The sequence below is a fragment of the Klebsiella sp. LTGPAF-6F genome, from assembly GCF_001753185.1.
GTDB classification, from domain to species: domain Bacteria; phylum Pseudomonadota; class Gammaproteobacteria; order Enterobacterales; family Enterobacteriaceae; genus Klebsiella; species Klebsiella michiganensis.
Genome location: NZ_CP017450.1, coordinates 2415493 through 2471823, shown reverse-complemented (window position 1 = coordinate 2471823; position 56331 = coordinate 2415493). Strand labels below are relative to the sequence as shown.

Annotated in this window: 54 protein-coding genes and 2 tRNA genes (2 of these 56 cut by a window edge); 29 read left to right on the top strand and 27 right to left on the bottom strand. The window is 57.3% G+C overall.

Features of this window, described 5'->3' with window-relative positions:
* On the top strand, positions 1 to 1090 hold the 3' portion of the coding sequence (locus BJF97_RS11525; RefSeq protein ID WP_014228834.1) for an MFS transporter. It extends 125 nt beyond the left edge of the window; only the last 1090 of its 1215 coding nucleotides appear in the window; its start codon lies off the left edge, out of view; it ends in the stop codon at positions 1088 to 1090.
* Between the two features lie 71 nt (positions 1091 to 1161).
* Here the strand turns inward: BJF97_RS11525 and murJ are convergent, their stop codons facing one another.
* The 4 genes from murJ to rimJ form a co-directional block, all read right to left on the bottom strand.
* Complete coding sequence (murJ, locus tag BJF97_RS11520) at positions 1162 to 2697, bottom strand: murein biosynthesis integral membrane protein MurJ (protein WP_004849883.1); 1536 nt, start codon at positions 2695 to 2697, stop codon at positions 1162 to 1164.
* A gap of 112 nt (positions 2698 to 2809) precedes the next feature.
* Positions 2810 to 3733, bottom strand: coding sequence for a Gfo/Idh/MocA family protein (locus tag BJF97_RS11515; protein ID WP_014228832.1), 924 nt, complete (start codon positions 3731 to 3733; stop codon positions 2810 to 2812).
* 2 nt (positions 3734 to 3735) lie between these two features.
* Entirely contained in the window at positions 3736 to 4383 is a 648-nt protein-coding gene (locus tag BJF97_RS11510; protein ID WP_032692822.1) for a YceH family protein, read from the bottom strand.
* 9 nt (positions 4384 to 4392) lie between these two features.
* The gene (gene rimJ / locus BJF97_RS11505) at positions 4393 to 4977 is read right to left on the bottom strand and encodes a ribosomal protein S5-alanine N-acetyltransferase (protein WP_004131378.1); all 585 of its coding nucleotides are present in this window, start codon (positions 4975 to 4977) and stop codon (positions 4393 to 4395) included.
* Positions 4978 to 5206: 229 nt separating this feature from the next.
* Here rimJ and mdtH point away from each other — a divergent pair, with 229 nt between their 5' ends.
* From mdtH to BJF97_RS11465, 8 genes are all read left to right on the top strand, one after another.
* On the top strand, positions 5207 to 6415 hold the full coding sequence (gene mdtH, locus BJF97_RS11500; RefSeq protein WP_004849878.1) for a multidrug efflux MFS transporter MdtH: 1209 nt from the start codon (positions 5207 to 5209) through the stop codon (positions 6413 to 6415).
* A 65-nt stretch (positions 6416 to 6480) separates the two neighbouring features.
* On the top strand, positions 6481 to 7128 hold the full coding sequence (gene grxB / locus BJF97_RS11495) for a glutaredoxin 2 (RefSeq protein WP_004849875.1): 648 nt from the start codon (positions 6481 to 6483) through the stop codon (positions 7126 to 7128).
* Positions 7129 to 7263: 135 nt separating this feature from the next.
* A complete protein-coding gene (locus BJF97_RS11490; protein ID WP_004849873.1) occupies positions 7264 to 7824 on the top strand; it encodes a lipoprotein in 561 nt (186 codons plus the stop codon).
* A gap of 122 nt (positions 7825 to 7946) precedes the next feature.
* Positions 7947 to 8993, top strand: a complete 1047-nt coding sequence (gene pyrC / locus BJF97_RS11485) for a dihydroorotase (protein ID WP_014838079.1) — start codon at positions 7947 to 7949, stop codon at positions 8991 to 8993.
* 72 nt (positions 8994 to 9065) lie between these two features.
* On the top strand, positions 9066 to 9311 hold the full coding sequence (gene dinI / locus BJF97_RS11480; RefSeq protein WP_004101040.1) for a DNA damage-inducible protein I: 246 nt from the start codon (positions 9066 to 9068) through the stop codon (positions 9309 to 9311).
* 286 nt (positions 9312 to 9597) lie between these two features.
* Positions 9598 to 9852: a biofilm formation regulator BssS gene (gene bssS, locus BJF97_RS11475; protein ID WP_004101039.1), complete on the top strand. Its 255-nt coding sequence runs from the start codon at positions 9598 to 9600 to the stop codon at positions 9850 to 9852.
* 124 nt (positions 9853 to 9976) lie between these two features.
* Entirely contained in the window at positions 9977 to 11095 is a 1119-nt protein-coding gene (solA, locus tag BJF97_RS11470) for an N-methyl-L-tryptophan oxidase (RefSeq protein ID WP_014838078.1), read from the top strand.
* Positions 11096 to 11168: 73 nt separating this feature from the next.
* Positions 11169 to 11282, top strand: a complete 114-nt coding sequence (locus BJF97_RS11465; protein WP_004101037.1) for a YceO family protein — start codon at positions 11169 to 11171, stop codon at positions 11280 to 11282.
* On the opposite strand, the gene trhO is transcribed toward BJF97_RS11465, so the two are convergent.
* Complete coding sequence (gene trhO / locus BJF97_RS11460) at positions 11268 to 12332, bottom strand: oxygen-dependent tRNA uridine(34) hydroxylase TrhO (RefSeq protein ID WP_032692823.1); 1065 nt, start codon at positions 12330 to 12332, stop codon at positions 11268 to 11270. The genes BJF97_RS11465 and trhO overlap by 15 nt on opposite strands.
* A 209-nt stretch (positions 12333 to 12541) precedes the next feature.
* On the opposite strand from trhO, the gene BJF97_RS11455 reads away from it, so the two are divergent.
* The 3 genes from BJF97_RS11455 (at position 12542) to BJF97_RS11445 (ending at position 15377) form a co-directional block, all read left to right on the top strand.
* Complete coding sequence (locus BJF97_RS11455; RefSeq protein WP_004849864.1) at positions 12542 to 13462, top strand: Kdo(2)-lipid IV(A) acyltransferase; 921 nt, start codon at positions 12542 to 12544, stop codon at positions 13460 to 13462.
* A 186-nt stretch (positions 13463 to 13648) separates the two neighbouring features.
* A complete protein-coding gene (mdtG, locus tag BJF97_RS11450) occupies positions 13649 to 14899 on the top strand; it encodes a multidrug efflux MFS transporter MdtG (protein WP_014228827.1) in 1251 nt (416 codons plus the stop codon).
* A 91-nt stretch (positions 14900 to 14990) separates the two neighbouring features.
* Positions 14991 to 15377: a MysB family protein gene (locus tag BJF97_RS11445; protein ID WP_004137236.1), complete on the top strand. Its 387-nt coding sequence runs from the start codon at positions 14991 to 14993 to the stop codon at positions 15375 to 15377.
* On the opposite strand, the gene BJF97_RS11440 is transcribed toward BJF97_RS11445, so the two are convergent.
* The 3 genes from BJF97_RS11440 to mdoG all read right to left on the bottom strand — a co-directional run bounded on the left by BJF97_RS11440 (position 15378) and on the right by mdoG (position 19746).
* Positions 15378 to 15605 (bottom strand): YceK/YidQ family lipoprotein, encoded by a 228-nt coding sequence (locus tag BJF97_RS11440; protein ID WP_004849859.1) that lies wholly within the window; start codon positions 15603 to 15605, stop codon positions 15378 to 15380. It abuts the gene before it with no gap.
* A 66-nt stretch (positions 15606 to 15671) separates the two neighbouring features.
* A complete protein-coding gene (gene mdoH / locus BJF97_RS11435) occupies positions 15672 to 18200 on the bottom strand; it encodes a glucans biosynthesis glucosyltransferase MdoH (protein WP_004849856.1) in 2529 nt (842 codons plus the stop codon).
* Positions 18193 to 19746: a glucans biosynthesis protein MdoG gene (mdoG, locus tag BJF97_RS11430; RefSeq protein ID WP_004101027.1), complete on the bottom strand. Its 1554-nt coding sequence runs from the start codon at positions 19744 to 19746 to the stop codon at positions 18193 to 18195. Before mdoG ends, mdoH begins: the two co-directional genes overlap by 8 nt.
* Positions 19747 to 19997: 251 nt before the next feature.
* Here mdoG and mdoC point away from each other — a divergent pair, with 251 nt between their 5' ends.
* Positions 19998 to 21158, top strand: coding sequence for a glucans biosynthesis protein MdoC (gene mdoC, locus BJF97_RS11425; RefSeq protein WP_004849851.1), 1161 nt, complete (start codon positions 19998 to 20000; stop codon positions 21156 to 21158).
* 36 nt (positions 21159 to 21194) lie between these two features.
* On the opposite strand, the gene BJF97_RS11420 is transcribed toward mdoC, so the two are convergent.
* The 7 genes from BJF97_RS11420 to ghrA form a co-directional block, all read right to left on the bottom strand.
* Positions 21195 to 21785: a TetR/AcrR family transcriptional regulator gene (locus BJF97_RS11420; protein WP_004849849.1), complete on the bottom strand. Its 591-nt coding sequence runs from the start codon at positions 21783 to 21785 to the stop codon at positions 21195 to 21197.
* Between the two features lie 46 nt (positions 21786 to 21831).
* The gene (gene ymdB / locus BJF97_RS11415) at positions 21832 to 22386 is read right to left on the bottom strand and encodes an O-acetyl-ADP-ribose deacetylase (protein ID WP_014228822.1); all 555 of its coding nucleotides are present in this window, start codon (positions 22384 to 22386) and stop codon (positions 21832 to 21834) included.
* An 89-nt stretch (positions 22387 to 22475) separates the two neighbouring features.
* A complete protein-coding gene (locus BJF97_RS11410) occupies positions 22476 to 22781 on the bottom strand; it encodes a type 1 fimbrial protein (RefSeq protein WP_014228821.1) in 306 nt (101 codons plus the stop codon).
* A 290-nt stretch (positions 22782 to 23071) separates the two neighbouring features.
* Entirely contained in the window at positions 23072 to 23563 is a 492-nt protein-coding gene (locus BJF97_RS11405; RefSeq protein WP_103449196.1) for a DUF1097 domain-containing protein, read from the bottom strand.
* Positions 23564 to 23666: 103 nt separating this feature from the next.
* Positions 23667 to 24221 (bottom strand): TorD/DmsD family molecular chaperone, encoded by a 555-nt coding sequence (locus tag BJF97_RS11400; protein WP_014228819.1) that lies wholly within the window; start codon positions 24219 to 24221, stop codon positions 23667 to 23669.
* A 22-nt stretch (positions 24222 to 24243) separates the two neighbouring features.
* Positions 24244 to 24981: a phosphatase gene (locus BJF97_RS11395; protein ID WP_014838074.1), complete on the bottom strand. Its 738-nt coding sequence runs from the start codon at positions 24979 to 24981 to the stop codon at positions 24244 to 24246.
* Positions 24982 to 25066: 85 nt separating this feature from the next.
* On the bottom strand, positions 25067 to 26005 hold the full coding sequence (gene ghrA / locus BJF97_RS11390; RefSeq protein ID WP_032692826.1) for a glyoxylate/hydroxypyruvate reductase GhrA: 939 nt from the start codon (positions 26003 to 26005) through the stop codon (positions 25067 to 25069).
* Between the two features lie 269 nt (positions 26006 to 26274).
* Here ghrA and BJF97_RS11385 point away from each other — a divergent pair.
* Positions 26275 to 26362 (top strand) — tRNA-Ser (locus tag BJF97_RS11385).
* A 347-nt stretch (positions 26363 to 26709) separates the two neighbouring features.
* Here the strand turns inward: BJF97_RS11385 and BJF97_RS11380 are convergent.
* The gene (locus tag BJF97_RS11380) at positions 26710 to 27615 is read right to left on the bottom strand and encodes a LysR family transcriptional regulator (protein WP_032692827.1); all 906 of its coding nucleotides are present in this window, start codon (positions 27613 to 27615) and stop codon (positions 26710 to 26712) included.
* Positions 27616 to 27729: 114 nt separating this feature from the next.
* On the opposite strand from BJF97_RS11380, the gene BJF97_RS11375 reads away from it, so the two are divergent.
* The 3 genes from BJF97_RS11375 (at position 27730) to BJF97_RS11365 (ending at position 29521) form a co-directional block, all read left to right on the top strand.
* The gene (locus BJF97_RS11375; protein WP_014228815.1) at positions 27730 to 28590 is read left to right on the top strand and encodes a pirin family protein; all 861 of its coding nucleotides are present in this window, start codon (positions 27730 to 27732) and stop codon (positions 28588 to 28590) included.
* Positions 28591 to 28610: 20 nt separating this feature from the next.
* Positions 28611 to 29288 (top strand): isochorismatase family protein, encoded by a 678-nt coding sequence (locus BJF97_RS11370; RefSeq protein WP_014228814.1) that lies wholly within the window; start codon positions 28611 to 28613, stop codon positions 29286 to 29288.
* Positions 29289 to 29433: 145 nt separating this feature from the next.
* A tRNA-Ser gene (locus BJF97_RS11365) sits at positions 29434 to 29521 on the top strand.
* 343 nt (positions 29522 to 29864) lie between these two features.
* Here BJF97_RS11365 and BJF97_RS11360 read toward each other — a convergent pair.
* From BJF97_RS11360 to BJF97_RS11345, 4 genes are all read right to left on the bottom strand, one after another.
* On the bottom strand, positions 29865 to 32939 hold the full coding sequence (locus BJF97_RS11360) for an efflux RND transporter permease subunit (protein ID WP_032692828.1): 3075 nt from the start codon (positions 32937 to 32939) through the stop codon (positions 29865 to 29867).
* Positions 32936 to 34084, bottom strand: a complete 1149-nt coding sequence (locus tag BJF97_RS11355) for an efflux RND transporter periplasmic adaptor subunit (protein WP_032692829.1) — start codon at positions 34082 to 34084, stop codon at positions 32936 to 32938. Before BJF97_RS11355 ends, BJF97_RS11360 begins: the two co-directional genes overlap by 4 nt.
* Positions 34085 to 34163: 79 nt before the next feature.
* Positions 34164 to 35360 carry a sensor histidine kinase gene (locus tag BJF97_RS11350; RefSeq protein WP_070082906.1) on the bottom strand — a complete coding sequence of 399 codons (1197 nt, stop codon included), beginning with the start codon at positions 35358 to 35360 and terminating at the stop codon, positions 34164 to 34166.
* The gene (locus tag BJF97_RS11345) at positions 35357 to 36052 is read right to left on the bottom strand and encodes a response regulator (RefSeq protein ID WP_014228810.1); all 696 of its coding nucleotides are present in this window, start codon (positions 36050 to 36052) and stop codon (positions 35357 to 35359) included. Before BJF97_RS11345 ends, BJF97_RS11350 begins: the two co-directional genes overlap by 4 nt.
* 122 nt (positions 36053 to 36174) lie before the next feature.
* On the opposite strand from BJF97_RS11345, the gene BJF97_RS11340 reads away from it, so the two are divergent.
* Together BJF97_RS11340 and BJF97_RS11335 are read left to right on the top strand one after the other, a co-directional pair.
* Positions 36175 to 36963 carry a MipA/OmpV family protein gene (locus tag BJF97_RS11340; RefSeq protein WP_032692830.1) on the top strand — a complete coding sequence of 263 codons (789 nt, stop codon included), beginning with the start codon at positions 36175 to 36177 and terminating at the stop codon, positions 36961 to 36963.
* A 115-nt stretch (positions 36964 to 37078) separates the two neighbouring features.
* Positions 37079 to 37372: a YciI family protein gene (locus tag BJF97_RS11335; protein ID WP_032692832.1), complete on the top strand. Its 294-nt coding sequence runs from the start codon at positions 37079 to 37081 to the stop codon at positions 37370 to 37372.
* A 50-nt stretch (positions 37373 to 37422) separates the two neighbouring features.
* Here BJF97_RS11335 and phoH read toward each other — a convergent pair whose 3' ends face one another.
* The 4 genes from phoH to efeU all read right to left on the bottom strand — a co-directional run bounded on the left by phoH (position 37423) and on the right by efeU (position 42016).
* On the bottom strand, positions 37423 to 38211 hold the full coding sequence (gene phoH, locus BJF97_RS11330; RefSeq protein WP_032692833.1) for a phosphate starvation-inducible protein PhoH: 789 nt from the start codon (positions 38209 to 38211) through the stop codon (positions 37423 to 37425).
* Positions 38212 to 38720: 509 nt separating this feature from the next.
* Positions 38721 to 40001, bottom strand: a complete 1281-nt coding sequence (gene efeB / locus BJF97_RS11325; protein WP_032692834.1) for an iron uptake transporter deferrochelatase/peroxidase subunit — start codon at positions 39999 to 40001, stop codon at positions 38721 to 38723.
* A 4-nt stretch (positions 40002 to 40005) separates the two neighbouring features.
* Complete coding sequence (gene efeO / locus BJF97_RS11320) at positions 40006 to 41133, bottom strand: iron uptake system protein EfeO (protein WP_032692835.1); 1128 nt, start codon at positions 41131 to 41133, stop codon at positions 40006 to 40008.
* A 52-nt stretch (positions 41134 to 41185) separates the two neighbouring features.
* Entirely contained in the window at positions 41186 to 42016 is an 831-nt protein-coding gene (gene efeU, locus BJF97_RS11315; protein ID WP_032692836.1) for an iron uptake transporter permease EfeU, read from the bottom strand.
* Positions 42017 to 42289: 273 nt separating this feature from the next.
* Between efeU and BJF97_RS11310 the strand changes: the two genes are divergently transcribed.
* Positions 42290 to 43474, top strand: a complete 1185-nt coding sequence (locus tag BJF97_RS11310; protein ID WP_014228804.1) for a NupC/NupG family nucleoside CNT transporter — start codon at positions 42290 to 42292, stop codon at positions 43472 to 43474.
* Between the two features lie 101 nt (positions 43475 to 43575).
* Here the strand turns inward: BJF97_RS11310 and BJF97_RS11305 are convergent, their stop codons facing one another.
* A complete protein-coding gene (locus tag BJF97_RS11305) occupies positions 43576 to 44010 on the bottom strand; it encodes a DUF3574 domain-containing protein (protein WP_014228803.1) in 435 nt (144 codons plus the stop codon).
* Positions 44011 to 44122: 112 nt separating this feature from the next.
* Entirely contained in the window at positions 44123 to 45631 is a 1509-nt protein-coding gene (putP, locus tag BJF97_RS11300; RefSeq protein ID WP_025106252.1) for a sodium/proline symporter PutP, read from the bottom strand.
* A gap of 427 nt (positions 45632 to 46058) precedes the next feature.
* Between putP and putA the strand changes: the two genes are divergently transcribed.
* Positions 46059 to 50021 carry a trifunctional transcriptional regulator/proline dehydrogenase/L-glutamate gamma-semialdehyde dehydrogenase gene (gene putA, locus BJF97_RS11295; protein WP_032692837.1) on the top strand — a complete coding sequence of 1321 codons (3963 nt, stop codon included), beginning with the start codon at positions 46059 to 46061 and terminating at the stop codon, positions 50019 to 50021.
* Between the two features lie 192 nt (positions 50022 to 50213).
* Positions 50214 to 50609: a lysozyme inhibitor LprI family protein gene (locus tag BJF97_RS11290; RefSeq protein WP_014228800.1), complete on the top strand. Its 396-nt coding sequence runs from the start codon at positions 50214 to 50216 to the stop codon at positions 50607 to 50609.
* Here the strand turns inward: BJF97_RS11290 and rutR are convergent.
* Positions 50606 to 51244, bottom strand: a complete 639-nt coding sequence (rutR, locus tag BJF97_RS11285) for an HTH-type transcriptional regulator RutR (protein ID WP_032692838.1) — start codon at positions 51242 to 51244, stop codon at positions 50606 to 50608. The two genes, BJF97_RS11290 and rutR, sit on opposite strands and share 4 nt — an antisense overlap.
* 284 nt (positions 51245 to 51528) lie before the next feature.
* Here rutR and rutA point away from each other — a divergent pair, with 284 nt between their 5' ends.
* The 7 genes in view from rutA to rutG are tightly spaced (at most 21 nt apart) and all read left to right on the top strand, a layout consistent with a single transcriptional unit that may run on beyond the window.
* On the top strand, positions 51529 to 52620 hold the full coding sequence (gene rutA, locus BJF97_RS11280) for a pyrimidine utilization protein A (protein WP_014228799.1): 1092 nt from the start codon (positions 51529 to 51531) through the stop codon (positions 52618 to 52620).
* Positions 52620 to 53330 (top strand): pyrimidine utilization protein B, encoded by a 711-nt coding sequence (gene rutB, locus BJF97_RS11275; protein ID WP_070082905.1) that lies wholly within the window; start codon positions 52620 to 52622, stop codon positions 53328 to 53330. Before rutA ends, rutB begins: the two co-directional genes overlap by 1 nt.
* The gene (gene rutC, locus BJF97_RS11270) at positions 53323 to 53715 is read left to right on the top strand and encodes a pyrimidine utilization protein C (protein WP_004131297.1); all 393 of its coding nucleotides are present in this window, start codon (positions 53323 to 53325) and stop codon (positions 53713 to 53715) included. The genes rutB and rutC overlap by 8 nt, the downstream gene beginning before the upstream one ends.
* Positions 53712 to 54515 carry a pyrimidine utilization protein D gene (rutD, locus tag BJF97_RS11265; protein WP_014838061.1) on the top strand — a complete coding sequence of 268 codons (804 nt, stop codon included), beginning with the start codon at positions 53712 to 53714 and terminating at the stop codon, positions 54513 to 54515. Before rutC ends, rutD begins: the two co-directional genes overlap by 4 nt.
* Positions 54512 to 55102: a malonic semialdehyde reductase gene (locus BJF97_RS11260; RefSeq protein ID WP_014228796.1), complete on the top strand. Its 591-nt coding sequence runs from the start codon at positions 54512 to 54514 to the stop codon at positions 55100 to 55102. Before rutD ends, BJF97_RS11260 begins: the two co-directional genes overlap by 4 nt.
* A 9-nt stretch (positions 55103 to 55111) precedes the next feature.
* Positions 55112 to 55606, top strand: coding sequence for an NADH-dependent FMN reductase RutF (rutF, locus tag BJF97_RS11255; protein ID WP_014228795.1), 495 nt, complete (start codon positions 55112 to 55114; stop codon positions 55604 to 55606).
* Positions 55607 to 55627: 21 nt separating this feature from the next.
* Positions 55628 to 56331, top strand: partial view of a pyrimidine utilization transport protein G gene (gene rutG / locus BJF97_RS11250; RefSeq protein WP_070082904.1) — the 5' portion only. It continues 619 nt past the right edge of the window; the window shows 704 of its 1323 coding nt (coding positions 1–704); the start codon lies at positions 55628 to 55630; its stop codon lies beyond the right edge, outside the window.

The window sequence follows — 56331 nt, the reverse complement described above, 5'->3', positions numbered from 1 at the left end:
CCTCCATTTGAGCGTTGAGGGTATGGGTCTGGTTCCGACCCTGACCCAGGCCGGCTACGCGCTGGGCATACTTTTCCTTCTCCCGCTTGGCGACCGCCACGACCGCAGAAAGCTGATCCTGATGAAAAGCGCCGCGCTGGCCGTCCTGTTGCTGCTCTGCAGCCTTACCGGTCAGCTAAGCTCCCTGCTGATTGTCAGCCTGCTTATCGGTATGGCCGCGACCATGGCGCAGGATATCGTACCGGCAGCCGCGATTCTGGCTCCCGCGGGCAAGCAGGGGAAAATGGTGGGTACGGTGATGACCGGCCTGCTGCTGGGGATCCTGCTGTCGCGAACCGTTAGTGGTCTGGTGGGGGCGCTATTCGGCTGGCGGGTAATGTATCAGGCGGCTGCGGTCAGCATTGCGATGATTGGCGTGGTGATGTGGCGCGTGCTGCCGCGCTTCGAAATTCACTCAACCCTCAGCTACCCGCAGCTGATGAAATCGATGGCGCATCTGTGGAAACGCTATCCGGCACTGCGTCGCGCCGCATTCGCCCAGGGATTCCTCTCTATCGCCTTTAGTGCCTTCTGGTCTACGCTTGCGGTCATGCTGTTGGCGCACTATCAGATGGGCAGCGCGGTAGCCGGTGGCTTCGGTATTGCAGGGGCTGCCGGGGCGCTTGCCGCCCCGCTGGCCGGCGGCCTGGCCGACAAGTTCGGCGCAGAAAAAGTCACGCAAATGGGCGCGGCGCTGGTGACGGTTTCGTTTGCCCTGATGTTTTTGCTGCCTGCGCTACCGCCACATGGTCAGCTAATCCTGATTGCCATCTCGGCCGTCGGTTTTGACCTGGGGCTGCAATCCAGCCTCGTAGCGCACCAGAACCTGGTGTATGGCCTGGAGCCGCAGGCGCGCGGACGCCTCAACGCGCTGCTGTTCACCGGCGTGTTTATTGGGATGTCGCTGGGTTCAGTACTGGGAAGCAAACTGTATGTGCTCGCAGGCTGGAGCGGCGTGGTGACCCTCGCCGTCGTAACCGGTGCGATTGCCCTTGGGATCCGCCTGCTGGAAAGCGCCAGGGTCGTATCGGCGCAGCGAACCGCCAGATAAAGAGCGAACCGTCAGGTAAAAAAAGCCGCTGTGCAATTCCTGCAGAGCGGCTTTTCTTTCATCAGAACAACTCAAACCGTGCGGCGAGCAAACTCTTTCACGCGAAAGCCCAGCAGCAGCAGCGTCGCGAAATAGGCGACAACGCCGGCCACCACGACCACCATCAAGCGCAGCAGGCGGAACGGCATCGTCCCCTGCGACCACTCCGGCATCAGGTACATCACGCCCAGCAGCGCCGCTGACATAATAATCACCGCGATGACCAGGCGCAGCAGGAACAGGAACCAGCCCGGCTGAGGCGTAAAAATTTTCTGTTTCCGCAGCTGCCAGTAGAGCAGCGCGGCGTTCAGGCAGGCGGCCAGACCAATCGACAACGACAGACCAGCGTGCTTCAGGGGGCCAATAAAGGCGAGGTTCATCACCTGCGTCATGATCAGCGTGACGATGGCAATTTTCACCGGCGTTTTAATGTCCTGGCGCGAATAGAATCCGGGAGCCAGCACCTTCACGACGATGAGCCCCATCAGCCCGACAGAATATGCCACCAGCGCGCGCTGGGTCATCGCGGCATCAAAAGCGGTAAATTTCCCGTACTGGAATAACGCGACCGTCAGCGGCTTGGCCAGGATCCCTAATGCCACCGCGCTCGGTAGCGCGAGCAGGAAGCACAGGCGTAATCCCCAGTCCATCAAACGGCAATATTCATCGTGATTGCCGCTGGCGAAGCTTTTAGACAGCGAAGGCAGCAAAATGGTCCCCAGCGCCACGCCCAGTACGCCGGACGGAAACTCCATCAGACGATCGGCGTAGTACATCCACGATACGGAGCCGGAAACGAGGAATGAGGCAAAAATCGTGTTAATGATCAGCGAGATTTGGCTGACGGAGACGCCGAGAATCGCCGGGCCCATCTGTTTTACCACCCGCACTGCGCCAGCATCTTTAAGGTTGACCCGCGGCAGCACCAGCATGCCGATTTTTTTCAGATGCGGCAGCTGCCAGGCGAGCTGCAAAATACCGCCAACCGTTACCGCCCACGCCATTGCCAGCATCGGCGGATTAAAATAGGGCGCGGCAAACAGCGCAAAACCAATCATGCTGACGTTCAGGAAGGTCGGGGCAAAAGCTGGCACCGAAAAGCGGTTCCAGGTATTCAGGATGGCGCCCACGAGTGAAGCCAGGGAGATCAACAGAATATAGGGAAAAGTGATGCGCAAGAGCTGCGTGGTCAGGGCGAACTTTTCGGGCGTATTGGCAAATCCCGGCGCGGTGATAGTAATCACCCACGGTGCCGCCAGCATACCGGCGACGGTGACCAGCGCCAGAACCAGCGTCAGCAGTCCCGAAACATAGGCGACGAACACCCGGGTCGCATCTTCACCCTGTTTGCTTTTGTATTCAGCAAGAATCGGCACAAAAGCCTGTGAGAAAGCGCCTTCAGCAAAAATACGCCGTAAAAGGTTCGGGAGTTTAAAAGCAACGAAGAAGGCGTCGGTGGCCATCCCCGCGCCAAAAATACGCGCCACAATCGCATCGCGCGCAAAGCCCAGCACGCGCGAAAACATGGTCATCGAACTGACGGCCGCCAGTGATTTTAAAAGATTCATTAACGTGTTATTCCACAACCCTGGAGTAAAACGCCCGCAAATGCGGGCGCTGGAAAGTGGCGATAGTCTACCGGGTTCATAATGAATTACTACTGTCAGTTGTTACAACGGATTATTCGCTCATCGCTTCGCGCCACAGTTTCTCTATAACGCGCTGAGCAAGCAGCGCCTGCTCGCCGGACGTTTCAGGAACCGTCTGATTTTGCACGCATTCGATAAAATGCCGCGCGCAGCCGGTAAATCCACGCTGCTCAAGGGTGGTCTGCCAGCCGGGGATCGGGCGCTGGATCACGCCGCGTCCCCGCTCCTCCTGCCACTCCCGCATGTCCCGGACTTCATATAATCCGCCGTCGGTCACCGCCTGTACCCACTCCCGCTGGCTTCCGGCGCGGCGGTGCATACTGGTGGTTATCTGCATCATTCCGCAACTGAAATGGTGTTCGGCATACAGCATCTCCCCTTGAGCGGTGGTGTGCAGCGTACCGCCGTTTAAACGCGCTTTATCGCCCGCCAGCCATAGCGCGGTATCGACGACGTGCAGATAGTCATCCAACAGCGTGAAGCGCAGATCGTGGCCCACGCTGTCGCTACGGTGCTTATCCATCCGCAGCGACGCAGCGCTCCCGAGCTGGGCCTTCAGCTCGCGATAGAGGGGGGCAAAACGGCGGTTAAACCCGACCATTAGCGTGAGATGACGGCGAGCGGCCAGCTCAACCAGCGCCTCCGCATCGCTGAGTTTATCCGCCAGCGGTTTATCAACGCAGACATGCACTCCGGCATTGAGCAGGCGGGAAACCACTTCATAATGTGAAGCCGTTGAAGTATGCACGAATACGGCATCACACTGCGCCGCCAGCTGTTCCAGAGAATCCGCATAGGGAATACGCCAGGTTTCACAGATACGCAGCGCTTTCTCTTTCCCGGGCGACCACGCCGCCTGTAGCGTCCAGTCATCGGCGGCCCCCAGCACCGGTAACCACGCCTTTTGCGCGATACCGCCCAGGCCAACCACTCCTATACGTAGTTTCGCCGACATGCTTAATCTCCCAGGTGAGCCAGCAGTGAATCGAGACGCGCTTTCAGCTCGGCAACTTCCGCCTCCAGCGCCTCAACGCGCATCTGAAGATCGTCGCCGGGCGGCGACACGGCCTCCACGACGGTAATCAGTGAATCCATATCATCGCAGAACAGATGCATATAGCGGCTTTCACGCTTGCCAGGCTCCCGCGGCAGACGCGCAACGTAGGGGCCATCTTCTCGCGAAGCCAGGTTTTCGAGGACGCTTTCAACCTCGGCCATATCGCTGAATTCATGCATTCGCTGCGCGCGACCGCGGAGTTCGCCAGGCGTCTGCGCCCCGCGCAGCAGCAGTGTGGTCACGATAGCGACTTCCGCCGGCGTGAATTTCAGATCGCCGAATTCAGAGTTGCAGAAGCGTTGTTCATACTTGGTCACCCGATTGCCGAAACCGCTGACCGTACGCAAATAATGGCGCTTGACTAGCGTATCGAGCAGATCCTGAACTTCACTTTCGCTGAGCGACATTACCGGTTCACGGTTTGTTTTCTGGTTACAGGCGGTGACCACCGCGTTGACCGACAGGGGGTACTGCTCCGGCGTGGTAACCTGCTTTTCCAGCAGGCAGCCAATGACCCGCACCTCATGCGCGGTTAACTGATATTTCATGATGTCTCCTTAGCGACCCGGGGTCCAGTCCGGTGTCGTCAACGCCGTCAGTACGTGATCGCGCCACTGCCCATCAATGAGCAGGTAATCTTTGGCGTAACCCTCTTTTTCAAAGCCCAGACGCGCCAGCAAATCGCCGCTGCGCTGATTATGCGGCATATAGTTTGCCATTATGCGATGGATATGTTGCGTGCGCTGCATATAGCGAATGGCCGACGTCAGCGCTTCATACATCAGCCCCTGCCCTTGCCATTTCTCCCCGATGGAGTAGCCGAGATAGCAGGCATGAAACGATCCGCGCACCACGTTCGAAAAATTCGCCACGCCGATGATCTCTTTTTCTTCCGGGTCAAGCAGAGCAAAATAGAACGCCGAGCCCTGCTTATGAAACTCAGAAATCATCGATAAACGCGCCTGCCAGCCGGAAGGATAACAGTGGCTGTCATCGCGCACCGGTTCCCAGGGTTTTAAGAACCCTTTATTTTCCGCGTAATAATCGGCCAGACGCCAGGCGTCACGATCGTGCACCAGCCGAACCACCAGCCGGTCCGTCGTCAAACGCACCTTCGGTACGTTACTGCGATAGCCAAACATTCCCCTCTCCTGTTCCCCTGACGCAATACTTGCTGACTTTACTATACCTGTCCTGCACGGCGGTGTGAAAACAGCAACATACCATTTTCTGCACCATCTCTGCTTTTCGATGAATAGCCTCTATCGTTCTTGCATTTTGATAAAAAAATATTGTCGCGAGCGCGCTGGGAAAATAGCCATTAACCCCGCAAAATGTCAGAGCTTATTCTTATTTTTCCCTGGAGGGGAAATGTCCCGCGTATCGCAGGCAAGGAGCCTGGGTAAATATTTCCTGTTAGTCGATAACATGCTGGTCGTACTCGGCTTTTTCGTTGTGTTCCCGCTTATCTCCATTCGCTTTGTCGACCAGATGGGATGGGCTGCGCTGATGGTCGGGATTGCGCTCGGCCTGCGTCAGCTGGTGCAGCAAGGCTTAGGAATATTTGGCGGCGCCATTGCCGACCGTTTTGGCGCCAAACCGATGATCGTTACCGGTATGCTGATGCGCGCGGCCGGCTTCGCGGCGATGGCCGTTGCCCATGAACCCTGGGTGCTGTGGCTCTCCTGTATTCTTTCTGGCCTCGGCGGCACGCTGTTCGATCCCCCGCGGGCGGCGCTGGTGGTCAAGCTGGTACGCCCGCACCAGCGCGGACGTTTCTTCTCTATCCTGATGATGCAGGACAGCGCAGGAGCGGTGATCGGCGCGCTGCTAGGTAGCTGGCTGCTGCAATATGATTTTCGCCTGGTGTGCAGCGCCGGGGCGGCGCTGTTTATCGCCTGTGCGGCATTCAACGCCTGGTATCTTCCCGCATGGAAGCTGTCGACGGTCAAAACGCCGGTTCGTGAAGGACTGGGGCGCGTGCTGCGCGACAAACGCTTTGTCACCTATGTGCTGACGCTGACCGGGTATTACATGCTGGCGGTGCAGGTGATGCTGATGCTGCCGATTATGGTTAATGATATTGCGGGTTCTCCGGCGGCGGTCAAATGGATGTACGCCATTGAAGCGACCATTTCGCTAACGCTGCTGTATCCGATTGCCCGCTGGAGCGAAAAGCGTTTTCGCCTGGAGCAGCGCCTGATGGCCGGCCTGCTGATCATGACGCTCGCGATGATGCCAATTGGCCTGAGCAGCAATTTGCAGCAGCTGTTTACGCTGATCTGCGTATTTTATATGGGGTCAATCATCGCTGAACCCGCGCGTGAAACGCTGGGGGCGTCGCTGGCGGATGCCAGAGCGCGCGGCAGCTATATGGGCTTTAGCCGGTTAGGCCTGGCCTTCGGCGGCGCTTTCGGCTACGCAGGCGGCGGCTGGCTGTTCGATGCCGGTAAGGCCGTCGGTCAGCCTGAGCTGCCGTGGCTGATGCTGGGCATTATCGGCCTCGCGACGTTTATTGCGCTGTGGTGGCAGTTCAGTCCAAAACGTTCGGCCTCTGGAATGCTGGAGCCGCGAACCTGATTTGCCGGGCCTTCGTTTCTCCTCCATACTGAATTGAGGATGTTCAGCAACAATGGAGGAGAAACGTGAAGTTATATATCTACGATCACTGTCCGTTCTGCCTTAAAGCCCGCATGATTTTCGGCCTGAAAAATATCCCCGTCGAACTGATTGTGCTCCTGAACGATGATGAATTAACCCCCACCCGAATGATCGGCCAGAAAATGGCGCCAATCCTGCAAAAAGACGATAGCCGCTATATGCCGGAAAGCATGGATATCGTGCACTATGTCGATAAGCTGGACGGCAAACCGCTGCTTACCGGCCCGCGTAATCCGGCGGTGGAAACCTGGCTGCGGAAGGTCAACGGCTACGCGAACCGCCTGCTGATCCCCCGCTTTGCCAAATCCGCGTTTGATGAATTCGCCACGCCAGAGGCGCGCGCCTATTTTGTGAAAAAGAAAGAGGCGGCTATCGGCAGCTTTGCCGACCATCTTGCCCATTCTCCCGGTCTGGTGAAGAACATCAGCGACGATCTGCGGGCGCTGGATAAACTGATTGTCCAGCCGAACGCCGTCAACGGAGAACTCTCTGAAGATGATATTCAGCTCTTTCCTCTGCTGAGGAATCTGACGCTGGTTGCCGGCGTGAACTGGCCGAGTCGGGTGGCCGCCTATCGTGACAACATGGCCAAACAGACGCAGATCAACCTGCTTTCCTCAATGGCTATTTAGCCTCAAGGCAGCGGATGGTTTAGCCCTTCGCTGCCGAACGCCTCTTTTTCAGTCTTTTCCGCTAGCACCTCCTGCGCTGGCGGGCCATGCTGCTTTGTGTCAGGATGAACCCATGGCATGACATTAAGGAATCCAATGAAAAAGATGTTTATCGCGGCCGCACTTATCGTTAGCGGCCTGCTTAGCGCCTGTAATCAGCTCACGCAATATTCCGTGAGCGAGCAGGAAATCAATCAGGCGCTGCAGAAACGTAACCACTTCGCTAAGGATATTGGCCTGCCAGGCGTAGCGGATGCCCATATTGAACTGCAAAATCTTACCAGCGCTATTGGCCGTGAAGAACCAAACAAAGTCACGTTAAGCGGCGTGGCCAATTTAGATCTGAATTCACTTTTCGGGAACCAGAAAGCGACCATCGATCTGAAGCTCAAAGCGCTGCCGGCTTTCAATAAAGAAAAGGGGGCCATTTTCCTGCAGGAGATGGAAGTCGTCGATGCTAAAGTTCAGCCGGAAAAGCTCCAGTCTGTCGTACAGACGCTGATCCCTTACCTGAATCAGTCCCTGCGTAGCTACTTCAATCAGCAGCCTGCCTACGTCCTGCGCGAAGATGCCAGCACCGGTGAAGCGCTGGCGAAAAAGTATGCTAAAGGGATTGAAGTGAAGCCCGGCGAGATTATTATCCCGTTCACCAACTGATAGCTCGGGCGCTGAAGCGCCCGATTTTTTACGGAAGTTGATGCAAAGGAAAACGTTTACGCTTATCCTTAGTGCCCGGCAAAAACAGCCCTGATGACAGAACCTATTAGCCGGAGCCTTCCATGACAGCACAATCCCAGGTATTGAAAATCCGCCGCCCTGACGACTGGCATATCCATCTGCGCGATGACGATATGTTAAAAACCGTCGTGCCTTATACCAGTGAATTTTATGGCCGGGCGATCGTGATGCCGAACCTGGTACCGCCTGTCACTACCGTCGAAGCCGCCCTCGCCTATCGCCAGCGTATCGTTGATGCGATCCCTGCGGGCCATGATTTTACGCCGCTGATGACCTGCTATCTGACGGATACGCTCGACCCGGCTGAGCTGGAGCGCGGATTTAACGAAGGCGTATTCACTGCCGCCAAGCTCTATCCGGCCAACGCTACAACCAACTCCAGCCACGGCGTCACCAGTACGGATGCCATTATGCCGGTGCTGGAACGCATGGAAAAGCTGGGGATGCCTCTGCTGGTTCACGGTGAGGTCACCCATGCTGATATCGATATTTTTGACCGGGAAGCGCGCTTTATTGAAACGGTCATGGAGCCGCTGCGTCAGCGCCTGCCAGGCCTGAAGGTGGTCTTCGAACACATCACGACCAAAGATGCCGCTGAATACGTACGCGACGGTAACGAGCTGCTGGCGGCCACCATCACTCCGCAGCATCTGATGTTCAACCGCAACCATATGCTGGTTGGCGGCGTGCGCCCCCACCTATATTGCCTGCCGATCCTGAAACGCAATATTCACCAGCAGGCGCTGCGCGAACTGGTTGCCAGCGGTTTTGACCGCGCTTTCCTCGGTACGGATTCCGCTCCCCATGCCCGCCATCGTAAGGAAGCCAGCTGCGGATGCGCAGGCTGTTTTAACGCGCCGACCGCGCTGGGCAGCTACGCCACGGTATTTGAAGAGATGAACGCCCTGCAACACTTTGAAGCCTTCTGCTCGCTTAACGGCCCCCGCTTCTATGGCCTGCCGGTCAATGAAGGCTACGTGGAGCTGGTGCGCGAAGAGAGCCAGGTGGTCGAGAGTATAGCCCTGCCAGGCGACGCGCTGGTGCCGTTCCTTGCCGGGGAAACCGTGCGCTGGACGATGAAAAAATAAATAGCCCGCCCCCTGTTGTAAATCTTCAGAGTGTACTGTATAAATAAACAGTACATTATCCAGGGGGCAATTATGCGTATTGAAGTCTCTATCGCCAAATCAACAGCCTTACCCAACGGCGCCTTAGATGCGCTGAACAATGAACTCTCGCGTCGTATCGAACAGCAGTTTCCCTCTACCTCAAGTCAGGTAACGGTTCGGTACGCAGCTAATAACAATCTGTCGGTTATCGGCGGCCTGAAAGAAGACAAAGACCGGATTAGCGAAATCCTGCAAGAAACCTGGGAAAGCGCTGACGACTGGTTTGTCCGCGACTAGTCAATTAAATTTGCTCCCTCATTGTGCAATTTTTTGCCGGGTCGCCCCGGCTTTTTTATTTTTTTCATAGTCAGACTCTCCCCTATTGCTTTTCCTTAGCACCTTCATAAATAACAAATAACCCTCCCTGACTTGCCTAAAAAATCAGCACATGGGCGCGTATGTGTCTCTATTTCATTTAATTTCTCGAGTTTATTCTTGACTACTGATATAATTAACTTGCTTCAAAAAACACGCATTAAACCTCGAGAACTGTTGTCTTTTAACATATGAATAAGGGGTTATGATGGAAAAGAATAATGAAGTCATCCAGACCCATCCCCTCGTCGGATGGGACATCAGCACCGTTGATAGTTACGATGCGCTGATGTTGCGCCTGCACTACCAAAACCCCGCTCAAGAAAGCAGTAGAGACGCAGAGATTGGCCAGACGCTATGGCTAACGACGGACGTCGCACGTCAGTTTATTTCGATTCTGGAAGCAGGTATTGCGAAGATTGAATCTGGCGAATACCAGGAAAATGAGTATCGAAGGCATTAAAATTTAGCGCTAATGTCAGAATATTCACTTAACAGGCACCCTCGGGTGCCTGAATTATTTTCGGGCTTGTATAACAGCAGGTTGTTAATTACCCTGCTAATAAAGCAATAACCTGGAACTCACCATGCAATACGATCTTATCATTATCGGTAGCGGCTCGGTCGGCGCTGCCGCAGGCTATTATGCGCGGCAGGCAGGGCTCAACGTACTGATGATTGATGCCCATCAGCCGCCGCATCAGGAAGGCAGCCATCACGGCAGCACCCGCCTCATTCGTCACGCCTACGGCGAAGGCGAAAGATATGTCCCCCTGGTACTGCGCGCGCAACAGCTATGGGATGAGTTTGCCGCCGCCAGCGGTGAAGCCGTCTTTGAACGTACAGGAGTGATTAACCTCGGGCCTGCCGGTTCCGACTTTCTGCGCAATGTTGCCAGCAGCGCGCGCGAGTTCCAGCTCAATATCGAAGAAATGGATGCGCAGACGGTGATGACTCGCTGGCCGGAAATTCGTATTCCTGATGATTATCGGGCGATATTTGAACCCGCATCCGGCATACTGCGCAGCGAACTGGCCGTTGAAAGCTGGATCCGTCTGGCACGCGAAGCGGGCGCCGCACAGCTCTTCAACTGCCCGGTATCGGCCATTCACCACGCGCCGAACGGCGTAACCGTCGAGACGATTGATGGTGAGTACAGCGGCAAAAAACTGCTGGTTAGCGCCGGTACCTGGGTTACCCGGCTGATGCCAGAACTCCCTGTCCAGCCGGTACGTAAAATTTTCGCCTGGTTTCAGGCGGATGGCCGCTACAGCAGCAAAAATAATTTCCCGGCGTTTACCGGTGAGTTAGCGAATGGCGATCAGTTTTACGGTTTCCCGGCAGAAGATAACGAATTGAAAATCGGCAAGCATAACGGCGGGCAGCCTATTTCCACGCCGGAAGAGCGTAAGCCGTTTGGTGCCGTTGCAACGGACGGCTCTGAAGCTTTTAGCTTCTTGCGTAATGTGTTGCCCGGTATCGGCGGCTGCCTGCATGGCGCATCCTGTACCTATGACAACACCGCCGACGAGGACTTTATCATTGATACGCTGCCCGGCCAGCCGGATACGCTATTGATTACCGGCCTGAGCGGGCACGGCTTTAAGTTCGCACCGGTACTCGGTGAACTGGCCACACGGTTTGCGCTTGAAGAACCCTTTGGGTTTGATATATCCCCGTTTTCACTGGCGCGGTTTAAGAAATAAGCGCCCGCCGTACAACCTGACAACCACGCTAAAGAAACGGCCTCGCTTGAGGCCGTGAATGATGAGAGAGATGATGCGTCGCCTGTTCGAATTACTGGTTAACAACGTCCGCGAACATTTTATGATTTATCTGGCGCTGTGGCTTCTGCTGGCGTTTATCGATCTTATCTGGCTATGGTTTTTCTGAAGGCTCAGGATCCGGGATCCCCAGCTTCGTATTCAACCGACCGCGAGATTTATTAAAGATCTTATTGCCATTCTCGCGGCCGGCGCGCAGTTTTCGCTGCTCCTCTTCCGGCAGCTTATGCTCTTCCATGCAGGCTTCGCTACAGCAGCCGGCGAATTTCTCCGCGCAGGCAGGACACTGAATAAACAGCAGGTGGCAACCATCGTTCAGGCAGTTGGTATGGCTGTCGCAGGGGGCGCCGCACTGATGGCAATGGGCGATAACATCATCTGAGATACGCTCTCCCATACGCTCATCGAAGACAAAGTTCTTACCGATAAAGCGAACCGGCAGCCCCTGTTCGCGCGCGCGTCGCGCGTACTCGATAATCCCGCCCTCAATATGCGAGACCTTAGTGAACCCATTGTGCTTCATCCACGCGCTGGCTTTTTCGCAGCGGATACCGCCGGTGCAGTACATCACGATATTTTTATCTTTATGTTCCTGCATCATCTCAACGGCCTTCGGCAGCTGGTCGCGAAACGTATCCGCCGGGATCTCCAGCGCATTCTCGAAATGGCCGACCTCATATTCGTAATGGTTACGCATATCAATAAAGACCGCATCCGGGTCGTCCAGCATCGCGTTGACTTCCGCAGCCTTTAAATAATCGCCCACGTCCGATGCATCAAACGTCGGATCGTCAATCCCATCCGCGACGATCCGATCGCGTACCTTGAGACGCAGAACCCAGAAGGATTTACCGTCATCATCGAGGGCGATATTCAGGCGCAGACCATTCAGGGCAGGATCAAAAGCGTATAAGAATTCGCGCAGCGCATCGACCCGGCTTTGCGGAACGCTAATTTGCGCGTTAATACCTTCGTGAGCCAGATAAATTCGGCCAAAGACGTTCAGCTTAGTCAACGCAATCCACAGCGCATCGCGCGTGGCTTTTGGGTCGATAATAGTGAAATATTTATAAAACGAGATCGTCGTGCGCGGCTCGGTCTCAGCCAACATTTGCGCCTTTAACGTCTCATTTGAAATGCGGTTATGTAACACTGGCATGGTGTACCTGCTCGGCATAGTCAATGAGTAAAATAAACGGCGGGCATCATATAGCAAACACGCTTAATTTACATCCCCACATTTTGCGCTACATTTTTCTCACCCATATTTGCTTGCGTTAACATTAAATGCCATCTGCGGCCGGTATTTTGGCTGAGGCATAAAAAAATGCGATAATAGAACACGTTGCTTAATTAAACAGGTATGAGATGACCCATTTACCTAAATTTTCCGCAGCGTTGCTGCACCCGCGTTACTGGTTGCTTTGGCTCGGGATCGGCCTGCTCTGGTTGGTTGTTCAACTGCCTTATCCGCTGATTTATCGCCTCGGAACCGGTCTTGGCCGCCTCGCCATGCGGCTAATGAAGCGCCGGGCCAAAATAGCCAACCGGAATCTGGAGCTCTGTTTTCCCGATAAGAGCGAGCAAGAGCGTCACCGCATGGTCGTGGCAAACTTTGAATCCGTCGGCATGGGGTTAATGGAAACCGGCATGGCCTGGTTCTGGCCGACGAAGCGTATTGCGCGCTGGACTGACTCCATCGGCGTCGAGCATATCCGTGATGTTCAGGCGCAAAAGCGCGGCATTTTGCTGATTGGCATTCATTTCCTCACGCTGGAGATGGGCGCGCGCATGTTCGGTATCAACGAGCCGGGCATTGGCGTTTATCGTCCAAACGATAACCCGGTTATCGACTGGCTGCAGACATGGGGACGCCTGCGCTCCAACAAAGACATGATCGATCGTAAAGATCTGAAAGGCATGATCCGCGCGCTGAAAAAGGGTGAAGTGATCTGGTATGCGCCGGATCACGACTATGGCCCGGCCGCCAGCGTATTTGTGCCGTTTTTCGCCGTTGACCAGGCCGCGACCACCTCGGGCACCTGGATGCTGGCAAAGATGTCTAAAGCCTGCGTTGTGCCGTTCGTGCCGCGCCGTAAACCGGACGGTAAAGGCTATGAGCTGATTATCCTGCCGCCGGAGTGCGATCCGCCGCTGGACGATGCGGAGACTACCGCCGTCTGGATGAACAAAGTGGTAGAGAAGTGCATATTGATGGCGCCGGAACAGTATATGTGGATGCATCGCCGCTTTAAAACGCGTCCTGAAGGCGTTCCTTCTCGTTACTAGCGCCTCCCGGCGCGCGCTCGCGCAATGACCCCGCATCTGAATCCGGATGCGGGGTAAGCCCCGCCGTTCAGGGCCCTCCTTTAGCTTTAAAAGCTCTCCTCCATTGCGGCAACCATTTCTCAGGCGCATAATTAGCAGGCTCATATTTTCAATTATTTGACCTGCGCGGCAGGCCAGTGGAAACCTATGCCCTCTGCTGATACCCCCATTAACTGGAAACGTAATCTCACCGTCACCTGGCTCGGCTGCTTTTTAACCGGCGCCGCCTTTAGCCTGGTGATGCCGTTCCTCCCTCTCTACGTCGAACAACTCGGCGTAACCGGCCATAGCGCCCTCAATATGTGGTCAGGGCTGGTTTTCAGCATTACCTTTTTATTTTCCGCCGTGGCCTCCCCCTTCTGGGGCGGTCTCGCGGACCGCAAAGGACGCAAAATTATGCTGCTGCGCTCGGCCCTCGGTATGGCAATCGTTATGCTGCTGATGGGCCTGGCGCAGAATATCTGGCAGTTTCTGATCCTGCGCGCGCTGTTAGGTCTGCTCGGCGGATTTATTCCTAACGCCAATGCGCTGATAGCGACGCAAATTCCCCGTCATAAGAGCGGCTGGGCGCTGGGGACCCTCTCTACCGGGGCGGTCAGCGGCGCGCTGCTGGGGCCGCTGGCCGGCGGTTTCCTGGCCGATCACTGGGGATTGCGTACCGTCTTCTTTATGACGGCAGGCGTGCTGTTTATTTGTTTCTTATTTACCCTTTTTCTCATCCGCGAGAACTTTGTCGCCGTCAGTAAAAAAGAGATGCTCAGCGCGAAAGACGTTTTCACGTCGCTTAAAAATCCGAAACTGGTGCTGAGTCTGTTTGTGACATCGCTGATTATCCAGGTGGCTACCGGTTCCATCGCGCCGATTTTGACGCTTTACGTGCGCGATCTCGCCGGCAACGTCAGTAATATTGCGTTTATCAGCGGCATGATAGCTTCAGTCCCCGGTATTGCCGCCCTGCTTAGCGCCCCTCGCCTCGGTAAACTCGGCGACCGTATCGGTCCGGAAAAAATCCTGATCGTCGCGCTGGTGATTTCTGTCCTGCTCCTGATTCCCATGTCGTTCGTCCAGACGCCGCTGCAGCTGGGTATCCTGCGCTTCCTGTTAGGTGCCGCCGACGGCGCGCTGCTGCCGGCAGTGCAAACGCTGCTGGTGTACAACTCCACCAGCCAAATCTCGGGCAGAATATTCAGCTATAACCAGTCGTTCCGCGATATCGGCAACGTCACGGGCCCGCTCATCGGCGCATCGGTTTCCGCCAACTACGGCTTCCGGGCAGTCTTTTTAGTCACCGCCGGTGTGGTGCTGTTCAATGCGGTCTACTCGACCTTGACCCTCGGTCGCTCCCGCCGCCCCCGGGCAACGGACAATCCGGGTTCCGGCACGCATTCGGTAAATTAATGTCCGTGTGGCGTTCACCTCCTTGACGCATTGCCAACCGCCTTCTATAGATTGAATCGTGTTCATTTCTATTCATCTTAGGAGGTTAGCCATGCCAAAGGATTCGATGTTCTATGCCACGCTTGAAGAAGCAATCGATGCAGCCCGCGAGGAGTTTCTGGCTAATAATCCCGATAGCGACGAAGAGAGCGCCAGCATTGAGCAGTTAAATATCCAGAAGTACGTACTCCAGGACGGTGATATTGCCTGGCAGGCCGAATTTTTCGCCGACGAGGATGAACAGGGCGAATGTCTGCCGGTCCTCAGCGGTCAGGCTGCGCAGAGCGTCTTTGACGGTGATTATGATGAGATTGAGCTTCGCCAGGAGTGGCTGGAAGAAAACACGCTGCACGAATGGGATGAAGGCGAGTTTCAGCTTGAACCCTCTCTCGATACCGAGGAGGGCCAGGCTGCCGCCGATGAATGGGATGAACGCTAATTAGTTATAGGGGCCATGGCTGGCGTCAAGCGGCAGCAGTAGCGTATCAAACACCAGCGAAAAGGGCAGATCGAGAATAGTGATATAGCGCCATGCTGAATCACGAACATCCCACTGAACGCCGGGATAGTACTGGTTTCCATGGCCCTGGCCAGGCACTGTGCGGCTGATAATACTCCCGCAGCCGCTGAGAAACAGCGTCATTGCGATAACCAGTAAAACTCTCATCAACAACCTCGATTTTCAGGTAAAAAAATACCGGCGCCATTGCCGGTATTTTCCTTAACGTACGGCTTACTTCGTTTTTAACGCCAGCGGATTCAACGTCAGCTGCTGATAGGCGCCGACCCACGAAGAGTATTTCTCCGGCGCGGCCCACACGCGATAGTGCAAGCGTGACATCGTGACCGGGTCGCTCAGCAATACCAGACGACGATCGCGGTTTAGTTTATCCGGCGTCTCATTCAACGCCTGCTCAACGTGACGTTCGCGAGCGATATCCAGAATATGCCCGTGACGGTGGCGCGCGGTGGCCATCGCCGTTGCCAGCGCGTTAAACGACGGGTTAAATACCGCATGCATAAAGCCGTCGTCCAGCGAACGCTGACGGTTGAGCGTCAGGTAAGCGTCAGTATCTTTAAGCACCTGCGGCGGGGAGTACTCTTCCGGGATCAGGAACAGCTTCCAGCGTTTAGTGCGCAGGCCGATGGTGGCGCGGCTGGAAATGGCCGACACGAACGGCGACAGAATCAGCGACACCACAATCGGCGCCAGCCAGAACAGGAAGCGCAGATCCAGCCATGCCATGCCCACCGCCCAGACCAGACCCAACAGCATCTGCGAGCCGTGACGCATAAACGCTTCGCCCCACGGGGTAGAGTCGTCATCACGCTGCGGCGAGTTCCACACCACTTCCCAGCCGAGGAACGCGCTGACCACAAATACGGTATGGAACAGCATACGCACCGGCGCCAGCAGCACCGAAAAGAGCACCTCCAGCAGCAGAGAAAGGGTCACGCGGATAAATCCGCCGTACTCTTTTGGCCCTTTACACCACACCAGGATAATACTCAGCAGCTTCGGCAGAAACAGCAGCACCATGGTGGAAGCAAACAGGGCAATGGCCAGCTCCGGACGCCACTGCGGCCAGACCGGGAACAGCTGCCGCGGCTGCAGAAAGTACTGCGGTTCGGTCAACGCATGCACCACCTGCAGGGCAGTTGAGAGCGCAAGGAACATAAACCACAGCGGCGCCGACAGGTATGACATCACGCCGGTCAGGAACACCGCGCGGTGAACCGGGTGCATCCCTTTAACCAGGAACAGGCGGAAGTTCATCAGGTTCCCCTGACACCAGCGGCGATCGCGCTTCAGCTCGTCCAGCAGGTTCGGCGGCAGCTCTTCATAAGATCCGGGGAGATCGTAAGCAATCCAGACCCCCCATCCGGCGCGACGCATCAATGCGGCTTCGACGAAGTCGTGCGACAGAATGGAACCCGCGAAGTTACCCTCACCCGGCAGCGGCGCGAGGGCACAGTGCTCAATAAACGGTTTCACCCGGATAATGGCGTTGTGTCCCCAGTAGTGCGATTCGCCCAGCTGCCAGAAGTGCAGCCCGGCGGTAAACAGCGGGCCGTAGACGCGGGTGGCAAATTGCTGACAGCGAGCATACAGCGTATCCATGCCCGACGCGCGAGGCGATGACTGGATGATACCGGCATTCGGGTTCGCTTCCATCAGGCGCACCAGGCCGCTCAGGCACTCACCGCTCATGACGGAGTCGGCATCCAGCACCACCATGTAGCTATACTGGCTACCCCAACGGCGGCAGAAGTCATCAATGTTACCGCTTTTGCGCTTCACGCGGCGGCGGCGGCGGCGATAGAAGATCTGCCCTTCGCCCTGCACTTCGGCAATGAGCTCCATCCACGCCTTTTGCTCTGCCACGCAGATATCCGGGTTGTAGCTATCGCTCAGGATATAGACATCAAAGTGCTCAGCGTTGCCGCTGGCCTTTACCGACTCCCAGGTCGCACGCAGGCCCGCGAATACGCGGTCAACGTCTTCGTTGCAGATCGGCATGATCAGCGCCGTGCGATGCTCCGGGTTCAACGGCTCATTCCCGACGGTCGAGGCTGAGATACTGTACTTATCACGCCCGATGAGCAGCTGCAGGAAGCCCATCAGCGCGGTCCAGAATCCCGCTGAGACCCAGCAAAAAAGCACGGCGAACAGGATCAGGATCCCCGACTGCAGCACATAGGGCAGCAGCTGCATAAAGGAGATCCACAGGTTCTGCCCCACCATATCCGCCGGGTTAATCAGCGCCCAGCCCTGGTAGGGCAAAATGGTTTTCATGTACCACGTCGCCACCACGGTCTGCGCCAGCGTTAGCAGCAGAAGTATGTAGCGGCGGATAGAGCCGACGGTACGCCATTTCTGCTCGCTCTCCTGCTCTTCCTGGCTCAGGCGAGAAAGATAGCGCGGCGTCACGTCGCGTCCGCGCAGCCGATCCCAGAAGCGCCCGACCGGGTTAGTCCGCCAGGGGTCCGGAAACATGGAGGAGCGTTTTGCTTTCGGCATGGCGTTGAGCTGAGTGCGCCCTTCGTCATCCTTAACCAGCTGGTTACCGGCCAGCGAATCTGGCCAGCTGTGCTCCAGCCGCGATTTTACCGATCCCAGCGGGGAGTCGTCTTCGCGGTGGTAAACGTGATGTTCAGCGTCCAGTGCTTCATGTACGGCCTGCAGACTTGCGTCAGGTAACGCGCGTTTTTCTGCATCCGACAGCGGCAATGCGTCGATGTACTTCGTTATCTTATTCATTGGCAGGCAGCTGATAGCTCCAGGTTTCGCTCAGCGTCTGGTCGGTATTGACCAGGGCTGCGCGCATATCCGTGGTTTTCTTAGGATCTTTCACTTTGACGCGCAGGATCATACGCCAGCCTTTCGTTACTGGGTTGTAGCGCACGGTATTTTCGACGATTTCAGCGTTATCGCCGATGCTGGCCTGGGCAGTCACTGGCGTATCTGCGGGCAGCTTTTTCATCTCGGCGCCGGTGAAATCGACAATAAAGGCAATGGTGCCATCAGGCTGGCGGATCAGGTTCGATTGCTTGACGTCGCCGGTAGAACGGCGGGTCTGCATAACGTAAGCGTTATCCGGCGCATGCAGTTTGTCTTCGTCACGGCTGAAAGTGATGGTGTATTTGAAGTTCATCTCTTTGCCGGGTTCCGGCAGCTGATCCGGCGTCCAGTAGGTGACGATGTTATCGTTGGTTTCATCGTTGGTCGGGATCTCGACCAGTTCGATTTTCCCTTTGCCCCAATCACCTTTCGGCGTAATCCACGCGCTTGGGCGCAGATCGTAGCGGTCGTCGAGGTCTTCAAAACGCGAGAACTGACGGCCGCGCTGCAGCAGGCCAAACCCCTGCGGGTTTTCCATTGCGTAGCTGCTGACGGCCAGGTGTTTCGGGTTATTGAGCGGACGCCAGATCCACTCACCGTTACCGGCAAGAATGGACAGCCCGTTGGAGTCGTGCAGCGCCGGGCGGTAGTTGGTGGTCGGAGACGGCTGATGCGGCCCGAACAGGAACATGCTGGTCAACGGCGCCACGCCCAGTTTACCGACTTTGTCACGCAGATAGACCTTAGACTGCACGTCCACCACGGTATCGCGACCGGGCATGATCACAAAGCGATAGGCGCCGGTTGCGCGCGGGGAATCAAGCAGCGCATAAATCGTCAGGCGTTTATCGGTGGCTTTAGGACGCTCAATCCAGAACTCACGGAAGCGCGGGAACTCTTCTCCGGACGGCAGCGCGGTATCGATAGCCAGTCCGCGGGCAGAAAGCCCATATACCTGGCCCTGACCGAGCACGCGGAAATAGCTGGCTCCGAGCATGCTGACGATCTCATCGTTCTTGTCTTTGCTGTTGATCGGATACAGAACCTTAAAGCCCGCAAAACCGAGGTCTTTAACCGTGTCTTTATCGTGCTGAACGTTGCCAAAATTAAAATAGTCCGGGCTATATTTAATTTTACGTACGCTGGTTGCCGTCACTTCATTAATGGTGACCGGCGTATCGAAATACATTCCCTGGTGATAAAACTCGAGCTTGAACGGGCTTTTCAGATTATTCCAATAGGCTTTGTCGTGATTAAACTGAATTTGCTGATAGTCCGCATACTTCATGTCGCGGAAGGCAGAGGGCAGGTTACTTTTAGGCGCTTCAAAGCCTTTGCCGGCTAACGTTTGTGCCTCTTTTGCGACGTCATCAATGCTGAATGCCCATGCAGATGAAGTACACAGGGACAACATTACGGCTGCGCTTAACCAACGCATTTTCATCATCTGTGGTTTATGTTTCATATAAGTAAGCACTTCCCCCTTTGTGTGCTTAAATCGATCCGATCTATTTTAATGGAAACTCAGGCATTCCGACAACATAATCCCTGCATTGTTCGGCATCGCGGCACAGGGAATACACAGTTACTGCCCCGTTTGCACTTTGCGTGCTTATCCTGGAGACAGTTAACCAGAGTTCATGTAGGGTTGCAGAGAATTTAAACGTTATCACGTTGAGTGATAAGACGAATTGTCTGAGAATGTAGTGATATTGTATGAATAATACTCCGGTACAGCGTGAATATTTTTTCGATAGCATCCGCGCCTGGCTGATGCTATTGGGCATCCCTTTTCACATTTCGCTCATTTACTCCAGCCACAGCTGGCATGTTAACAGCGCCGAGCCCTCGTGGTGGCTGACGTTATTTAACGACTTCATCCATGCCTTTCGCATGCAGGTCTTCTTTGTGATTTCCGGCTATTTTTCCTACATGCTTTTTCTGCGCTATCCGCTGAAAAAATGGTGGAAAGTACGCGTTGAGCGCGTCGGCATTCCCATGTTAACGGCGATCCCGCTCCTGACCCTGCCGCAGTTTATTATGCTGCAGTACGTCAACGGTAAAGCGGATAACTGGCATACGCTGTCAGGCTATGACAAGTTCAACACCCTCGCCTGGGAGCTGATCTCTCATCTGTGGTTTTTGTTGGTGCTGGTGGTCCTGACGTCGCTGGGCGTGGTGATGTTCAAATGGCTGACGCGACCGCGTTCTGCCGCTGCGCCCACCTTTGGTGACACCGTCACATTAGGCCAGCTGTCGATGATTTTTCTCGCTCTGGGCGTGCTGTACGCGGTCATCCGCCGCACTATTTTTATTCTCTATCCGCCCATTCTCAGCAACGGTCTGTTCAACTTTATCGTGATGCAGACGCTGTTCTATCTGCCTTTCTTTATCCTGGGCGCCCAGACGTTTATTAACGCGCGGCTGAAGACGATGTTCACGACTCCCTCGCCGTGGTGCTTTGTGGCGGCTTTACTGGGATTTATCGCCTACCGACTGAATCAGCAGTACGGCTCGGGCGATGGCTGGATGTACGAAACGGAGTACGTGATTACGATGGTGCTGGGGCTATGGATGGTCAACGTGGTCTTTTCGCTTGGCCACCGTTTGTTGAATTTCCAGTCCGCGCGGGTGACCTACTTCGTCAACGCATCGCTATTTATCTATCTGGTGCACCACCCTCTGACCCTGCTCTACGGGGCATGGATAACCCCGGTCATTCAATCAAATACCCTTGGATTTATCACCGGGCTGGTTTTTGTTGTCGGGATTGCACTGGTGCTGTATGAAATTCATCTGCGGATACCGCTGTTGCGCTTTCTTTTTTCCGGAAAATTCCAGCAAAAGACGGCTAAGCCGCAAATTTCCGCCAGTTAAAACAGGGAGCTGCTGTGTGGAACGCACATAGCAGCGCTATTTTTGCGCAAACAACAGCTGAAAGACATCGCGGTACAGGCTCTCCATCGCCGCTTTATCTACCGTCGGAGCCGTCGCCAGGTCGCAACGGTATGCCGCCCCTTCCGTTAATATCGCGATAAATTCGCAGGCGACGCTAATTTGCTCCGCGGTCATCTCAGGATGGTAGTGGCGGGTAAGCCGTCCGCCCTCCTCTTTCAGGCGACGATCGGCCTGGATCATAATTTCACGCAGGCGCGGATTTCGGGACGCCTCGGCGTTAATTTCCATCAGCAGATAATTATCGTTTTTCGTAGACTCGGTCGCGGGGAGCACGCCGGCTAAAACTGAAGCCATGCGGGCTAAATCATGATTCCCGGCAACCATTTCACCCACTCTGGCATTCACGATCTCGCTGACGATAACTTCGATGATCTCTTCTTTGCTGGCGAAAACGCGATATAGCTGGCCTACGCTAAGGCCAGCCTGACGCGCAATATCCGCTACGGAGGCGCCATGCAGGCCCTTTTCCGCGAAACATTTTTGTGCCGCGGCAACAATTTCCATCCGGCGAAGCCGTTGTTTTTGTAGAACCTTCCCTTCAGTCACCGATGACTCTCCCGTTATGATAGTTTCCCGCCTTCGCAGGAAACTATCATATCTTATTCTGATGGCCGAGTTGCGCGCGACTCGCCTCGAGTAATTGGGTATAGATGCCGGCGGTTTCGCTATCAAAACAAACGAAATAAACGCGCTCCAGCGGATTGTAGCGAGTGAGAAAGGCAGTTACCGTCCGCACGGCTATCTCCGCGGCAGCCTGTTTAGGGTAACCATATACGCCGGTGCTGATAGCAGGAAATGCGATGGATCGGTAATTATTTGCCGAGGCCAGCAGCAGGCTATTTTTGTAAACGTCAGCCAGTAATTCCGCCTCCTGCCTGTCACCGCCGTGCCAGACCGGCCCTACGGCGTGAATCACCGCGCTGGCGGGCAGATTTCCTGCCGCCGTAATCACCGCATGACCCGGCGGACACTCTCCCTGCTGTTGCCGCACAACTTTACAGGCAGCCAGCAGTTCCGGCCCTGCCGCGCGGTGAATCGCCCCGTCCACCCCGCCGCCGCCAAGCAGCGACGGATTAGCCGCGTTGACGATAACATCGACCTCAAGCCTGGTAATATCGCCGAGAACCACTTCAGGTTGAACAGCCATTTCTCCTCCTGTCGGCATACGTCTTGAAAGGAATACAGGAGGATAATATGGCACGATAGCCCCCGGGGCGAAAGCCCGGGGGCAGAGGGTTACCGATAATCAACATCCAGAATGGCGAGGGTCCGTTGCGGATTAATATAGCGTAATTGCGCAGAACGGATATTTTCGTTGCGGATATTCCCTTTCTCAAGCTGCTGAGCGGAAATTTTAATCGTCTCCGCCCGCGGGCAATCCATAATAACCTGATTATTGATTGCATCGAGCTGGCAAGGTGCTTCCACCACCCGTCCGTAAAAATGGACGACGCCAGCCACGGTCTGTTCGGCGATCGCAGGACTAATAAACGAGGGTAATATAAACAGGGCTGCAAGCGAAGCATATCTAATTGTTTTCATTATAAAACTCCTCTGCATATCGGTATAGCTACTGAAGAGCACCAGCCATCCATGAGTGCGACGAGTTATATTTTTTTACTTCACTTTAATTATATTAACAATTTTAAAACAAAAAATATCATTTGTTTAAATGTGCTAACAAAATCGATTCACTAACTCCCGGTACAGTTAAAGTTGCGGATATATAAGGAAAAACAAAACGGCGGGAAGATTTATGATGAGGTAATACTTGGCAGCAAAAACAGCCAAAGAGCCCGACGGGCTCTTTGGTGATAAAAAAGTGGGATAGGTTAAAAAGATTCGCGACTTTGATTAGCCAGAGATTTATTTTTCTCCGCCCGGGTCGCCAGCCACAGGCCGCTATTTTTCATCGCATAGCCAAATACCAGGCCCAGCACGAGTGAAGGCACAACTAAACGCCAGTCGCCGCCGGCGGCAAACGTCGCACACGCGCCGATAAAAGTACCCGGCACAAAAGAGAGAATCAGCTGGCGCGCCTGGATACACATCAAAAACGCCACGACGCCGGTCATGATATAGCTAACCACTTCCAGCTGCGGCGCCAGCGCGCTACCGTGAATAATCACCAGCGCCCACACCACGCCGCTCATGACCGTACAGGTCGAAATAAGCAGCCCTTTTAACCCACCTTGCGGACAGGCAAAGTAAGCCGTACAGCCGAGGAAACCTGCCCAGCTCAGCAGACCCAATGCGACGGCCACCCATCCCCAGATACCGGAGAGAATGCCCGTCGTTAATGCGATTGCGAAGAGTATGTTCATGGCGCGTATCATAGCAGAAACGCGCCCGTCAAATGCGACACGGAACACACTAAATGAAATTAAGAATGCTTTGTTGCAATTAAATTGTGACTTTGATCGCAATTTATTGCTCATTTTCTTCCTGCAGCTCATCCCACATGGCGGAGAGGGCTTCACGAGTCAGCGGGGCCATGGCGCGCCAGAACGGCGTGGTTGCATGGGCTTCAACTTTGCCCAGGAACTCGCCGCACCACGGCAGAATATACTCAGCGAACAGGGTTTCCAGAACGTCGCTTTCATCTTCCGGCGCGTGATCTTCCAGCCACGAAGCGGCCAGCAGCAAGGAGCCTAAATGATCCGCCGCGCCCTCCCCCGTGGGGACACCATGCGCGCTGAGGAAAGCGCGAACGTCAGCTTCCGTAGCGCCTTCTACCCATGCGCTGCGGTATGGCGCCACGCGGCACTCTTCACCGACAAACAGCGCGTTGTATTCGGCGGACAGAGACGGCATATCGCAGCTTTTTTGCAGACGCTCCAGCAGTTCATCCTGCTCCAGCGGCCAGCTTGCTGCCAGCTTCCCTTCGCGAATAAGGGTAAACAGCGGCACCAGCAGCGGGTCCTGCGGCTGACGATAATAGAGAGAGCCCAGCACGCGGCAGAGGATTGAAAACTCGTTCATTCATTTATTCCAGTTATTCAAATTAAAGTTCAGCAAACTCAGGAATCGCAGGCATCCCACGCGATTCAAGAAAATTAAGCAGACGCCGCGGCGTCACGTTAAGAATTCGCTCTTCCGGAAAATCAACAGCATCGAGGATTTTGCGACATTCGCTAAATTCACCAAGCGTGAATGCCGTATGGGAATCCGAGCCCAGCGCAACCCAGCCGCCGGCATCGCGTACGGCCGCGGCAACGGCACGGCAGTTATCTGCGCTGCCAATGCGCGACGAAACAAAGGATGAGTTATTGATTTCCAGCGCCACGTGGTGCTTCGCCGCTGCCGCGGCAATGGCCGGGATATCAACGGGAAACTTAGGATTACCCGGATGGCTAATGATATGCACCGCGCCGCTCGCTATCGTGGCGATCATCGCTTCGGTATGCGTTGCTTTATCCTTTGGAGGGAACACCGGCTCGTGAAAACCGGCAATGATCAGGTCCAGCGAGTTGAGCATCGGGCCGGTACAGTCAATTTCGCCCTGGGTATTTTTGATATTGGCTTCGATACCGCGCAGGATACCAACGCCCTCCACCAGCCGCGGCCAGATACGCATATTAATAAAATGCCAGTAGTGAGGCGCATCGGCCATATCGGGCCCGTGGTCGGTAATGGCAAAAAGTTTGATCCCCTTGCGCTTTGCTTCTGCAATATAATCGTGCAGGGTACTGTAGGCGTGGGTGCTGGCGACGGTATGCATGTGCAGGTCAACAGGATACATCACAATCTCCTTCTCTGTTTGTGGCAAGAATAGCAGGAATCTGCGCCTGTGATCAGCAAAAACCCCGCTCATGCGGGGCTGTCGCTTAGTATCCCAGCTGGCGATCGACCTGCCCGTTGACCGTTTCACCTCGTTCTAACTGACCGATGGTTTTGGCGATATAAGCCATGGCTTCCAGAGGCCGGGTGACGGCGGCAACATGCGGCGTCATCGCCACTCGCGGATGCCGCCAAAGCGGGCTCGCTTCAGGCAGCGGTTCGCGGCTGTACACATCCAGCATCGCGCCTTTCAACTTGCCGCTATTCAGCGCGTCCAGAAGATCGTCTTCCACCACATGAACACCGCGAGCCAGATTCAGCACGTAGCTGTTATCCGGCAGCTGCGCCAGGCGCGCGCTATTAATAATTCCAACGGTTTCCGCCGTGTTGGGCAGCAGGTTTATCAGCACTTGTGTTCCGTTGAGGAACGCATTCAGCTCCTCTTCTCCGGCAAAGCTGGTGACCTGCGGCCAGGATTTGCGGCTGCGGCTCCAGATGCGTAACGGAAAACCCCAGCTTTGCAGGGCTTCGGCCACTTTCGCGCCAAGCACGCCCGCGCCCATGATGCCGATGGTGAAATCTTCACGCTGATACTCCTCCAGCGGCTGCCACCGCGCCTCTTGTTTTAATGCCTGATAGTCATCAAAACGACGGAACCAGTGCAACACCTGGCTCACCGCGTATTCTTGCATCTGCAGCCCCATGCCGGTGTCTTCCAGACGGAACAGCGGAGTTGACAGCGGCAGCATTTCCGGGTGTTCCCGCAGTTTGCTGAGGATTGAATCGACGCCGGCGCCAAGGGCAAAGACGGCTTTAAGCTGGCGGCCCTGGAGCATTTCTACCGGCGGATGCCAGACCAGCGCATAGTCAGCGGGTTGATTATCTCCGGGTTTCCACTCGCGGACGCGCGAGCCGGGCAGCTGTTTTTCCAGTTCCGTAATCCAGAAAGGGGTGTCGAACGTGGGGTGGTAAAAGATGATATCCATAAAGGCTCCTGATAGCCGACGCTGCTGGCAGGTTAGGTTAGCGTCGCGTTTTACTCGTTGTTTTCTATTAGATTGCCAGCATAGCAAATTTCATTCGCCGAGCGTGCGAAAAAGGGAATGGCGATAAAAAAAATCGATTTTCGCCCATTTAGGGAGCAAGTTGCTTGAAGTTTGGCTAAACGCGCGATTTTTTAAAAAAGTTGATTGACGGGAGATACGTATTTCCCTAAATTAGCGCCCGTTCCCGGCAACAACGGGAAAGACAATATGGTGAGGTGTCCGAGTGGCTGAAGGAGCACGCCTGGAAAGTGTGTATACGGCAACGTATCGGGGGTTCGAATCCCCCCCTCACCGCCATATTTTAAGAAGAGCTCGTACGCAAGTACGGGCTTTTTTTTTCGCCTGCTGCGCTCCGTCCGGTAGCCCGGACAGATGCGCAGCATCGCCTCCGGGAAATTCTGCTACTCCGTACTCTTCTCCCGGAGCGGCGCACAGCGCGTGCCTGGGCTACAGTACCGCAGATTGCCGATAGCCCGTAGCCCGAGTAAGGCGTTTACGCCGCAACCCGGGGAATATGCCGTGACGTGGTATTGCTGTGGCTTCTTCCCGGCTTGCGCTGCGCTTAGCCGGGCTACCGGGCCGCAGATTGCCGGTAATCCGAGCCGGGCAGGCGCATCGCGCCGCCGCCGGGATTGTGGCAAATGCTAATCCTCTTCCATCCGCTGATACTCTTCGCTGAGAAAATCCACCAGCGCCCTGACCGAGGGGAGTAATCCGCGACGAGAGGCAAACACCGCATGGATCACCTCCCTGCGCGGTTGCCACTCATCGAGGACAACCACCAGCTCTCCGGCGGCCAACTGATCGCGCACCATTAATAAAGGAAGCTGTACCACCCCAACGCCGGCAATGGCCGCTTCACGGAGCGCCAGCATATCCGTGGTGACCAGCCGGGGAGTAAAGTAGATTTCCGCCCTTGCCCCCTCCGGGCCGGTCAACTGCCACTTATGCTGATGTTTGCCCGCCTCCAGGCTTAACCCCGGCCAATCGCTTAGCGCTGAAGGAACCTGAGGCTGCCCCTGCCGCTCCACCAACCGTGGGCTGGCGACCAGACGGTGCCCGCGATCGGCCAGAACACGCATCACCAGATCGCTATCTTCTATCGGCCTTGGACGTACGCGAATCGCGACGTCGACGCTCTCTCCAACAACATCAACGCGTCGGTTGGTCGCTTCCAGCTGCAGATTCACGCCCGGATAGCGCACCATAAATCGTGCCAGCATCGGCCCGATATGCGCATGCAATAGCGTTACCGGGCAGGTCAGCTTTACGCTCCCGCGCGGCTCGGAACGCAGGGTTTCCACCGCCTGTTCTGCCGCTTCCGCCTCGATCAGCATCGCTTTGCAGTGCTGATAAAAGGTCAGGCCAACTTCCGTTACCGCAAACTGCCGGGTTGTACGTTGAATTAAACGGACGCCGAGGCGTTCTTCTAGCTGGGCGATACGACGGCTCAACTTGGATTTGGGTTGATCGAGCGCCCTGCCCGCCGCGGCAAAACCACCGTGATCGATCACCTGTACGAACCAGGCTAAGTCATTGAGATCCTGCATCCTTCCCCCATCGTTCCATTTTTAGAACAGTATAGGTCATTTTTGCTATCTAGCGGACTATTAGTGGCGAATCTATGCTTATCCACATCAGAAACAGCTATTCAGGAGACTGCCATGAAACAAATTACAGGTATCTACACCGCGCCTTCACAGCACTGGGTAGGCGATGGTTTCCCGGTTCGCTCAATGTTCTCTTACCAGACTCACGGCGAACAGCTAAGCCCCTTCCTGCTGCTCGACTACGCAGGCCCCCATCACTTCCCGGCGGGGACAGGCAAACGCGGCGTCGGCGAACATCCGCATCGCGGATTTGAAACCGTCACCGTGGTCTATTCCGGCGAAGTTGAACATCGTGACTCTACCGGCAGAGGCGGCGTCATTGGGCCGGGCGATGTGCAGTGGATGACCGCAGGCGCCGGGATCCTGCATGAAGAGTTCCACTCGGCGGAATTTACCCGTACCGGCGGCGAGCTGAAGATGATTCAGCTCTGGGTCAACCTCCCGGCGAAAGACAAAATGACGCAGCCGGGATACCAGAGCATCACTGCTGATGTGATTCCTGACGTTGAGCTGCCGAATAATGCGGGCCATATGCGGGTTATTGCCGGGCGCTACGAAGATATTGTCGGCCCTGCGCACACGTTTTCTCCGCTTAACGTCTGGGACCTGCAGCTTAACCAGAGCCAGGAAATCACGCTGCATCAGCCTGCCGGCTGGAGTACGGCGCTGGTCGTTCTGGAAGGTGAAGTGGTGGTGAACGGCGAGGGTAGCGCCCGCGAGGGTCAGCTGGTGGTGCTCAGCCAGAAAGGAGAAGCGCTCCACCTCTCGGCCAGTAGCAACGCAAAAGTACTGCTGATGGCCGGTGAACCGCTGCAGGAGCCGATCGTGGGCTACGGCCCCTTTGTGATGAATACCAAAGCACAAATCGCGGAAGCGGTTCGTGATTTTAATAGCGGCCGCTTCGGCCAAATCTGATATTGAATGAGGTGAATAATATGTCTACCCCAGCTAACTTTAATGGTTCTCGTCCGGTTATTGATGTCAATGATACCGCCATGCTGCTGATTGACCACCAGAGCGGTCTGTTCCAGACCGTGGGTGATATGCCGATGCCGGAGCTGCGGGCGCGCGCCGCCGCGCTGGCGAAGATGGCTTCATTAGCCGGGATCCCGGTGATCACCACGGCGTCAGTGCCGCAGGGACCAAACGGTCCGCTGATCCCTGAGATTCATGCGAACGCGCCCCATGCGCAATATATTGCGCGTAAAGGAGAGATTAACGCGTGGGATAACCCGGAATTTGTTGCCGCGGTAAAAGCGACCGGGCGTAAAACGCTGATTATCGCCGGTACCATTACCAGCGTCTGCATGGCGTTCCCGTCCATTGCCGCCGTCGCCGATGGCTATAAGGTTTTTGCCGTCATTGATGCTTCCGGTACCTATAGCAAGATGGCGCAGGAAATCACCCTCGCCCGCGTCGTCCAGGCTGGCGTCGTGCCGATGGATACCGCAGCGGTTGCTTCTGAACTGCAGCGCACCTGGAACCGCCCGGATGCCGCTGAGTGGGCCGAGGTGTATACCAAGGTCTTCCCGGCATACCAGCTGCTGATCGAGAGCTACGCCAAAGCTCAGGACGTGGTGAAGAATAACGAACAGCTTGATTCACAGCGTTAAAATGACTGCCCCGCCGTGCTACGGCGGGGCAGTGTTCATTGCTTAACCGAACGATAGCGAAAGCATAAATACTGCTTGACCGTTTTAGCGCAACTCCCTATAGTAGCGCCCCGTTGCCCACCCAAGGTGAGCGACAAAACAATATGGTGAGGTGTCCGAGTGGCTGAAGGAGCACGCCTGGAAAGTGTGTATACGGCAACGTATCGGGGGTTCGAATCCCCCCCTCACCGCCATATTTTAAGAAGAGCTCGTACGCAAGTACGGGCTTTTTTTTCGCATATAGCACCCGCCGGGGGGATGAGAAGCCCCGACCGGGGTTCGACAACTGGCGACAGCCAGTTGGACAGATGACGAGCCTGCGAGGAATCTGCCCCGACAAAATTGCCGGGAGCAATTTTGCACAGCGCCTGCGCTGGCCCCGAAGGGGCGAGGCCCAGGGACGGGCCGAGTAACGGCGAGCGCAGCGAGTCAATCCCCCCCTCACCGCCATATTTTAAGAAGAGCTCGTACGCAAGTACGGGCTTTTTTTTCGCCTGTTGCACCCCGACCGGGGTCGCCCCCGGCCATCCTGTGTTATTAAGCGGCGGGACGTTTTTTCCGGTATCTCCCCCTCTCCAACAGCAGGCTAAAGGACGCCGGCAGCACGGTTAACGTGACGAGCGTCGCGACAATCAGCCCGCCAATGATGGCATACGCCATCGGTCCCCAGAATACCTGGTGAGAGATGGGGACCATACCCAGTATCGCGGCGCAGGCGGTCAGAAATATCGGCCTGGCCCGGTGCTCTGCGGCGGCAATAATAGCGGCATCGCTTTCCATGCCCTGAGCCAGATTGCCGTCAACTTCAGTGATAAGTATCACGGCATTGCGGATAATCATCCCCGCCAGCGCGATGACGCCGAGCAGAGCCACAAATCCCATTGGCGTGTCGCCCGGCAGCATGGCCATAACAATCCCCGGCAAGCCGAACGGGGCCATGAACAGAGCCAGCAGCATACGGGAATAGCGCCGCAGCTGAAGCATCAGCAATAACAGCATAATGCCGAGGGTGACGGGTAAAATATTCAATACCGAGCTGTTGCCTTTTTCGGACTCCGCAACCACCCCGCCTTCGACAATGCTGTAACCGGTGGGTAAACCCGCGCGCAGTTGATCCACCGTCGGGCGCAGACCGTTCGATACGCCTTCTGCCCGCATCCCCGGCGCGAGGTCGGTTTGTACGGTGATAAACGGCAATCTTTGCCGACGCCAGAGCACCGGATCGTCCACTCCCCAGGTCGGCGTGGCCACCGCGCTGAGGGGAACTTTTTCTCCACCGCGCCCTTCAACCGTCAGCGATGACAGGGTGGCAAGATTCAATCGCTCGCTGTCGTTCGCCCGCAGCACCACATCAACCAGCCGGTCATTGTCTCTCAGCGATGTGACCGTCGTGCCTGACCAGACGGTATTAAGCGTCTGCGCCAGGCTCTGCGATGACACGCCCGCCGCCCGCGCGGCAGTCTGGTTCACCTGCAGGACGATGGTTCTCTCCGGCTCGCCGGCGGTCTGGTTTACCTCCCGGGTTAACGGCGAGCGCCCTATCGCCTCGGCCAGACGCCCGGCATACTCTCTGACCTTGAGATAATCCGGCCCGCTGACCCGGTATTTGATCGGCCAGCCCACCGGAGGCCCTAGCTCCAGAGGAGAAACGCGCGAAGTCAGATCGCTGAATTGCGTGGTCAGCAGCGTGTTTAACTGTTCCCGCAGGCGGTCGCGGGCGGCCAGGTCTTTCGCCACCACCACCAGCTGCGCCGTATTTTCATTATCCAGCAGAACATCCATCGGCAGATAAAAGCGGATGGCGCCCGCCCCAATATAGGTCGAATAATGGTCAATGTTGCGATTCCCGGCGAGCGCCCTTTCCAGCCTCTCCGTTTGTTTCTCCGTTTCCGTCTGCGAAGCATTGGCCGGAAGCGTCAGGCTGACCAGCAGCTCCGGGCGATCAGATGAAGGGAAAAACTCCCCCTGCATAAACGTGGTCCCGTACACCGACAGCCCCAGCGCGGCCAGCGCAATCCCCAGGGTGGCAAGCCGGTGGCGCAGCACCGTACGCAGAAGTCGTCCATATCCCCGCGCCATGCGGCCCGGGCCTGCGGCACGATGTTTCAGCTTTTCCGGCAGCAGCCACGTTCCGGTCAAAGGGGAGAACAGAATCGCCACGACCCATGAATTCAGAAGCGCCATCAGCACCACGGCAAACAGCGAAAAGCAGTATTCGCCCGCGCTGGATGAGGCAAAACCGACGGGAATAAATCCGGCAATCATGACCAGCGTACCGGTCAACATCGGAAATGCCGTGGTTTGGAAAGCGTACGTCGCCGCCTGCCGTCGCGTATCGCCGGCCTCAAGCCGGGATACCATGGTTTCCACGGCGATCATGGCATCATCCACCAGCAGCCCTAGCGCAACGATCAGGGCCCCGAGAGAGATGCGCTGTAGACCAATGCCTGCCAGCATCATCCCGGTAAAGGTCATCGCCAGCACCAGCGGGATCGCCGCGGCCACCACCAGCCCGGCCCTTAATCCCAGCGAGACAAAAGAAACCGCCAGCACAATCAGCACGGCTTCCACCAGTACCCGGACAAATCCGCTTACGGCGCCGCTGACCACCGCCGACTGGTCAGCCACTTTAACTATCTCGATGCCGTGCGGTAGCCCGACGCCGATGGCGCGCATTCTGTTATTCAGCGTCTCGCCAAAGCGCAGCATATTGCCCGTCGGCGCCATGGAAATCGCCAGCCCAACGGCAGTACGTCCGTTGACGCGAAACTCCGCTGAAGGCGGTTCGGCCGCGCTTCTTTCAATCGTGGCAATATCGGTCAGGGGAAGATAGCGATCGTTGATGTGCAGGATGACGGCGCGCAGGCTCGCTTCGGTCCTGAGGGCCCCGCTGACGTTTAGCGTGATATTCTCCTGCCCGGTGCGCAGGGTTCCTGCCGGCACCACGGCATTCTGGGCCTTCAGAGCGTCCGCAACCTGCTGAATGGTAAGCCCCATACCGGCCAGCCGGGCGGGCGAAAAAGCGATGACTATCTGCTCCTGCGGCTCGCCAAGGAGGACCGTTTTGCCGATATCCGGCACGGACATCAGTTCACGGCGGATCGTCTCCACCCGCTGTCGCACCTCCTCAAGGCTATATCCGTCAGGGATAAATCCGTAAATGGTACCGTACGTGTCGTCAAACTCATCGTTCACGCTCGGTCCCTGCGCGCCTTCCGGCAGCGATGGCGCAATATCCTGCATTTTTTTGCGGATCTGGTACCAGATCGCCGGGACGTTGTGCGCCGGGGTGTCATCGCGGAGATTAATATAGATAACCGTTTGCCCGGCTCGGGTTTCACTTTCGATATAATCGAGCCAGGGCGTTTCCTGTAATTTTTTCTCCAGGACATCCGTCACCAGATGCGTGGTATCCGTTACCGACGCGCCCGGCCACTGCGCAGAGACTACCGCCGTTTTGATAGTGAAAGCCGGATCTTCATTTCGCGGCAGCAGCGTATAGCTGAGCGAACCGATAACCATAATCAGCAGCATAAAGAAACTGACCATTTGCGGGTTTTCCAGCGCCCATGCAGAAAGGTTAAAGCGATTTTTTGACGGCGCTATTTTCACGGCAGCCTCTCTCCGGCGACGACTTTTTCGCCCGGGCGCAGCTTGCTAACGCCGGCGGTAATAACCCGGTCGCCGGGCACAAGGCCGGAGGCGATGATCGCGGAAGAAGCCGTGTAGCTGGCGGGAACGACAACGCGCAGCTGCGCCTCCATCTGCGGGGTGATGACAAAGACGGCCGGTTTATCTCCGCAGCGGCTCAGCGCAGAAGCCGGTATGGCGTACCCCGTCGAGCCTGATGACGGCAGCCTTACCGTGACGCTGGCGCCCAGCGCCATCGCGGCGGGCGGTTTCTTGAGCGTTGCCCTGACGCGCCATGTCCGGGTCTGGGGATCGGCCTGTGGGCTAATATCACGCAAAACAGCATAGGCCTTCACCCCGGCATCGCTGAGCAAAGCAACCTGAAACTCTTCCGCCCTTTGCGCCTCAACCTTAGCGGGATCCGGGATATCAAACACCACATCGCGCGCCTGACCCGCCGCCAGCGTCACCACCGTCTCTCCGGCGCTGACCACCTGACCGGGAGAGGCGCTGACCGCCGTGATAACCCCCTCACCCGGCGAAGTAAGACGCGTCCAGCCCAGGCTTTCCCTGGCGTTGCGCAAAGCGGCCTCGCTGCTCTTCACCCGGGCGCTGGCGACCAGCCAGTCCGCCTGCGCGCTGTCCAGCTGAGAGCGGGCGATTGCGCCCGTGGCGATGAGCTTCTGCATGCGGTTAACGTTCAGCGCGGCGACCCGGGCGGTCGCTCGGGCGCTCTCATCGTCAGCCGTCGCGCTGTCCAGCTGATTTCGCGCGCTGGTCTCTTCAAGCGTCGCCAGCAGCTGCCCGTAGTTGACCCGATCGCCGACATCCACCGCGCGCGTCAGCATCCTGCCCGCCGTACGAAAGCTCAGGGCCGTCTCATCATGCGCGTGGATTTCGCCCGTTCTTTCCAGAGCGGGAAGCGTCGCCGGGGAACCCACCACCACGTAGCGCACCGGGCGGGCCGGCGCGGGCTTTTCGGCGCTTTTATCGCCGCAGCCCACAAGCGGTACGATCATCAGGACCAGTACGATCGGCGGCAACAGCGCAAACCAGGATAGCGTCCGTTCTGCGCCGAGGAAAGCGGACACGCACTGACGAAGGGAAAGAACTAACTCATATAACATAAACGCCACTCCGTTCGGGAAATGGCGCCATTACATGACACATTCATCGAGAATGGCTCGATGTTGTGTCAAGGGATTATCAAGGCAGGCTGTTTTCTTCTGTGGCGGGAGCGTACGGCAGAACAACGCGAATCTGCAGACCGCCGCTCGCCGGTAGCGACGCGCTGATGCGCCCCCCGTGCGCCACGCAGATAGCGCGCGCAATGGATAATCCGAGGCCGCTGCCGCCGGAGTGTCTGGCGCGGGACGCCTCCTCGCGGGTAAAACGTTCAAACATTTCCGGTAAAAAATGCCTCGCCACGCCGGGCCCATCATCGACAAAATCAATGGTGTAAGCGCCCTCGCCGCGGCGCAGCGTAATTGCCAGATGTCCCCCCCTGCGCCCGTAGCGTACGGCATTTTCCATCAGTACGCTAAATACCTGTCCCATGCGAAAAGCATCGCCGCGGAAGGGACAGGACGGCGATGGCTGAATGGCGATCGTCACGCTCTGCGCGTCCGCCTGCGGCGTTAACCATGCGGCTCGCTCCTGAAGGAGCTCATCCAGACAAAATAGCCGCTCATCGAGCACCAGATTGCCGGCATCCGCCAGGGAAAGCAGATGCAGCTCATCGGTTAATCGATTCAGATGCTGGAGTTGTTTCATCACCATCTCCAGCTGCTGCGGCTGGGTATCAAAAACGCCATCCAGCATGCCCTGCAGACGGCCAATCGCCGCCGTCAGCGGGGAGCGAAGCTCATGCGCCATCGCAACATGCGAGGCGCGGAGTTCTTTATCATAGCGGGCCAGCTGGCCGGTCATTTTGTTAAAGTCGGCAGCAAAGCGGATCATTTCCGCTGGCGCGTCCTCAATCAGCTCCGCCTGGCGGCCAAATTGCCCCCCGGTGACGTCCTTCGCCGCATCACGAAGACGGCTGAACTGCAGCGAGAGCGGACGGGCGTAGCGGAGCCCCATAACGACAATGAAGGGGATCATGACCAGCACCAGCACCGCCACGGTCACCCAGTCCGCCGAGGCGATAGAGGGCGTGGAATAGCTCAATCCCCACCAGGTATCGACAATATGATGAAAACGCGCCGGGTTGGCCTCCGGATTGCGGCTGAGCGCAATGAATTCCTCCCGCAAAGCGGGCGGCATTTTGTGCATGATCCAATAGTTCTGCACGGCGAAACGCAGCCACATACAGGTGGCGATAACAATCACGCTGCCGATGGCCAGCGCCAGAATGCGCCCGCAAATCCAGCGCCAGAGAGAGGAGTGACGGGTCTTCATCATGGCTGTCTGAACCTGTAGCCCACGCCGCGAACGTTGACTAGCACCCCGGATACCCCCGCCCCCTCCAGTTTTTTACGCAGGTTATAAATATGCGTATCCACCACGCGCTCAAGCGCTTCGCTCTCAGGAAGGCAGCGCTCCAGCAGATACTGTCGCGAAAAGGGACGGACGGGGGCGCGCATCAGCGTAGCCAGAAGCGAAAACTCGGTCGGGGTAAGATCGAGAACATGGACAGATTCCCCCGGATTGCTGACGGCCGCGACGATGGCAGCGACGTCCACCTCCAGCCCCTGCCAGCGCAGAATGTCTTCCTGCGTCTCCGCTTTGCGGCTCCGCCGGAGCACGGCCTGAACTCGCGCCACCACCTCGCCAGGATGATAGGGTTTCACCACATAATCGTCGGCGCCATAGCGCAGCGCGCCAATACGATCGGGCATATCCCCCATCGCGGTAACCATAATCACCGGCACATCGCTTTTCCGCCGCAGGCTGGCCAGCACCTCGGTGCCGTTCAGCCCGGGCAGCATCACGTCCAGCAGAATCAGATCGGGTTTCCAGCGCTGCGCCATATCCAGCCCAGCGAGGCCATCCACGGTGACCGCCACATCATAGTTTTCCCGGCGTAAATAGGCCTCAAGCACCCCGGCCGCATCGGCGTCATCTTCAATTATCAACACTCTTCTGGACAACATCTGTTCACCTTGACCGTTTCTTAACACTATCCCGACCGTTCATTGATTTAGCAAAACCATACTGCACCGGCATTCTGCGGCGCGTCCTTATCGACGGCGCCCGCGTCCACGTGGAGAACAGTATGATAGCCAGAAAAATTTCGCCGTATATGGTCGTGCCGTTTTTAATGGCGATAACACCCGGCGCGCGTGCCGATGAAGCCGCCGCGCCTTCCGATGGGCTGACTATCGGGGTGGGCGGAAAATACGCGCCTCGTTACAGCGGCTCTGACAAGCAGAGTTGGCAGGTGGTTCCCGTACTACAGGGGCGGAAAGGCGCTTTCTTTATTGATAGTCAAAAAGGCATAGGCTATGACCTGGCTGGCGACAGCGGTCTCTACTTCGAGCACACGCTCGGTTATGACCTCGGGCGAGCGGAAAAAAACTCAGGCTGGCGCGATGGGGCGAATACGCTGAAGGGGATGGGTAATATTAAAGCCACCATGAATACCGCCTTCGCCGTCGGCTGGTCGGTCACGCCGTGGCTCACCGTTGAAGGTAAGGCTACGCTTCCGCTCACCGACGCCCAGGGCGTGCATTATCAGACCTCCGCAACCCTCCTGCTGCTCCAGAATTCGCAGGATATCGTTGCCTTACAGTCCGCCGCGCTGTTTGGCGACGACCGGTACGCCAATACCTTTTACGGGGTCGATCAACGGCAGAGCGCCCGTTCCGGCTATCGCCCCTATCGCGCACCCGGCGGATTTTACGGCATCGACAACGCGCTGACCTGGAGCCATCAATATGACGAGCATTGGGGATCCACGCTCAGCGCCGGCTATACCTGGCTCGGAGAACATGCCGCTGACAGCCCGATAGTCTCACGGCGCAATGAAGGTTCCGTGACCGCGGCAATCACCTGGACATTTTAATCGATTCTGCGCTCGTCCAGACACCCACCGCGTCAGTTGATTAAAAAAACCTGAAGCCCTGTTCACGTGAATGATAAGCTTCTGCAGCGTTACATTTAAATGTTAAGGAAGGAAAATGAGCACCATTGCCGTTGTTGTTCTGACTTACGTTAAACCGCTTGATCAGGTAGACGCCCAGCTTGCTGCGCACGTGGAATGGCTAAAGCAAGGCTATGCTGCCGGAATATTTCTCGCTTCGGGGCGTAAAATCCCCAGGTCCGGCGGCGTGATTCTGGCTAAAGGCGATGATATGGATGGGCTGCAAAACTGGCTGAGCCAGGATCCATTTCAGCAATCGGGCGTAGCGAAAGTCGAGATCGTTCCTTTTGAAGCCACGATGGCCACTCCTTCACTGCAGGCTCTTCTGTAGTGCAGCAAAAACAAAGCCCGGTCACCCGGGCTTTGCAGACGCAGAAGAACTCAGTAGTAGGCTTTCAGCGCACGCTGGCAAAGCGTTGAGCGCACGCAATCATCGGTTGTAAAGCGCACAATACCCACCATCTCATCCTCTTCAAAACGCGCTAGCGCATCGGTCAGACCCGACCGTACGCCTGAAGGTAAATCGCACTGGGTAATGTCGCCGTTGACGATAACCGTCACGTTCTTCCCGAGGCGGGTCAAAAACATCTTCATTTGCGCAGCGGTCACGTTCTGGGCCTCGTCCAGAATCACCACCGCATTTTCAAATGTACGTCCGCGCATATAGGCGAACGGCGCGATTTCCACCTTGCCGATTTCCGGACGCAGGCAGTACTGCATAAAGGAAGCCCCTAGCCTTCTCACCAGCACGTCATAGACCGGTCGGAAATAGGGAGCAAACTTCTCGGCGATATCTCCCGGTAAGAAGCCGAGATCTTCGTCGGCCTGCAGAACGGGACGGGTAACAATAATTCTGTCCACATCCTTATGGATCAGGGCTTCAGCTGCTTTTGCCGCGCTAATCCAGGTCTTACCGCACCCGGCCTCGCCCGTGGCGAAGATCAGCTGTTTATTGTCGATGGCATTCAAATAATGCGCCTGAGCGTCATTGCGCGCTTCGATTGGCGATGCGTCGCGGCTATCCCGCGCCATGCCAATGGCTTCTACGCCACTCATTTGCACAAGCGATGTGACCGATTCTTCTTCGCGCTGCTTATGGCTTCGCGAATCCTGTCTCAGCACACGTTTGGCCTCACGACGAGCTCTGGTCACTGCTTTTTGTCTTCCCATGGATAGCACCTTGCGTTGTTGGTTTACATCACACGCGCCACGATCGACGCGATTATGCGCACTAACGATTGAGGTTTGGCTTCCTTGTAAGCCATTGCTTGCCTGACGAATTGGCAGAGGGTCACGGCTACGCGCACCGGTAACCTTGCCTGGGTTCTGGTTTTCTTTGATAGAGGAGAAGGATTTTGCGGTGTGAAAATCGCGGCCGGAAGTTGGGCTCCCGTGCTGATAAGTACGGTCTGGGGTTTGACGTTTTCCGTTACAGCAATCGGGCATTCGCGATCTCCATAATGAAACGAGACTACTGCCGAGAACTACCGCGCCTGTAATAAGTACATCAGAAATAATTCTAAGCGCAACTTATTTTTCACACACAGACAACAAATAATTCTCATCGCAGCTGAGGAGAGTTTCCGACTATAAGATTACAGAAAAATGAAACAAGGCAGGAAATACAAAAAATGAATGGAAAAACAGCAGAAAACGCCCTGCCCTTGCGGGCAGGTACGTCAGGCTTCGAGCAGCGATTGCCCGAGATAATGCAGATCGTCGATAACCCCCGGCAGAACAAAGAAATAGCCGCCGCCAATGGGCTTCACGTACTCCTCCAGCGCTTCTCCATTCAGGCGCTTTTGCACCGTCAGGAAGCCTTTTTCCAGATCGTGCTGGTAGCAAACAAACAGCAGCCCCATGTCCAGCTGACCGGAATTGGTCACCCCCAGCGAATAGCTATAGCCCCGGCGCATCATCAGGCTGGATTCGGTTTCCGGGGTACGCGGGTTCGCCAGACGAATATGGCTATCGAGCGCAATGGTATCGCCGTCAGGGTCTTTGCTGTAATCCGGGACATCGTGCTCGTGCTGCATCCCAAGCGGCGCGCCGCTCAGTTTATCGCGGCCAAAAATGGTCTGCTGCTCTTTCAGCGGCGTGCGATCCCAGAACTCAACGTGGAACTGAATAATCCTCGCCGCCTGATAGCTGCCGCCCGTAGCCCACGCAGGCTCTCCCTGGTCGGCGGTGACCCACACCACTTTATCCATTAGCGCCTTATCGGTGCTCACCGGATTCGCGGTGCCGTCTTTGAAGCCCAGCAGATTCACCGGCGTCTCTTTACCCTTGCTGCGCGCGGCGCTGTCGGAGATAAACCCTTCCCGCTTCCAGCGCACGCTGAGCAAATCCGGGGTGTGCTTAATCACATCCCGCAGGGCGTGAATTACCTTATCCTGGGTGTTGGCGCAAATTTGCAGCAGCAGATCGCCGTGGCACAGCGCCGCATCCAGCGAATCGTTCGGAAAACGCGTCATCTTTTGCAGCCTCTTCGGCGCCTGATGAGCCAGGCCGAAACGCTCGTCAAACAGCGAATGCCCCACCGAGACGGTGATCGTCAGATTATCCGGGGCGATCCACGGCCCGAGAATGCCAGAGTCCATCGGCGGCAGCCGCGGGTTCGGCGTCTCAGGCGCGGGACCGCCTTTGGTCAGAAAGGCAATACGCCGGGTCAGCAGGCGAAACAGCCGCTCAAGGTCCGCTTTATCGTTGGCCAGCACATCAAAGGCGACAATCATCATCGACGCCTGCTGCGGGGTCAGCACCCCTGCCTGATGTGGGCCATAAAACGGCTGCGCTTCCTGACGCGCATCCGGCGACACCGTGCCCGGAGAGCTATTGTCTTTTGCCGCGTGCGCCACCGGACAGCCGCCGGATATCGCCAGCGCGCCGCCAAGCGCGCCGATCCCTTTTAACAACCGCCGCCGGGACGGTTGATTAACATCATATTTTTGCTCAGCCATCGCCTTAGTCCAGACCCAGGATCCCGCGCAGCTGGGCCAAATCTTCCGCCAGCGTGGTGATCGGGCCTTTCAGCGCGTTACGATCGGCATCCGTCAGCTTGTCATAGGTCTCAAAGCCATCTTTGGTGCGGTATTTGCTGAGAATGGCGTCCACCTTTTTGAAGTTGGCATCCACCTTAGCCAGCAGCGCGCTGTTCTCTTTTTGCAGCTGCGGACGCAGCAGGTCGACGATTTTCTGCGCGCCGTCAATGTTGGCCTGGAAATCCCACAGGTCGGTATGGCTGTAGCGATCTTCTTCGCCGCTGATTTTGCTGGCGGCCACTTCTTCAATCAGACCGGCCGCGCCGCCGACCACTTTTGACGGCGGGAACGCCAGTTCGCTAATGCGTTTTTGCAGCTCGCGAACGTCAGCGTTCAATTGATCGGCATAGTTATCCATTCCCTTGACGCTGTTATCGCCAAACAGCGCTTTTTCCAGCCGGTGGAAGCCGGTGAATTTCGGATCTTCGGCTTTTTTCTCGTAGTCATCCTCGCGGGCGTCAATGCTGCCATCGAGATCGGAGAACAGTTCGGCGATCGGTTCAATACGTTCATAGTGCTGGCGCGTCGGCGCGTACAGCGCTTTCGCCTTCTCGATATCGCCCGCTTTCACCGCATCGGTAAAGGCTTTCGTGCCGCTAACCAGCTCCGCGGTCTCTGCGGTGACCCAGGCTTTATAGGCGGTAATGGCTTCACCCAGGCTGAGCAGCGCATCGGCTTTGGCGGCATCTTTGGTCGCCTCGCCGGTCACCGTCAGTTTGCCTTTCGGGTTAGTCAGCAGGCCGCAGGTCATATCATATTCACCCGGCTGCAGGTTGGCCGTCAGCTTTTGCGTAAAGCCGGGGGCGATATTCTCCCGCTCTTCCACCACCATCACCCCTTTCAGAATCTCCCACTCCAGCGCTTTCTGGCTGTGGTTCTGAATGATGAACTGGGTTTTACCCGCCTTCACGGTGACGTTCATCGGCTCGCACTGTTTGTCGGTGACGGTCACTTTGACCTGCGGAATATCGGCCGCCTGGGCGTAAAAAGCCGAGCTGAACAGCGCAGCAAGCGTAAGCTGCAGCGCATTACGACGAAACTGATTCATCATGACCATCCCTTTCGATAAGTATGTTGTCACTATTGCAATCCGCGATGCCCGACTACGCTGCCCGGGATGCGGTGGTTTTTTTACCCGGCGGCGAGACGTACAGCACCAGCGCCGGGATCAAATAGATAAAGTAGACCGCCACTTCGCTGACGGTCGGCGTTTCCTGATAGCCGAAGATCCCTTCCAGCAGCGTGCCGAATAGGGTGTGCGTCGAAATGACGTTGCTCAGGTCGAAGGCGACCGCCTGGAAATGGTTCCACAGTCCGGCCTCATGGAAGGCGCGGATAGCCCCCGCGGCGAGGCCTGCGGCCACCAGTAAAATAAACAGGCTGGTCCATTTGAAAAAGACGGCGAGATTCATGCGGATGCCGCCCCAGTAGATCAGGAACCCTAAAACGATGGCCGTCGCCAGGCCGAGCATCGCGCCGATGGGCGGCCAGATTCCGACATCCTGCTGGAAAGCGGCGAGCAGGAAAAAGACCGATTCCAGGCCTTCACGCGCGACGGCGAAAAAAACCATCATCACCAGCGCCCAGCCGTGGTTATTTCCGCGCTGGAGGGCATTATCAACCGCCTGCTCAAGCTGCTGTTTGACGTTGCGCGACACTTTACGCATCCAGAACACCATCCAGGTCAGAATGCACACCGCCACCACCGCCACGATGCCTTCGAACAGCTCCTGCTCGCGCTGCGGAAACTCGCCGGTGGTTTCGTTGATAAAAATGCCGAGGCCCAGGCACAGCGCCGCCGCAAGCAGCACCCCAATCCACATGACGCCAATCCAGCTACCGCGCTGGGGGCGTTTCAGATAGCTGGCAATCAGGCTGACAATCAGCGCAGCTTCCAGGCCTTCACGTAACATGATGAGAAATGGGACAAACATGCCAACACCCTTAAATGTGAACCGCAGTCAACTGATGCAAAGATAGGTAAATATTTATGATAGTGATTATCATTACAATAATCAGAAACACAAGTGAAATGTGGAGTGAATGATGACGATTTGTAAATCAGTCGCGAACAAATAATGACTTGCGCGATTATCCCGCAGCCCAGGCCCCTCGGGGCAGGAGGACGGGATTTTTTGCGCCAGATATTTACCCGGCTGCCCAGCTGTGGCTAAATGGCGGCCTTATTGACCTGCGAAATAAACGACATGACTCAATTCTTGCACTTCCTGCTGGCGCTGGTGGTTATCCTCGCCCTTGCCTGGCTTGCCAGCTACGACCGTAAAAAAATCCGCATTCGCTATATTATCCAGTTAATTATTATTGAAGTTGCCCTGGCTTTCTTTTTTCTCCACGCCGAAAGCGGCCTGTGGCTAGTGAAAAATATCGCATCCTTTTTTGAATCACTGCTCGGCTTTGCCGCCGAAGGCACCAACTTTGTATTTGGCGGCATGAGTGAAAAAGGGCTGGCGTTTATTTTCCTTGGCGTGCTGTGCCCCATTGTCTTTATCTCCGCGCTCATCGGTATTCTTCAGCACTGGCGTATTCTGCCAATTTTTATTCGCCTGATTGGCACCCTGCTGTCAAAGGTTAACGGTATGGGTAAGCTGGAGTCCTTCAACGCGGTCAGTTCGCTGATTCTCGGTCAATCAGAGAACTTTATTGCCTATAAAGGCGTGCTCGGCGATCTCTCTTCCCGCCGCCTGTTCACCATGTCGGCCACCGCGATGTCGACGGTGTCGCTCTCCATCGTCGGCGCTTATATGAGTATGCTCGACGCGAAATACGTCGTCGCCGCGCTGATCCTGAATATGTTCAGCACCTTTATTGTGCTGTCGATCATTAACCCGACGCGTCCGGGCAGCGAGGAGGAGATCAAGCTTGAAAAACTGCATGAATCCCAGAGCTTCTTTGAAATGCTCGGTGAATATATTCTGGCCGGTTTTAAAGTCGCGATGATTATTCTGGCGATGCTGATTGGTTTTATCGCCTTAATTAGCGCCATAAATGCCCTGTTCGCCACGATATTTGGCCTGAGCTTCCAGCAGATCCTCGGCTACGTCTTTTATCCCCTGGCGTGGCTGATTGGCATTCCGCTTAGCGATGCGCTGAACGCCGGGAGTATTATGGCGACGAAACTGGTGGCCAATGAATTTGTCGCTATGATTGAGCTGCAAAAAATAGCCGCCAGCATGACGCCGCGCGGGCTGGGAATTTTATCCGTGTTCCTGGTTTCCTTCGCCAACTTTGCCTCTATCGGCATTATCGCCGGGGCGATTAAAGGCCTGAACGAGCAGCAGGGGAATATCGTTTCCCGCTTCGGCCTGCGCCTGGTGTATGGCGCAACGCTGGTCAGCCTGCTCTCCGCCAGCTTTGCGGGGCTGGTACTGTAACCGAAGCGCGTTTGGCCTGTTACCCCGGGGTAACAGGCCCGCGTAGCTATGTAGCCCGGGTAAGGCGTTAGCCGCAACCCGGGAATTTCACCTGATTCAAATTAAAAATGTACGCAGACCGGCTGGTCAACGCGCATCACCGACTCCTGCGCAAAGCGTGATTTATAGGTCGTGCGCAGCGCCTCAATCCCCTCTTCGCTCTTCGCATCTTTGCCGTGAATCAGCATCAGCGCTTTGCTCTGCTCGCGCGCCACGGTACCGTCATTGCCCAGCCACTGCCCGCGCGCGTCAAAGACCGTCAGGCCATCGCGAAAGCGCGGCGTCACGTCGCGGTCAACGAACTGCTGCCACTCCTGCGCGGTAATATCCTTCCCGGCCGGACGGCTTAAGCCGAAATAAAGCGTGGTTTGCACCATGGCGTTATCCGCCGGGCAGGCGTTAGCGTCCGCCGCCGGAGCCGTCTTCGCGGCGGGCGCTACGCAGCCGCTTAATATCCCTGCCAGTACCAGCGCCACTGCACCCTGTTTGAAACTCATTTTGCTACCCTCATTGTTATTTGTGCTGAGATATCAGCGTATTTTCAAGCCATTAGCAAGAGGCATAAATAACAAAGCCCGCATTACGCGGGCTTGATGGGGTTGCAGAGGATTACTCGGCGGTCGCGCGCACCGGCGGCGCGGAGTGATAATGGGCGTCCGCTTCGGCGAAGCGTCGCTGCATCTCGGCGGAGGGCGCTTTACCCAGCAGGCTGAAGACCACAATCCCCAGGCTACCAAAGATAAAGCCTGGGATGATTTCATACAGGCCCAGCCAGCCGAACTGCTTCCAGATAATGACCGTTAAGGCGCCGATGATCATCCCGGCCAGCGCACCGTTACGGGTCATTCGTGACCACATCACCGAGAACAGCACCACCGGGCCAAACGCCGCGCCAAAGCCAGCCCATGCGTAGCTCACCAGACCCAGCACGCGGTTTTCCGGGTTGGCCGCCAGGGCGATCGCAATTAACGCGACGAGCAGCACCATAAAGCGTCCTATCCATACCAGCTCTTTCTGTCCGGCATTTTTACGCAAAAACGCTTTATACAGATCTTCCGTAATCGCGCTTGAGCACACCAGCAGCTGGCAGCTCAGGGTGGACATCACCGCCGCCAGAATCGCCGACAGCAGGATCCCGGCAATCCACGGGTTGAACAGAATCTGCGCCAGTTCGATAAAGACGCGTTCGGCGTTCTGATTAACCGCACCGGCAACGGCCGGGTTGTTATTGAAGTAGGCAATACCGAAGAAGCCGACGGAACAGGCACCCGCCAGGCAGAGGATCATCCAGGTCATGCTGATGCGACGGGCGTGAACGATGCTGTGATGCGAATCCGCCGCCATAAAGCGCGCCAGAATATGCGGCTGACCAAAATAGCCCAGGCCCCAGCCCATCAGCGAAATAATCGCCACGAAGTTCAGGCCCTTGAGCATATCAACGTTCTCAATGCTCTTTTGCTTAATCACTTCCAGGGAATCGCCAAACCCGCCGACGGAAATCACCACCATCACCGGCGTCAGGATCAGGGCGAATATCATCAGGCTGGCCTGAACGGTATCGGTCCAGCTTACCGCGAGGAAGCCGCCGACAAAGGTATAAATAATGGTTGCCGCCGCCCCGGCCCACAGCGCGGTTTCGTAGCTCATGCCAAAGGTGCTTTCAAACAGACGCGCGCCGGCCACAATACCGGAAGCGCAATAGATGGTGAAAAATAACAAAATGACCAGCGCCGAGATAATTCGCAGCACGCGGCTTTTATCTTCAAAACGGCCGGTGAAATAATCCGGCAGCGTCAGGGCGTTATTATTCGCCTCGGTATGCACCCGCAAACGCCCCGCCACCAGCTTCCAGTTAATCCATGCGCCTAACGTCAGGCCAATGGCAATCCAGCTTTCGGAAATACCGGAAATAAATATCGCCCCCGGTAGCCCCATCAGCAGCCAGCCGCTCATATCGGAGGCTCCGGCGGAGAGCGCGGTGACAAATGGGCCAAGGCTGCGGCCGCCGAGAATATAATCATCAAAGTTCTTTGTCGAGCGCCAGGCAATAAAGCCGATGAGTACCATGCCAAAAATATAAACAATAAAAGTCACCAACATGGGTGTGCTAATAGCCATGTAAAAATCTCCAGAATTTTTGTCGACAGCATCCAAATTTGTCGTTTTATCCACTACCGGAACGGGGCAATGGCCTATTGGTTGTATTGGGCGACCGTATCCTGACGGAAGCTTTGTTTTTTCACAAACGATTTAACACAGCATTTACACGAAATGCTTCCGGGACCAAACTTCATTTTGTTATAGGTTGCACTCTCTCACGTTTTTAGCGGTTGCACCACGCAAAAGTGTTAAGTGACGCATAGAAATACCTTATTAGACAGGGGGTAAATACCTGCTATTTTCATCATCATTTTTAACATTCACGGCGTTTTTCTACCTGCCACACAATTCTCAATTAACAAGGTTGCACAAAGTTGCAACATGGTAGATATTTCTACGCAACCTCATCTTGGCACGAAGACGTTCTATTACAGGAGTTCCTGACATGGGCACCACCACCATGGGTGTAAAACTTGACGACGCGACGCGCGAACGCATTAAATCCGCGGCGAGCCGTATTGACCGCACGCCGCACTGGCTGATTAAACAGGCCATTTTCAACTATCTGGAAAAGCTGGAAAACGACGAGACGCTGCCGGAGCTGCCGGCGCTGCTGTCCGGCGCGGCGAACGAAAGCGATGAGGCCGGTCATCCGGCTGACGAACCTTATCAGCCCTTCCTCGATTTCGCCGAGCAGATCCTGCCGCAGTCCGTTTCCCGCGCGTCGATCACCGCCGCCTGGCGCTGGGCCGAAACCGACGCCGTGCCGATGCTGCTGGAGCAGGCTCGCCTGCCGCAGACTCTCGGCGAACAGGCGCACAAGCTCGCCTATCAGCTGGCGGAGAAGCTGCGCAATCAGAAAACCGCCAGCGGCCGCGCCGGAATGGTGCAGAGCCTGCTGCAGGAGTTCTCGCTCTCCTCGCAGGAAGGCGTGGCCCTGATGTGCCTGGCAGAAGCGCTGCTGCGCATTCCCGACAAAGCCACCCGCGATGCCCTGATCCGCGACAAAATCAGCAACGGCAACTGGCAGTCGCATATCGGCCGCAGCCCGTCGCTGTTCGTCAACGCCGCCACCTGGGGGCTGCTGTTTACCGGCAAGCTGGTCTCCACCCACAACGAAACCAGCCTGTCGCGCTCGCTGAACCGTATTATCGGCAAAAGCGGCGAACCGCTGATTCGTAAAGGCGTCGATATGGCGATGCGCCTGATGGGCGAGCAGTTCGTCACCGGCGAAACCATCGCCGAAGCGCTGGCCAACGCCCGTAAGCTGGAAGACAAAGGCTTCCGCTACTCCTACGATATGCTGGGCGAAGCGGCGCTGACCGCCGACGATGCTCAGGCCTATATGGTCTCCTACCAGCAGGCGATCCACGCCATCGGCAAAGCCTCCAACGGACGGGGCATTTATGAAGGACCGGGCATTTCGATTAAGCTCTCCGCGCTGCACCCGCGCTACAGCCGCGCCCAGTACGACCGCGCGATGGAAGAGCTTTACCCGCGCCTGAAATCGCTGACCCTGCTGGCGCGCCAGTACGATATCGGTATCAACATTGACGCCGAAGAGGCCGATCGCCTGGAGATCTCTCTCGATCTGCTGGAAAAACTCTGCTTTGAACCGGAGCTGGCGGGCTGGAACGGGATTGGCTTTGTGATCCAGGCCTATCAGAAACGCTGCCCGTTCGTGATTGACTACCTGATCGACCTCGCGACCCGCAGCCGTCGCCGCCTGATGATTCGTCTGGTTAAAGGCGCCTACTGGGACAGCGAAATCAAACGCGCGCAGATGGACGGTCTCGAAGGCTATCCGGTCTATACCCGCAAGGTCTACACCGACGTCTCCTATCTGGCCTGTGCGAAAAAGCTGCTGGCGGTGCCGAGCCTGATCTATCCGCAGTTCGCGACCCATAACGCCCACACCCTGGCGGCAATTTATCAGCTGGCCGGACAGAACTACTACCCGGGACAGTACGAATTCCAGTGCCTGCACGGCATGGGCGAGCCGCTGTACGAGCAGGTGACCGGTAAAGTCGCCGATGGCAAACTCAACCGCCCGTGCCGTATCTACGCGCCGGTCGGCACCCACGAAACGCTGCTGGCGTATCTTGTGCGTCGTCTGCTGGAAAACGGCGCCAACACCTCGTTCGTGAACCGTATCGCTGACAGCACCCTGCCGCTGGATGAGCTGGTTGCCGACCCGGTCGCCGCGGTGGAAAAACTGGCCCAGCAGGAGGGCCAGGTGGGTCTTCCGCACCCGAAAATCCCGCTGCCGCGCGATCTTTACGGCAAAGACCGCAGCAATTCAGCCGGTCTGGATCTCGCCAACGAGCATCGTCTGGCCTCCCTCTCCTCCTCGTTATTAAACAGCGCGCTGCATAAATGGCAGGCGCTGCCGATGCTGGAGCACCCGGTGGCCGAAGGCGAAATGCAGCCGGTCGTGAACCCGGCAGAGCCAAAAGATATCGTCGGCTACGTGCGCGAAGCCAGCGAGGACGAAGTTCAGCAGGCGCTGACCAGCGCGGTTAACAACGCGCCAATCTGGTTCGCCACCCCGCCGCAGGAGCGCGCGGCGATCCTCGAACGCGCCGCGGTGCTGATGGAAGGCCAGATGCCGACCCTGATGGGCATCCTGGTGCGCGAAGCGGGGAAAACCTTCAGCAACGCGATTGCCGAAGTGCGCGAAGCGGTGGACTTCCTCCACTACTACGCCGGTCAGGTGCGCAACGATTTTGACAACGAAACCCATCGCCCGCTGGGCCCGGTCGTCTGTATCAGCCCGTGGAACTTCCCGCTGGCGATCTTTAGCGGACAAATTGCCGCCGCGCTGGCGGCAGGCAATACCGTGCTGGCAAAACCAGCCGAGCAGACGCCGCTCATCGCCGCTCAGGGCGTGGCGATCCTGCTGGAAGCGGGCGTACCGCCGGGCGTTATTCAGCTGCTGCCGGGCCGCGGAGAAACCGTCGGCGCCGCGCTGACTTCCGACGAGCGCGTACGCGGCGTGATGTTTACCGGCTCAACCGAAGTCGCCACCCTGCTGCAGCGCAATATCGCCAGCCGGCTGGATGCTCAGGGGCGTCCGACGCCGCTGATCGCCGAAACCGGCGGCATGAACGCGATGATCGTCGACTCTTCAGCATTAACCGAGCAGGTGGTTGTCGACGTGCTCGCCTCGGCGTTCGACAGCGCGGGGCAGCGCTGCTCCGCCCTGCGCGTACTCTGCCTGCAGGATGATATCGCCGATCATACGCTGACCATGCTGCGCGGCGCGATGGCCGAGTGCCGGATGGGCAATCCGGGCCGCCTGACCACCGATATCGGGCCGGTGATTGACGCCGAAGCCAAAGAGAATATTGAGCGCCACATCCAGACGCTGCGCGCCAAAGGGCGCAAAGTCTTCCAGGCGGTGCGCGAAAACGGCGAAGATTCCCGCGAGTGGACCAGCGGTACTTTCGTTCCGCCGACGCTCATTGAGCTCGACAGCTTCGATGAGCTGAAAAAAGAGGTCTTCGGCCCGGTGCTGCACGTAGTGCGCTATAACCGCAACGAACTGGACGGGCTGGTCAAACAGATTAACGCCTCCGGCTACGGTCTGACCCTCGGCGTGCATACCCGTATTGACGAAACCATCGCTCAGGTCACCGGCAGCGCCAACGTCGGCAACCTGTACGTCAACCGTAATATGGTCGGCGCCGTGGTCGGCGTGCAGCCGTTCGGCGGCGAGGGCCTGTCGGGTACGGGTCCAAAAGCCGGCGGCCCGCTGTATCTGTATCGGCTGCTCTCCAGCCGCCCGCAGAACGCCGTCGGGATTACCCTCGCCCGCCAGGACGCGGAGTATCCGCTGGACGCGCAGCTGAAGACGCTGCTGGAAAAACCGCTGGTCGCTTTACAGCAGTGGGCGGCGGATCGCCCGGAGCTGCATGCTCTGTGCCAGCAGTTCAGCGAGCAGGCGCAGGCCGGAACCCAGCGTCTGCTGCCGGGGCCAACCGGCGAGCGCAACACCCTGACCTTTATGCCGCGCGACCGCGTGCTGTGCGTGGCCGATAATGAGCAGGATGCGCTCACCCAGCTGGCGGGCGTGACCGCCGTTGGCTGCGAAGTGCTGTGGCCGGACGCCCCTCTGCAGCGCGAGCTGGCGAAAAAGCTGCCGCGTGAGGTCAGCGCGCGGATCCACTTCGCCAAAGCGGAAACCCTGACGACCGAGCCTTTCGATGCGGTTATCTACCACGGCGATTCCGATCAGCTGCGGGAACTGTGCGAACAGGTGGCGGCGCGCGATGGCGCTATCGTGTCGGTGCAGGGCTTCGCCCGCGGCGAGAGCAATCTGCTGCTGGAGCGCCTCTATATTGAACGTTCGCTCAGCGTCAATACCGCCGCGGCCGGCGGCAACGCCAGCCTGATGACGATTGGCTAAGCCTGCTTTCCGGGTTGCGGCTGATGCCTTACCCGGGCTACCCAACCACAGCCCGCACTATCAGTAGCCCGGGCAAGGCGCTTTGCGCCGCCCCCGGGAAAGCAGACGGCACAACGTCAGCTAATGACACCAGACGCAGGCTGTGGTTAATTAAGGCTCCCGGACGGGAGCTTTTTTTATGGGAGTTGACCAATGAAACGCACTTTACTCGCTTTTGCCGCGCTGCTGGCAAGCACCCATGCGCTGGCGGACGAATGCAGCAACGCCAGCAATCAAACGGAAATGAACCAGTGCACCGCCGAGCGGTACCAGGCTGACGACAAAAAACTAAATGAAACGTACCAGGAAGCGCTGAAGCGCGCCTCCGGCAAGCAGCAGGAGTTGCTGAAAAAAGCGCAGCTGTCGTGGATTGCCCTGCGCGACGCCGACTGTCAATTCCTCGCCTCCGGCGCTGAAGGCGGCAGCGTACAGCCGATGCTGATCAACCAGTGCATGTCCGATAAAACCGTCGAGCGCGAATCGTTCCTCGCCTCGCTGCTGCAGTGCGAGGATGGCGATCAGAGCTGCCCGCTGCCGCCCGCCAATTAACGTACGCGAATCCCTTCGATAATCATCCGCTGGACGTTATCGACGGTTTGCTGAAAAAACGCCTCATCGCGCAGCGTCGCGCCGGTTACCGCCTCAACCTGAGTGGCGAAATCGGCGTAATGCTGTGTGGTCGCCCAGATCATAAAGATCAGATGCTGCGGGTCAACCGGCGCCAGACTGCCGCTCTCGACCCAGCCGGAAATAATCGCCGACTTTTCATCCACCAGCGCTTTCAGATCGCCGGTCAGCTCGCCCATCAGCAGCGGCGCGCCCTGCAGCATCTCCAGGCAGAACAGCCTTGACGCCTGCGGGTGATCGCGAGAAACCTCCAGCTTAAGGCGGATATATTCGCCGATGGCCACCAGCGGGCTGATATCTTCGCGAAAGGCCTTTAGCGGCGCCAGCCAGATAGCCAGAATCTGCTGCAGCACGGCAATATACAGCGCCTCTTTCGACGGGTAGTAGTAGAGCAGGTTCGTTTTCGATACCCCGGCCAGTTCGGCGACCTGCTCAAGCCGGGTACCGTGGATACCAAACTGCGAGAACGCGTCCAGCGCGGCGGCCAGGATAGCCTCTTTTTTCGCGCTCACCGCCTGTGAGCGTTTGCCGATCTTTTTCACGCCGCCCTGTGCCATTCGTTATCTCCTTCTTTTCACGCCATCAGCATAGCAAAAGCCCAGCGCCGACACGACTCTCTGCACCCTGATTGCGCACGACTGCGGTTTTTTCGTGCACCGATTTTGACCATTCAGTCCACTTTTATTGCTGCTATTTTCAGCAACCATACAGCAACACCTTAATAACATTAGCCTTTGCAAAACTGGCATCGCCTTTGCTTTATCTTTCAGGCGAGGTGATTGAGGGAGATGCAGGATGCAGCGCCGCGCCTTCTTGTTCAACGACATGCAGAGAGGTAGGTATGAAAATTGGTGTCTTCGTTCCGATTGGTAATAACGGCTGGCTGATTTCCACCCATGCTCCCCAGTACATGCCGACGTTTGAGCTCAATAAGGCCATCGTGCAAAAAGCCGAACACTACGGCTTCGATTTCGCGCTGTCGATGATTAAACTGCGCGGCTTCGGCGGCAAGACCGAATTCTGGGATCATAATCTGGAGTCCTTCACCCTGATGGCCGGACTGGCGGCCGTCACTTCGCGCATTCAGATCTACGCCACCGCCGCCACGCTGACGCTACCCCCGGCGATCGTCGCGCGCATGGCCTCGACTATCGACTCTATCTCCGGCGGCCGCTTTGGCGTCAATCTGGTCACCGGCTGGCAAAAGCCGGAATACGAGCAGATGGGCATCTGGCCGGGCGACGACTACTTCGCCAGCCGCTACGACTATCTCACCGAATATGTCCAGGTCCTGCGCGACCTGTGGGGAACCGGGCGCAGCGACTTTAAAGGCGACTACTTCACCATGAACGACTGCCGCGTCAGCCCGCAGCCGTCGCAGCCGATGAAAGTGATCTGCGCCGGGCAAAGCGACGCCGGTATGGCGTTCTCCGCCCGGCACGCTGACTACAACTTCTGCTTCGGCAAAGGGGTCAACACCCCTGCCGCCTTCGCCCCCACCGCCGCGCGGATGATGGAGGCGGCGGAAAAAACCGGCCGCGACGTCGGTTCCTACGTCCTGTTCATGGTGATTGCCGACGAAACCGACGAGGCGGCCCGCGCCAAATGGGAGCATTACAAAGCCGGCGCCGATGACGAAGCGCTGGCGTGGCTTACCGAACAGAGCCAGAAAGACACCCGCTCCGGCAGCGACACCAACGTGCGCCAGATGGCCGATCCCACCTCGGCGGTCAACATCAATATGGGCACCCTTGTCGGCTCTTACGCCAGCGTCGCCCGCATGCTCGACGAAGTGGCGGCGGTCCCCGGCACCGACGGCGTGCTGCTGACGTTTGATGATTTCCTTATCGGTATCGAAGCCTTTGGTCAGCGCATTCAGCCGCTGATGCGCTGCCGCGACCATATCGCCACCATGACTCAAGAGGTTGCCTGATGATTACCCTGCCCGCTCGTCCGGAATCCCTGACCTTTGCGCCGCAGCAGAGCGCGCTGATCGTTGTCGATATGCAGAACGCCTACGCCAGCCAGGGCGGCTATCTCGACCTCGCCGGATTTGACGTTTCCGCCACCCGCCCGGTTATCGACAATATCAACGTCGCCGTGGCCGCCGCGCGCGCCGCCGGGATGCTGATTATCTGGTTCCAGAACGGCTGGGACGACCAGTACGTGGAGGCCGGCGGCCCCGGTTCGCCGAATTTTCATAAATCCAACGCGCTGAAAACAATGCGAAAGAACCCGGAGCTGCAGGGCAAGCTGCTGGCGAAAGGCGGCTGGGACTATCAGCTGGTCGATCAGCTTAAGCCGCAGCCCGGCGATATCGTGCTGCCGAAACCGCGCTACAGCGGCTTCTTTAACACCTCGCTCGACAGCATTCTGCGCAGCCGCGGCATCCGCCATCTGATCTTTACCGGTATTGCCACCAACGTCTGCGTGGAATCGACCCTGCGCGACGGCTTCTTCCTCGAGTATTTCGGTATCGTGCTGGAAGACGCCACCCATCAGGCCGGTCCGGCGTTCGCCCAGCAGGCGGCGCTGTTCAATATCGAAACCTTCTTTGGCTGGGTCAGCGATGTCGCCAGCTTCTGTACCGCCCTTGAGCCCGCCGCGCCGCGCGCCTTTTCCGAGGAGAAACGTTATGCCTAAACAGGTGATTATTCCGCCAGGCACCACCACGCCTATCGCCCCGTTTGTCCCGGGCACGCTGGCCGACGGCGTGGTTTACGTCTCCGGCACCCTGCCGTTTGATAAGCAAAACAACGTGGTTTATATCGGCGACCCAAAGGCGCAAACCCGCCACGTGCTGGAAACCATCAAGAGCGTTATCGAGACGGCGGGGGGCAGTATGGCGGATGTGACCTTCAACAGCATCTTTATCACCGACTGGAAAAACTACGCCGCGATTAATGAGGTCTACGCGGAGTTCTTCCCCGGCGACAAACCGGCGCGTTTCTGTATTCAGTGCGGGCTGGTGAAGCCCGATGCGCTGGTGGAAATAGCCACCGTCGCGCATATCGGGAAGCCGGCATGATGAAGCTAAATGTCTCCCCGGCGCCTTATCCGGGCGCGCCGGTGGTGGTTCTGAGCGCCGGGCTCGGCGGCGCGGGCGGCTACTGGCTACCGCAGCGGGCGGCGCTCGAACCGTACTATCAGCTGGTGAGCTATGACCATAACGGCACCGGTGAAAACGGCGGCCCCCTGCCCGTCGGCTACAGCATGGCGGCCATGGCGCAGGAGCTTAACGCGGCGCTGCAGGCGGCGGGGATTGTGCGTTTTGCGCTGGTCGGCCACGCCCTGGGCGCGCTGATCGGTCTGCAGCTGGCGCTGGACCATCCCGAAGCGATAAGCGCCCTGGTGCTGGTGAACGGCTGGCTGACGCTCTCCCCGCATACCCGCCGCTGCTTTCTGGTGCGCGAACGCCTGCTGCACGCGGGTGGCGCGCAGGCGTGGGTAGAAGCGCAGCCGCTGTTCCTCTATCCGGCGGAGTGGATGGCCTCTCGCCTGCCGCGGCTGGAGGCCGAAGACGCGCTCGCCATCAGCCATTTCCAGGGCAAAGAGAATTTACTGAAAAGGCTGAACGCCCTCAAGCAGGCCGACTTTTCGCGGCGGGCGGCAGCGATAACCTGCCCGACGCTGATTATCAGCGCCGCTGACGATCTGCTGGTCCCGGCCTCCTGCTCCCGCGTGCTGCAGGCGGCAATCCCCGGCAGCCAGCTGGCGGAAATGGCCTGGGGCGGCCACGCCTGCAACGTCACCGATACCGCCACCTTTAACCCTATTTTATGCGACGGGCTGGCCGCGATGCTGCCCGTCCCCCAGGAGAATCTATGAGCGAAGCCATTAGCCCAGCCGCCTGCGCCGCGCTGTTTACCGAGGCCCGAACCCACAACGGCTGGCTGGACAGGCCGGTCAGCGACGAGCAGCTGCGTGAAATCTACGCCTTGCTGAAAATGGGACCGACCTCCGCTAACTGCTCCCCGGCGCGCTTCGTTTTCATCCGCACGCCGGAAGGCAAAGAGAAGCTGCGCCCGGCTCTGTCGAGCGGCAACGTTGCGAAGACCCTGCAGGCGCCGGTCACCGCTATCGTCGCCTGGGACAGCGCGTTCTATGACCGGCTGCCGGAGCTGTTCCCTCACGGCGACGCCCGCAGCTGGTTTACCTCCAGCCCGCAGATGGTGGAAGAGACCGCCTTTCGCAACGGTTCATTGCAGGCGGCGTACCTGATTTTCGCCTGCCGCGCGCTGGGCCTGGACACCGGCCCCATGTCGGGCTTTGACCGCGAAAAAGTCGATGCGGCGTTTTTTGCCGACGGCGCCTGGAAAAGCAACCTGCTGATTAATATCGGCTACGGCGATCCCGGCAAGCTGTACGCTCGCCTGCCGCGTCTGCCTTTTGATGATGCCTGCCAGCTGGCATAAGGAGCCCGTATGTCTACTGCCGATAAACAAAGCTTTCGCGACGCCATGGCCCACGTCGGGGCGGCGGTCAACATCATCACCACCGATGGTCCCGCAGGCCGCGCCGGCTTTACCGCCAGCGCCGTCTGCAGCGTTACCGACGCGCCGCCCACGCTGCTGGTGTGCCTGAATCGTTCCGCCTCGGTATGGCCGATCTTCAGCCAGCACCAGGCGCTGTGCGTTAATACCCTGGCGGCCGGTCAGGAAGGACTCTCGAACCTTTTCGGCGGTAAAACGCCGATGGCGGAGCGCTTCGCCGCCGCCGACTGGCAAACCGGCGCGACCGGCTGTCCGCGTCTGGAAGCGGCGCTGGTCAGCTTCGACTGCCGCATCAGCCAGATCGTCAGCGTCGGAACTCACGACATCCTGTTTTGCGAAGTGGCGGCGATTGTACGCCATCCGGAACCGCGCGGACTGATGTGGTTCGACCGCGGCTACCACACGCTGATGCGTCCAGCCTGTTAACCCTAAACCCAGGATCTCATCATGGCTCTCTTCGATTTTCCTCGCTGGCAGTTAACCTCCCCCTCCGCCGCGTCCGGCGTCGTGGCCCCCGATGAACGTCTGTCGGTCGGGCAAACCGTGGTGATGGGCGTTCAGCACGCGGTGGCGATGTTTGGCGCGACCGTCCTGATGCCAATCCTGATGGGGCTGGATCCCAATCTGTCGATCCTGATGTCCGGCATCGGCACCCTGCTGTTCTTTTTGGTTACCGGCGGGCGCGTGCCGAGCTACCTTGGCTCCAGCGCTGCCTTTGTCGGCGTGGTCATCGCCGTTACCGGCTTCAACGGCCAGGGGCTTAACCCGCACCTTAGCGTCGCGCTGGGCGGCATTATCCTCTGCGGGCTGGTTTATACCCTGATTGGCCTGGTGGTGATGAAAATCGGTACCCGCTGGATTGAGCGGCTGATGCCGCCGGTAGTCACCGGCGCGGTGGTCATGGCGATAGACCTTAACCTCGCGCCCATCGCGGTACGCAGCGTATCAGCAACGCCGTTCGACGGCTGGATGGCGGTGCTGACGGTGCTGTGCATCGGCCTGGTCGCGGTGTTTACCCGCGGGATGCTGCAGCGGCTGCTGATCCTCGTCGGGCTGATTATCGCCTGCGCGCTGTACGCATTGCTGGCCAACGGCCTCGGGCTGGGCAAGCCGCTGGATTTTAGCCTGCTTGAGCAGGCGGCGTGGTTCGG

Excerpts from the sequence above, each read along its gene's own strand:
- BJF97_RS11515 (WP_014228832.1), bottom strand. The coding sequence starts at position 3,733 with ATGTCGGCGAAACTACGTATAGGAGTGGTTGGCCTGGGCGGTATCGCG.
- BJF97_RS11440 (WP_004849859.1), bottom strand. The coding sequence starts at position 15,605 with ATGAGAGTTTTACTGGTTATCGCAATGACGCTGTTTCTCAGCGGCTGC.
- BJF97_RS11305 (WP_014228803.1), bottom strand. The coding sequence starts at position 44,010 with ATGAGTTTCAAACAGGGTGCAGTGGCGCTGGTACTGGCAGGGATATTA.
- mdtG (WP_014228827.1), top strand. The coding sequence starts at position 13,649 with ATGCCCTCTGCTGATACCCCCATTAACTGGAAACGTAATCTCACCGTC.
- mdoG (WP_004101027.1), bottom strand. The coding sequence starts at position 19,746 with ATGAAACATAAACCACAGATGATGAAAATGCGTTGGTTAAGCGCAGCC.
- mdoC (WP_004849851.1), top strand. The coding sequence starts at position 19,998 with ATGAATAATACTCCGGTACAGCGTGAATATTTTTTCGATAGCATCCGC.
- BJF97_RS11445 (WP_004137236.1), top strand. The coding sequence starts at position 14,991 with ATGCCAAAGGATTCGATGTTCTATGCCACGCTTGAAGAAGCAATCGAT.
- BJF97_RS11350 (WP_070082906.1), bottom strand. The coding sequence starts at position 35,360 with ATGATGAAGACCCGTCACTCCTCTCTCTGGCGCTGGATTTGCGGGCGC.
- BJF97_RS11375 (WP_014228815.1), top strand. The coding sequence starts at position 27,730 with ATGAAACAAATTACAGGTATCTACACCGCGCCTTCACAGCACTGGGTA.
- BJF97_RS11355 (WP_032692829.1), bottom strand. The coding sequence starts at position 34,084 with ATGTTATATGAGTTAGTTCTTTCCCTTCGTCAGTGCGTGTCCGCTTTC.
- BJF97_RS11290 (WP_014228800.1), top strand. The coding sequence starts at position 50,214 with ATGAAACGCACTTTACTCGCTTTTGCCGCGCTGCTGGCAAGCACCCAT.
- BJF97_RS11345 (WP_014228810.1), bottom strand. The coding sequence starts at position 36,052 with ATGTTGTCCAGAAGAGTGTTGATAATTGAAGATGACGCCGATGCGGCC.
- putA (WP_032692837.1), top strand. The coding sequence starts at position 46,059 with ATGGGCACCACCACCATGGGTGTAAAACTTGACGACGCGACGCGCGAA.
- rutF (WP_014228795.1), top strand. The coding sequence starts at position 55,112 with ATGTCTACTGCCGATAAACAAAGCTTTCGCGACGCCATGGCCCACGTC.
- ymdB (WP_014228822.1), bottom strand. The coding sequence starts at position 22,386 with ATGGCTGTTCAACCTGAAGTGGTTCTCGGCGATATTACCAGGCTTGAG.
- BJF97_RS11335 (WP_032692832.1), top strand. The coding sequence starts at position 37,079 with ATGAGCACCATTGCCGTTGTTGTTCTGACTTACGTTAAACCGCTTGAT.
- trhO (WP_032692823.1), bottom strand. The coding sequence starts at position 12,332 with ATGCCAGTGTTACATAACCGCATTTCAAATGAGACGTTAAAGGCGCAA.
- BJF97_RS11400 (WP_014228819.1), bottom strand. The coding sequence starts at position 24,221 with ATGAACGAGTTTTCAATCCTCTGCCGCGTGCTGGGCTCTCTCTATTAT.
- BJF97_RS11410 (WP_014228821.1), bottom strand. The coding sequence starts at position 22,781 with ATGAAAACAATTAGATATGCTTCGCTTGCAGCCCTGTTTATATTACCC.
- pyrC (WP_014838079.1), top strand. The coding sequence starts at position 7,947 with ATGACAGCACAATCCCAGGTATTGAAAATCCGCCGCCCTGACGACTGG.
- rutC (WP_004131297.1), top strand. The coding sequence starts at position 53,323 with ATGCCTAAACAGGTGATTATTCCGCCAGGCACCACCACGCCTATCGCC.
- BJF97_RS11310 (WP_014228804.1), top strand. The coding sequence starts at position 42,290 with ATGACTCAATTCTTGCACTTCCTGCTGGCGCTGGTGGTTATCCTCGCC.
- efeB (WP_032692834.1), bottom strand. The coding sequence starts at position 40,001 with ATGGCTGAGCAAAAATATGATGTTAATCAACCGTCCCGGCGGCGGTTG.
- BJF97_RS11490 (WP_004849873.1), top strand. The coding sequence starts at position 7,264 with ATGAAAAAGATGTTTATCGCGGCCGCACTTATCGTTAGCGGCCTGCTT.
- BJF97_RS11370 (WP_014228814.1), top strand. The coding sequence starts at position 28,611 with ATGTCTACCCCAGCTAACTTTAATGGTTCTCGTCCGGTTATTGATGTC.
- solA (WP_014838078.1), top strand. The coding sequence starts at position 9,977 with ATGCAATACGATCTTATCATTATCGGTAGCGGCTCGGTCGGCGCTGCC.
- BJF97_RS11260 (WP_014228796.1), top strand. The coding sequence starts at position 54,512 with ATGAGCGAAGCCATTAGCCCAGCCGCCTGCGCCGCGCTGTTTACCGAG.
- rutD (WP_014838061.1), top strand. The coding sequence starts at position 53,712 with ATGATGAAGCTAAATGTCTCCCCGGCGCCTTATCCGGGCGCGCCGGTG.
- dinI (WP_004101040.1), top strand. The coding sequence starts at position 9,066 with ATGCGTATTGAAGTCTCTATCGCCAAATCAACAGCCTTACCCAACGGC.
- bssS (WP_004101039.1), top strand. The coding sequence starts at position 9,598 with ATGGAAAAGAATAATGAAGTCATCCAGACCCATCCCCTCGTCGGATGG.
- BJF97_RS11510 (WP_032692822.1), bottom strand. The coding sequence starts at position 4,383 with ATGAAATATCAGTTAACCGCGCATGAGGTGCGGGTCATTGGCTGCCTG.
- efeO (WP_032692835.1), bottom strand. The coding sequence starts at position 41,133 with ATGATGAATCAGTTTCGTCGTAATGCGCTGCAGCTTACGCTTGCTGCG.
- rutA (WP_014228799.1), top strand. The coding sequence starts at position 51,529 with ATGAAAATTGGTGTCTTCGTTCCGATTGGTAATAACGGCTGGCTGATT.
- BJF97_RS11380 (WP_032692827.1), bottom strand. The coding sequence starts at position 27,615 with ATGCAGGATCTCAATGACTTAGCCTGGTTCGTACAGGTGATCGATCAC.
- BJF97_RS11340 (WP_032692830.1), top strand. The coding sequence starts at position 36,175 with ATGATAGCCAGAAAAATTTCGCCGTATATGGTCGTGCCGTTTTTAATG.
- rutB (WP_070082905.1), top strand. The coding sequence starts at position 52,620 with ATGATTACCCTGCCCGCTCGTCCGGAATCCCTGACCTTTGCGCCGCAG.
- BJF97_RS11395 (WP_014838074.1), bottom strand. The coding sequence starts at position 24,981 with ATGTATCCTGTTGACCTGCACATGCATACCGTCGCCAGCACCCACGCC.
- rimJ (WP_004131378.1), bottom strand. The coding sequence starts at position 4,977 with ATGTTTGGCTATCGCAGTAACGTACCGAAGGTGCGTTTGACGACGGAC.
- mdoH (WP_004849856.1), bottom strand. The coding sequence starts at position 18,200 with ATGAATAAGATAACGAAGTACATCGACGCATTGCCGCTGTCGGATGCA.
- BJF97_RS11465 (WP_004101037.1), top strand. The coding sequence starts at position 11,169 with ATGCGTCGCCTGTTCGAATTACTGGTTAACAACGTCCGCGAACATTTT.
- mdtH (WP_004849878.1), top strand. The coding sequence starts at position 5,207 with ATGTCCCGCGTATCGCAGGCAAGGAGCCTGGGTAAATATTTCCTGTTA.
- putP (WP_025106252.1), bottom strand. The coding sequence starts at position 45,631 with ATGGCTATTAGCACACCCATGTTGGTGACTTTTATTGTTTATATTTTT.
- rutR (WP_032692838.1), bottom strand. The coding sequence starts at position 51,244 with ATGGCACAGGGCGGCGTGAAAAAGATCGGCAAACGCTCACAGGCGGTG.
- phoH (WP_032692833.1), bottom strand. The coding sequence starts at position 38,211 with ATGGGAAGACAAAAAGCAGTGACCAGAGCTCGTCGTGAGGCCAAACGT.
- murJ (WP_004849883.1), bottom strand. The coding sequence starts at position 2,697 with ATGAATCTTTTAAAATCACTGGCGGCCGTCAGTTCGATGACCATGTTT.
- ghrA (WP_032692826.1), bottom strand. The coding sequence starts at position 26,005 with ATGGATATCATCTTTTACCACCCCACGTTCGACACCCCTTTCTGGATT.
- BJF97_RS11405 (WP_103449196.1), bottom strand. The coding sequence starts at position 23,563 with ATGAACATACTCTTCGCAATCGCATTAACGACGGGCATTCTCTCCGGT.
- BJF97_RS11455 (WP_004849864.1), top strand. The coding sequence starts at position 12,542 with ATGACCCATTTACCTAAATTTTCCGCAGCGTTGCTGCACCCGCGTTAC.
- efeU (WP_032692836.1), bottom strand. The coding sequence starts at position 42,016 with ATGTTTGTCCCATTTCTCATCATGTTACGTGAAGGCCTGGAAGCTGCG.